Genomic DNA, 52522 nt, shown 5'->3' on the forward strand with positions numbered 1-52522 from the left:
GCTTTCCTGTAAAGCACGGAAGGTAATTCTTTCTATCTCTTTCATTGTGATGTTAGGTATGGTATCTTTCATAGTAAGGGTCCTTTCTCTTTGTAAAGTTGGTTCTTGGTCGTTACTTACTATACAAAAAGAGGATCCTTTTTTCATGTGATGTGCTCACACCTACCGCGCTTTCGCTTGGTGTCCTTGGTCACGGGCGAAAGTCACTGCCTCTTCCTCTACTAAGTATCGCTCTGAAGAGTATCCGTCCATCGGGCAAAGCGCCACGTCCTGTGGCATGCCCGATATTAGGACGTCCTGTCCGTTGAGGCAACTCGAAGCATATTCGAAGGGCAGCATCGCTCGCGTGCTGCCACTGAAGTAAACGCTCGTTGGACAGCGAATTCGATGAAGAGTTGACAGAAGCTGCTTTTTGGCTTCCTTGTGCTCCTGCGATTACTCGTCGTAAGGCAGCAAGGATGCAACTCATGTAGCAGCCTGCCTGAAGTGATCTGAGCCCGTAGGCGCTGGAGCTAGACATTGCCCGAAGATGTAAAAACTTCTACATTCTAAAAAAACGCATGACTTTAATTTGTCATGCGTGCATAGGACTCGATACAGTAACTAATAGGCGAAAACATGGTTTCCAATAGTGGTGGAAACTGTTCTAGTACGTATCCAAGTATCTCCTGTTTTTGCCGGATTATAAAAGTATAGTGAGCCGTTGGTAGGGTCTTCACCATTTGCCGCTCTAATAGCCGCTTCCATGTTTCTAGAATCCGGAGTTGCATTATTTAATGATCCATTACTAGCTGGTGTAAATTGAAAAATTCCATTAGAACGCTCAAATAATACTTCCCTAACGGTATTGGGGAAAAGGCTACTTTTAACACGATTCATAATCACTGCACCAACAGCAATCTGACCAGCTAACGATTCCCCTCTAGATTCAGCGTGGATCATTTTGGCAAGCCACTCCAGCTCCGCCTGTGTTATCGATGATACTTGTTGAGTATCTGGACTTGAAACTGGTTGTGCCACTGAACCTTGTGCTGGAACAGTAAGTCGTTGCCCTATCTGCAAAACATTAGATGTTAAATTATTCATTTGGAGAATTTCATCTACTGTTGTTCCAAAACGATTGGCAATTCTCCATAAATTATCACCTGCCACAACGGTATAGACTTCCGTTTGTACAGTTGGTGAGTTAGTCTGAGTTGGATGTGATCCCGTTCCCATAGTTGGTACTTCTAGTCTCTGACCAATTTGAAGAACATCGGTTCTAAGATTATTCATCTTCATGAGATTATCAACATTTGTACCAAAACGATTGGCAATTCTCCATAATGTATCTCCTGCCACAACTTTATATTCTGTCTTCACAGCTTGCGTACCGTTCTGGGAAGATGGAACTGCTGCATTCCTATTAGGAACATTTAACTGTTGTCCTATTTGTAGTACATCAGTCCTCAGTTGATTCATTGTCTTAATCTCATCCACCGATGTTCCGTACCGGGTTGAGATATTCCATAAAGTATCACCTGAAACCACTGTGTGTATCGACGTGGTTTGTGTTTGAGCTTGAGCATTACTCTCCCCTGCCGCTTCTGCAGTATTTGCCGAAAACATTCCTGCAAAACCTAGTGTACTCACTATAATTGCGCTAGCAGTTATCTTAATCGATCTAATATGGATGTCGGGAAACCTTTTTTTTATGTATTGAAGTGCTTTCCCTTCTGGCACATCCTTATCGGTTTCTAATGTCCCCAATTCCTTTGAAAACTCCACATTATCATTATTGAAGTAGAGTACAATTTCATATCCTGAATCCATTTTCTTCACTTTATAATGAGTGAATGGTTCCATTTCTATCACCACCTAGTTTTAAGGTGCCCATTCTCTGTCATTTTACGAATTTTTTCATACTCTTGTTCGATTTCAGGAAAATTCAAGACCCTTCCGGGAAGGATAAAATAAAAAAATGTAGAAGTGTATGTGGAGACTTTTAAGAAGTGTTGATTGGAGTGGCTACTATGCTGGAAAAAATGCTCGATCCAACGGCGTTTAGAGATCCATCCCTATTTTTATCCACGGCCCACCTTATTGTACTAGGGCTATTCATTTTTTCTGTCCTTTGGCTATTCTTTCACCGGGAAAAAGAATACATGAAAACCATCCGCTGGGTTTTATTTGGAATATTAGTTGTATCAGAGATTACTTTGATCATCTGGACAGTAACTTTTGATCTTTGGAATGTTAGAAACAACCTTCCTCTACATTTATGTACCATAAGCCTTATCCTGTCTTGTTATATGCTTTGGAAAAAATCATATCCTGTATTTGAAATCATTTATTTTTTTGGGATTGGCGGAGCATTGCAGGCTTTACTGACACCTGATTTATTTTATACCTTTCCCCATTTCCGATTTTTCCATTTCTTTCTGGCTCATATTGCTATCATATTGGCTATTCTTTACATGATCTTTGTCCTCCATTTCCGAATCACCTTTCAATCAGCGGCCAAATCATTTTTAATATTAAACGGGGTTGCACTGCTTGTTTTCTGGATTAATCAGGCAATCGGGTCAAATTATATGTTCTTGGCGAGAAAACCAGCTGGTCCCAGCATTCTGGACTTCCTAGGACCATATCCATGGTACATTCTTTCCCTTGAAGCAATCGTCATTGGTATGTTTATCCTTTTATACTTACCGTTCTATTTTTGGAATAAGAAGATTACGAACGAACACCAGAAATAGGATAAACAAAAAAGAGTCATTACTTATAGTAGTAACAACCCTTTTTCACAGTATAAATATTTTAAACCCCTGATTTCGATACATTCATTAAGTTTGATCATTTATGGTGTCATCATTTTCCTTTTGTTTCTTTGAGTAGATGGCATGTATTCCGGCGATGTTCACACCTTGGTCAATTAAGGATTTTATTTCCAGTAAAACTTCAATATCCTTTAATGAGAATATTCGTTGATTTCCCTTGTTTCTTTCAGGGGCAATGAGGCCTTGTTCCTCATAATAGCGTATTTGCCGTGCAGATAGATTTGTTATTTCTTGTACAATGCTAATAGGGAATATAGCTAAAGTATGGGGAATTTTGACAATCACTACCACCCTCTTCCTAAATGACATCTACCTGTTTTTGGCTAGATACGTATATACATCCCTTAAATGATGAAAACCTAACTCTTGTATTCTTTTTAGGCTCTCTGCCCATAAACTGGCTGTAGCTATTGCATCATGAAGGGCATGATGCCGTGTTTCAATTTCAATTCCGTAATGGCTACAACATTCATCAAGAGTGACAAGCGAGACTGCTGGTACTGCGATTTTTGTAAGAAATGTCGTGTCCACAATACGATGTTCAAATGCCGTTCGAAGGATAGACCTGGAAAAGTGTTGCATAAAATTTCGTTCATGGCCTGCATGATGTGCCACTAAGGTATCACGTTGAATGTATTTATAAAAATCATTTAATACCTTTTCAACTGGTGGTGCTCCTTCTAATTGTTCTTTTGTAATACCTGTCAAGTCCACTATTTCTTTTGGTGGAGATTCATCGCTTTGAATTAATGAATAAAATGTATTATCCTTCTTCACCTCTGTACCTTCTACTTTAACAGCACCAACAGACAAAATTTTATCTCCTCTGTTTGGGTAAAAACCAGTGGTTTCCAAATCAAAAACAACAACATTTAATTCTTTAAAAGGAACCTCCAACGTATCTTCTTTTTTCATTTCACGTTGCAGTTGCCGAATATATGCAATTTGTTTTGCATCCGACTGATTCATAACTGATGTATAGGTTGAAGGGCTTATTCTATCTGTCAGTTGTTTTAAAAACTGGACCATAGGATTCATTGATGACACCTATTTTCTATTATTGCTTTTGTTTTCATGAAAAGATCACGGCCATGTCTGGCTATGTTTTTCAATTCCTGCTTATCTGACCCCGTTAATATCTTTAATTCCAAATAATGGACACCTTCATAATCTGCAGCATTTTGTTGAAAGATAACTCGAAGGTGTAACAGTCGAATAAAATCTTCTTTATATTTTTTTATCTCTTCATAACGAGAAGGTAATTGATCAAAGCGGTCAATGGTGGACGAGGAATAAATTTCTTCTACATATGCTAACAGACGTAATGAATTGACATATGGAAAAAAAATGGCCTGCTTTAAATTAATCTTGCCCGCATTAGATCCATATTGTTCAGGAAGAAACTGGCCAAATACTCCTGTTGCCTTAGGGATTTTTCCAACATTTTCGTATAGCCTGTAATATAAATGGGGATTTTCCCTTAATTTTTGAAAGACTTCCTTTTTTAAATCATGTAGAAGGGTTTCCTCACCTGTCAATACACGGGAGTCGAAAAAAATAGAAAAGTTTCTTAATGTCTCCCATTTATCTTCCGTTAACCAATCTAAAAGCTGTTCATTCCAGTCTTTTATGGACTTACACCATTGTTCGTTCGATGACATTACCTTTCCATCACAAGGTTCATATCCTACATTAGATAATGCATGTGTGATTTCAGTACCTACCTTCATAAAATAGGACTGATAGTCATTGGATCCGTCATAAATGATTCCATGATCCTGATCACTCCAAACCAATTGCTCAGACCTTCCTGCACTTCCCATCACAATGAAAGCAAAGCGAGTAGGGGGTGGCCCCCACTCACTTTCTACTTTCTGAATGGCGATTTGGATAGAATTACTCATTAGTTGATCATGAAAATCATTAAGTTTAAAATGATCATTCGATACGAGTTTTATTGTGGAATTACGCCAGTTCTTTAACTCCGTATAACTATTCACAACTTCTGTCTCCCCATGTCTAATGGTTTAATAGACCAATTACGCCCCTTTTGTCTCATCATTTGAAGGCATGTTTTCAGGGTATCCATAACTTCCGTGTTCACTTAAATCAAGACCAACAATTTCTTCTTCTTCAGATACTCGAAGTCCGCCTAATACTTTATCCAATACTTTCAAGAGAACAAATGCCACAACGAAAGCGTAAAGACCACTAGCTACAACACCAAGTACTTGAACACCTAGTTGCCCAAATCCGCCTCCATAGAATAAACCAGGTGCTCCCCAGCCAACACCAGAAGAGAAGGCAGGTACTGCAAATAGTCCGCAGGCAATTGTACCCCAAACCCCAACGGTACCATGGACAGATAATGCAAAGATAGGATCATCAATCTTAGCTCTATCAAACAACTTCATACTGAATACTACCATTACACCACCAACAAGACCGATAATAACTGCAGCCCAAGGTTCAACGAAACCTGCAGGTGCTGTGATTGCAACTAAACCAGCTAATGCCCCATTTAATGTTGTCGGAACATCTGCCTTACCTGTTAATGCATATACTGTTGCCATTGCAGCAACTGCACCAGCAGCAGCAGCTAATTGTGTATTAAGAATAACGAATCCAAAGAATGCATCTGCAACTTCAAATGTACTTGCGCCGTTAAAACCAAACCAACCTACCCATAGTAATAAAACACCTAATGCAGTATAAACTTGGTTGTGACCAGCAATGTCATTAGAAGAACCGTCTTTGTTAAATTTGCCAATACGCGGTTTTAAGATGATTGTTGCCGCTAATGCTGCCATTGCACCAGTTAAGTGAACTACTGTTGAACCTGCAAAGTCTTGTTTTCCAAGTTCTGCTAACCAACCGTCACCCCAAGTCCAGTGAGCAACTACCGGATAAATAAGTGCAGAGAATAATACTGCGAAAATAACATAAGCTGATAATTTAGCACGTTCTGCAAACCCACCAAACATAATTGTCATTGCGATTAGAGCGAACATCATTTGGAACATAAAGTCTACAGCTGGAGATAACCCTTCCCCATCAAATGATGCATCTCCAAAGAAGAAATCAGATAAACCAATAAACAAGTTCCCTTCCCCGTAAATGAATCCCCAACCAACTGCCCAGAAGACTAATGCCCCAATACCAGCAGTGAAAATTGTTTTACCGGCGATGTGACCAGCATTTTTCATCCTAGTGGATCCTGCTTCTAGTAAAATAAATCCTCCTAGCATAAGTAAAACTAAAAATGTACCAATGATTACCCACAAATTATCCATTAAAGCTATTTCCATTCTAACATCTCCCTTTCTGTGTTAATGTAGTTAACATCTCTTGTTAACTGTTATTATACTTACCTAATTTTCAGAAACAACGAACTTGTAAGAAAATCTGACACACTAATTGGATGAACTATTTTTTATATTCAGAAAACACCCAGATGCTTTGTGTATGTAAGGGTTTACATACATACACAAATAATCTTTTCACAATTTATTCTGTCAACGGCTTTTGTAATGAGTTCGTGAAGGATTAAATAAATTATATTAAAATATCCTTGGCTTCTGGTTCATAATCTTTCTCATTTCATTGTTTCTATTGTCAGAAAGAAAAAAACACACCTTAAAAGTTAGTACTCTAACTTTTAAGGTGCAGTAATGTTCATATTTACTTAAAATTGTCTTTTAAATATGCATCAGTATAATTAGACTAACTCTGTTCCTTTCCATTCATTTGAAAACGAAAGTGACAAACCCCTTCACCTTTTTTTAAAATGTATTGATCATGGATCACTTCAAAATTTGGATTAAAACCTTTAGCAATTGCAGGATCAATCATATGGCAGTAAAGAATTCCATATTCCTCCATACCTTCTTTCTTCCATTGGTCAGCAAAAGCACACTTCGTAAAGGTTTGTTCAATTTCTGTCGGATAAAATAATGTCTCATACTCAAATAATTCACTTCTACCCATATCATAATTGGACAAGTAATTACCCTTCTCGTTCGATTCTCCTGCGAACTTAGCACGCTTTGCAATTCCCTGCCCACGCTCATGACCAAAATTCCAAACCCCTTGCTTCACACTTTCTTCTCCTTCTATGCCAAACCTGTCAACTACTGCTTTTGAGATGTATCCAAACATCTTTGCCATGATAGAATACATATTTAGTGGTTCAGTACCTTGTTTTTCCATGTAATCTGAATAGTTGGAGTAAGTATGTTTTACTTCATCTGATTGTAATAATGTCTTGTGGTCAAATGAAAACTCGTGACGGTTCGAATTATATAGTCCTTTATTGAATGCATTAATCCCAATGGCAACCGTTTCCCTTCCTTTTTCCCCAAAAGCTTCTGTTACAGAATTCAAAACATGACTATATAACTTTGTTGTGATTTCGTACATCGTTATAGGTTTTAAGCCTTCTGTATTCCCCTGAAACTGGCTCACGATTTCCCACCCCTTTTAAACAATTTGAAATAAGTTCTAACCTTTTTCATTAATCAGTAAGTTGTTCCACCAATTTTTTTAATACATGAACAGATTTTACACAATCATCTAAAGTGGTCCATTCCATTGGATTATGACTCACACCATTTAAACTGCGGACAAATAGCATTGCCATCGGAACATACTTTCCGAGAATCATAGCATCGTGTCCTGCACCACTAGGGATTGGATATGGTTTAATACCAGTGTCTCGAATAGCATTAATTGCCAGTTGTTGCATGTCTTCTAATACTGGTATTGGTTTAATCCGGATTTTTTCATTCAATTCCAATTCTAGCTCCCGTTCATTGGCAATTTTTTGTGCCAACTCCTTCACTTTCATAACTAGTCGGTTTCGTGAATCCTCATTGATATCACGAATATCAACGGTTAACTCTACTTTACCCGGAATAACATTGATTCCATTAGGATGGACCATAAGTTTTCCAACCGTCGCTACTGCGGTTGTATTTATTTCTTTCGGTATTTTTTCCACATTACAGATAAATTCACTCGCTCCAATTAAAGCATCTGAGCGATCATTCATAGGTGTATTTCCTGCATGACCCGCTTCGCCGATAAACGTTAATTCCAACCAACATGGCCCGGCGACCCCTGTAACATAACCTATTGGAAGGTTCTCTTTTTCCAATTGTTTCCCCTGTTCAATATGCACTTCAATGAAAGCAGCGATCTCGCTTTCGTATTTATTATTAAAAAAGGAATCCACTGTTAATCCATACTCCGTAAGGACTTGAGAAAAACGGTTTCCAAACACATCTTTACGATCGAGGTATTGTTCTTTTTCAAGTTCTCCCATCATGGAAGAACTTCCCATTAAACCTGAATTAAAGCGGGATCCTTCCTCGTCTGTAAAAATAACAACTTCAAAGGATTTATTCGGTTGAAATCCAGTTTCTTTCCAAGATTCTACCACCTCAAGTGCTGAAAGAACCCCCAACGGACCATCAAAGTGCCCTCCTCTAGGTACACTATCCACATGAGATCCTGCTAGAACGACTGGTGCGTTCCTATCCTTCCCTTCTAAACGACCAAATACATTCCCTGCACCATCTTCTCTTGTCACCAACCCTGCCTTAGCCATCCACTGTTTTACTTTAGCTTTTGCTTCCAACTCTTCTTTAGAAAATCCCATTCTATTTGAACCGCCATCGTTCACTAAACCAATTTTCGCCAGTTCTTTTAACCGATTGGCTAACCGGTGTCCGTTCACTCCAGAATGACTTAATTTACTATTATATGAATCTGTTAAACGGCAGTAAAAATGATTGCAGAAATCTTCTTCTTGATTTGTTTTCATGGTTACCTCCTATAAAAAAATCACCTAAGATAATTCCCTTTTAATTACTGTGGTGTCTTTCCCTACTTTTTTGATTCGTTGTTGTAAATAAGTGTCCATATACCCAGTTCCAAGAACGACTCCCAATACAATTAATACAAATCCAATGATTTGAGAAAGTGATATTGGTTCCTTCAAGAAAAGAAAAGAACCAACTAAGGCAAAAAAAGGTACCAAATTGTTAAAAATCGCTGTTTTTCCTGCACCAATGTGATGAATTGCTGTGTTATACAAAATATGTCCTATACCAGTGGCAAAAACAGCTGACAGAATAAAAATAATCCAAACACTGCTGGAAATTCCAACAATTTGAGAAGTACCATTCGGTTCTAAAAAGATGCTTAAAACTAATAGAAATATGGAACCTACTAAAAGCATAATCGCTGTCATCTGTCTGGAAGATAAGGTGGCTGTTATTTTTTTAATGACAATAAAACTAATGGACTGTGACAGCATGGAGATAAAAATATAAAGATCTCCTTTTGAAATTCCCCCAAGATCACTACTAGTTTGTAAGACAACAAATGCCACTCCCGTCAATCCTAATATGATGCCAAGGAATTTAAGCCGTGTTAATGTTTCCCGGAAAAAAAACATGGCCAAAACAGAAGTGGTAAGGGGGATTAAACCTAGAATTAACGCTCCATTTGCAGCTGTTGTTTCAACCAACCCTATCGCTAAAAGGGAGTGGTGAAGCATTTGTCCGAATCCTGCAGCTAAGATGGTTAACCCCCATTCTTTCCAAGTTAATTTACGTAGATCACGTAAAAAATATAATACAGTAATTGCAATGATTCCTGCGAGAAGAATACGAAAACTTTGCATTAACACTGGGGGAAAGTGGTTAACAAGTACTTTTACTGCGACAACATTTAACCCCCAAGTAAACATAACAAATACTAATAAACAATAGGTCAGTAGGCGTGACAGTGAGATCCCTTCTTTCAAATTATTCTACGTTCTTAAGTAAAACATATGGGGTGTTTTATGTAAAATAAATAAGAGATTCTAACATAGAAAGGTAGATCCGATTCCTCAACATAAAGAAAGACGTCCTACTCATTGGGAGAACGTCTTAGTAATTATTAAAAATGTCATATTAATCACTTTCCTTCGCCTCAACAATCATCTCAAGTAACCGTAAACGTTGACTTTGACTGACACTTCGCCGAAAACCGAAGGTGGCGTTATTAGAGTTCACACGGTGAACAAAAACTAAATCAAGTTCCGGAATGATATCTATAGCCTGACCGTACCTTCCCATTGCCGAATATAAACCAAGATCACTCCATTTCCCAGAAGTGGCACTCCACCACAAATAGCCATAATCATAAACAGTATTCCTCGGTACATTCCCATGATCCCTTAAACTCATCTGGATCCACTCTTCAGGAACAATCTGCTCACCATCCCATTTCCCATTTTGCAAATATAATTGACCAAACCTTGCCATATCCCTTGCTGATACTTGAAATAAATAAGACGGGTGAATAGACCTTCTGACCTCTTGCTTATATTCTGTGTTATCTAACGAAAAATCTTCCATTCCAATTTGATCCGCGATTTTTTCTTCAAATTCTTCAAATAAATCCAACTCTGTTTCCCCATTAAATATCGTTCCTAATACATTAAAATCCCAATTATTATAATAAAAGAATGTTCCAGGTTCATGACTTCCCCTATTAGGGCGATTACGTCTCATCGTTAAAGATTCTTCTCCCGCCTTATGGAATACTCCCGATTGGGACGATAATAAATCTGATATTTTCGCCTGTTTTTCTTGTTCTGTCAAATCTGGAAAATCATATATACCCACATCCCCTAGGGTATCGTTAAGATCTATATTGCCTTTTTCCACATGAATTCCATAGAGAGAATTAAGAAAACTTTTACGAATTGAATGGGCATTTGTGTTTTGAGTGACATCCCCCCATGCGAAGAGAACTTTTCCATCGTGAATCGCCATTGCTGCAGTCGAATGTAAAGAATCATAGTATCTTTTAGCTTCCCTGAGCCTTTGAGAAGACCATCCCGCTTCTTCAGGGGATTCATATACTTCCCAAGTTGTGTCACTCGTAAAGAATGTATTCGCTCCCAAAGCAATGCCCCCTAAAATAAGGGCTAATGCTGAAAAACATATTAGTAGTAATATTTTTTTTTGCACGCATCTCCACCCTTTATTTATCCTATTAATTTAATTCCCGAATTTTTATTTATAAAACAATGATAACGAAAATAAAAAGGTGACGCAAAATATATGGAATATCAATAGGAATCCAGTAAATACAAAGTGAACATTCTCCCTTTATGTCATCAATCCATTATTGAAGTTGAAGTCACGGGTGTTCATTCCTATTTCCTAAAAAATTCAATTATAAACAGAAATCCACTATACTATTTTCTCACTATTTTACGGAAGCAAAAAAAGATTCCTAGGAAGGAATCTTTTTTTTAGTAAATTATTTAGTAACGTTAGCAGCTTGTGGTCCACGTTGACCTTGCTCAATTTCAAAAGAAACTGTTTGGCCTTCTTCTAAAGTTTTGAAACCTTCACCTTGAATAGCAGAGAAGTGTACGAATACATCGTCTTGTCCTTCTACTTCGATGAAACCGAAACCTTTTTCTGCATTAAACCATTTAACTGTACCTTGTACCATAAACTTATTTCCTCCTGTGTGGGTTTTTCCCACATTGTATTACTATTTTTGCTCTACATATTCATTCAAGGTGAAAATTACTAATATAGTTTTTCTTCCTTCAATTAATACCGAACAACAATAATTAACATAACTATATCACATATCACCGGAAAAGAAAAGAGAAATACATTATTTATATTCCTTAAAATGGTCTATCATCGATTCCACTTCTGAGTCACTGATTTTTTCCTGACTATACTTTGCTTTAATATATAAATTATTTAGTTCAATAGATTCTTTTCTGTTTAGGAGTTTTTCCTTCTTCATTTCTGCAACTGTTTCTGTTGGTGTTAAATATGATTTAAACTTATATCCCTTAATTATCCCAGTTCTGACAACTGATTTATAGAGAAAACGAATTTTTTCCCTATTTGAGGAAAGATCCTTCCATTTCAATTCCCGTTTCCGAAAAAGAGGAAGTTTATCCGTCAGCTTATCTTTCCACTCTCCCCTCCAATCCTTCCAGTTAATCACACTTTCTTTTTCATCAATATAATTTTTTTCCTCCTCTTCATTCTTTCCAACGGATAGAAGATTGTTAAACAGACGAATGATCCAATAACTACTAAATTTAAAGAATCTGACAATGTTTTTCCCAATAAAATAAAGAAGGTATAGAATGATTGAAATAATAATAATGTAACCAAAAACCTGGAGCAGGAACTCAACGATACTGAATTGCGAGGACGGGGCTTCTTCTTCTCCGATTAAAGGTAAAATATCTTGATTCACTGGACCCTCTTGAGATGTATCATTAAAACTCACAAATGACATTAACCATGAAACGAAAGAGGCTATGGTCATGATAAAATGTTCCAAGAGAGATTTCACTACATTAAAATAATAGATAAAAAAAATGAACAGTATTGTAAAGAAGATAAAAAACCTGTTATGCCATTTTAGTGAAGATCTGACTTCGTTTTTTTTCCCCTCGATGGATGTTGAACGATTGAGATGGGAGCTGTTTGTCATAAATAATGTTATGATGATTAACAAAATGCCAAGCCAGGCAATGATATTTGTATATGGAGAGAAAATACTAATAAACCGATAGAAAAAATAAGCAAGGAAATATAAAATGACACTACCCCAAATTACAGAAACCGGAAGTAAATTCTCCCCATCCTCATTTGCGTATAGACCTCCCCTATAGGCAAAACTGATTCCAATGAGAGATGTAACAAAAATAACAAAGGTTCCTTCAAATATCAGTATTGCCAATAGTACACTCATACCTCCAATTAAGAAAAGAAACAAAGCCCGACTGTTGATAATGGTCCTTACTACTAATCCGACTAAAATCATTAGAACAAAAAAAACGAACCATATGGAAATGTCGCTTGGTGGAAGTATAATAATGGCTCCAACCAATAATAGTGGCGCCACACACAAACACTCCAACATCCCGTAACACCATTTTCGTAAAATCCGTACAACATTAATAGTTGGCATAGTAATCACCTTCTTGACTTTCAGACATTATTTCGCCCTGATCGGAATTAGTTAAGTATATAATTTCGACGGAGTTACCCAGCGCTTCCAGCGACCTAATATGTTTTTGTATCGTTTCACTAATAAAAGCTGTTATAAGAATAATATCTGTATTAGTACGTCTCTGATCCACATCCTCTTGTAAAAAACTTCCAAAATTCATACTTCTGTCAACCCTTAACATGGCCATCGTCTGAAGTATATGAGTTAAATGGTTGTTACCATTCATCCCTTCTATCCTCACAGAATTTTTGATCCTTTTAATTCTCTCAGAAGGATCATCAAGATAAGAATTACACCCAAAACCAGTTGGAATTCCATTGGAAATGGTATACTGTGCAATGGATGCAGCATAGGAAATACCTTTTTCCACCATATCTTTATCTTCAATCTCTTTCCATATATCTTCGGTTTGATCAAAGTTAAGATAGATCATTAAGTTATGGTCTGCAGTAAAATCCTTCTTACTTACTTGTAATGCACCAATCCTGGCAGTGGCACTCCAATTCACTGATTTCATAGTATCTCCATAGGTGTATTCCCGGACACCTGCAAAAATAAAAGGATCGTCCATGATCCATCGACGTACTAAAATATCCCCTTGCCAGCTGTTTGAAGGGAGTGGAATTTCCTCCATCGGTAAAAATCGAGGGTACACGAGTAAATTGGAGGAAACATGGAGAGTTTTGCTTTTTTTATCAATTCCAAACGGGTCACCTACAGAAATGGATACTGTTTTAAGCTGATAATAACCCCTTTTAGTACAAGTGATTTTATGACGTCTTCTAATTTTCTGATAAGTCATTAAACTGAAGAAACTTCGATGGAATTGTTCCCCGACAACAGAAAGAGAGTCCTGTTGCTTAAATACGAGATTTGAGCTGATTTTTGACTCTAACCGTAACCAAGGGATAGGTAGAAATTTTTTGTTAATAATCTCCTCCACCATTTCCGTTTCTTCTCCTTCAAAGACAGCTTTATCAAAAAAGTACCGGGAATATTCAATTTTATTTAATCCCCATTTTTTAAAGATATACGCCTGGGCAATAACCATGAAAACAGTTGTAATAATTATCCAATGAACACCCATTATCTTTCCTTTCCTTCCAGCAATTCTTCCTCAGCAGGTACTGTTATCCCCCTCAATATTTTATCGAGAATTTCTTCTGCCATATTTTCTTGAAATCTAGTCGTGTGATTTAGTACTAAACGATGCCCTAATACAGGTTTTACCATCTCTTTCACATCATCCGGAACTACATGTGATCGTCCTTTAATAATGGCAAAAGCTTGGGCTGCTTTTAGTAATGCCTGACTTCCACGGGGACTAACACCTAAACTTACTTCAGGATGATTCCTCGTTTCGTGAACTATTTCCATGATGTATTGGAGAATATCATCGCTGATATAGATGTCAGAAAATTGATTTTGTGCAGCTATTATATCCTCATTAGTTGCGACAGGTTTTATTTCTTCTAGGGGATTATGTCCTTTAAACCTTTTTAAAATATCCATTCCCTCTTCTTTAGTTGGATACCCCACATTAATCTTTAATAAAAACCGGTCTAACTGTGCTTCTGGTAACGGAAATGTCCCTTGACTTTCCACTGGGTTTTGAGTTGCAATAACTAAAAAAGGGCGGTTTAAAGCTGATGTCTCTCCATCAATCGTCACTTGCCTTTCCTCCATACACTCTAGTAATACAGATTGAGTTCTAGGTGTTGCACGGTTAATTTCATCCGCCAGTACGACATTTGCGAAAATGGGACCTGGACGGAATTCAAATTCCCCTATTTTTTGATTGTAAAAATTGATACCGCTTACATCCGTAGGTAATAGATCCGGTGTAAATTGAATGCGTTTAAATGAGGAATCAAGGGATTTGGATAATGCCTTGGCCATTAACGTTTTTCCCGTTCCAGGAACATCTTCTAAAAGAACATGACCTGACGTTATAATCGCTACAATAAGTTGATCGATTGTCTTTTCTTTTCCCACGATAACCTGACTAACATTTGATTTAATCTTTTCTGCTAATTGCTTAATTTTAATAAACTGTTCCATTCCATTCTCCTTTATAGTAATTTTGATTCCATTAGATCTCAATAGTATATGGTTTGTTCAAAGCATAACATAACCTAAATATAATTTGAATTGATAGGGTTCTGAAGTGCCCCACAGCGAGTAGGCAATGGAGCTAGACAACTTGACCGAAGAAGCCAAAACTTGAAAAAAACTCGGTCGTGGCGACCGAGTAATTATTGAAGTTTAGACAAGTCAATCCATTGATCCGTTTTTTCTAGTATAGATGCAATCTCAAATAGAAGATCTTCCCTCCCCCGTGCGGCCATCACTTGAACACCAGAAGGCAATCCTTGTGGAGATAAGTAAAGGGGCAGTGACATTGCAGGTTGACCCGTAAGATTTGCTAACTGTGTAAATGGAGTACGTTCCAAACTTTTTTGGACGATTTCATCCACAAAACCAGTTTTTTTCAAAATACCCCCTAAACCTATTCGCGATACAGTTTTCATAAGAAGTTTCTCCATTGTGCGAGGCTCTAACTCACCGATTGTTGCAGGTGGCAATGCTGTTGTGGGCGTAATATATAGATCATATGTTTCATGAAAATGTTCCATTGCTATTGCAGCTTTGTCCCATTCCCGTAGACTAAGTACAAACTCTTCTGCCGAATATGCTTTCCCTAACGCTTTTAATAAGGCTGTTGTAGGTTCCACATCAGAACTGACCTTTCTCCCGATGGTTTTCTCTTGTAACGTCAAAGACGCGCTTACTTCACCGAAATACAACATTATATAACTCCGGGCAATGGCCATACCATCAATTGGTGCCGTTTTTTCCTCAATTTGATGCCCCATTTCTTCCAACTGTTGGACTGTATTTAATACTGCCTGTTGACAATCTTGATGAACGCACCGATTTATGGGAGAATCTATTGAATAAGCAATTTTCAACTTTTTACTAGATGGATTTTCCACACACTTTAAGTAGCTTCCGTTATATGGAAGTGCCTGGAATGCAGATGTTTTTTCTGGTAAACATAACTCATCTAGCATGGCTGCACTATCCCTTACAGACTTTGAAAGGATATGTTCCACAGAGGCTCCTTGCCAATATCTACCATATAAAGGGCCAACCGGTGTCCTTCCCCTTGTAGGTTTTAAGCCAAATAAACCACAGTATGCAGCTGGGATACGAATAGATCCACCTCCGTCATTTGCACCAGCGAAAGGAACGATTCCAGCAGCTATTACTGCCGCAGAACCTCCACTTGAACCCCCAGGCGTATGATTCAAATCCCACGGATTTCTGGTGGGACCGTATAGGCTCGGTTCTGTGATTCCCATTAGGGCCAATTCAGGTACATTTGTTTGTCCGACGATGATTGTACCCGTTTTCCTTACCCGCTTTACATATTCCGAATCCTCCTTAGCAATGTAACCTTGAAAGGCTTTTGATCCAGAAGTAATTGGCTCTCCAGCAATCTCCTGCGAAATATCTTTTAATAACGTCGGAACACCTGAAAATACCCCTTCATTTAAATCGGTAGTATCCGCCTCTTTAAGAGCTGAATCATACATTTTATGAATGACTGCATTAATCTTAGGGTTTTTTGCTTCAATTTTATCAATAACAGCTTCGACCAATTCTCTTCGATGCACCTGTCCGGACTTCACTAAATTAGCAAGGGCAATCCCATCATAGTTTTCGATTGGAAACTTTGCCATCTTTTCCTCCCCTTTCTTAGCTCATGGGCAATCTTTACACTTTATAGCATTCTAGTATCTAATAATGGATCTTCGTCCGCTCTATAACATGGATAAATATCAGGATGTAATAGATTAGCAATTTTCCTTAATCCTATTAAAAGTCTCGGGGAAGGTCGGCAAAAATATGGCTCTTCAAGGATATATAATTGCTTGTTTTTAATGGCTTTCATTTGATTCCACTGTGGTCTCCGTAATATCTGTTTAGGATCAACCCGAGAGTGTTGAACACCAACCCATACGATACTAATAACATCCGGATTTCGTTTTCGAACCTCATCCCAATCTGTTTTTACACTTTTCTCTTTTTTATCTTCAAATATATTTTTCCCCCCTGCAAGATGGCTCATCTCTGTCAACCAATTTTCAGCACCAGGAGTAAAAACCGGTTTTGCCCACCATTCCCAATAGATTGTTTTCTCTACTCTTACTTGTTTTCTTCTTTCTATATAATCGTCTATGATATGATTAAATCTATCACTGGTAAGTTCGGCTCTATGAATACGGTTTGTTGCTTCACCTAAATACAAAAGTCCCTCTACAATTTCACTCATAGTTGTTGGGTTGGGAATAATAATATACGGTATATTTCTCCGTTTCAATTCCTCTATATTACGTTCCATCCCAGGTACAGTTAAAGACGCTAAAACCAAATCGGGTTTTAGTTCTTCCACTTTATCCATATTTATGGATAAATCAGGCCCAAGCTTTGGTAAGTCTTTAATGGATTCCGGCCAATCTGAATAGTCGTCAACGCCGACAAGGGACGATGTTAAGCCCAAGTATTCTACTAACTCCGTATTACTTGGGCAAATTGAAACAATTTTCATGAAGCTCTCCTCCCCAAAGGAAATTATGAGGCCACTGAAAAAGGTTAAAACAACTTTTTCAGTTCCTTTTATTAGTATGGCATTGGCTTCGCTCGTCGCTCACATGAAAGGAGAAAAACACTCCTATCAGGCTTTTTAATGATTGTGACGGATTATCTCATTGCTTCGAGGGACTGAAAAAGTGGAAAAGCCCCACTTTTTCAGTGCCCTCGGAAAATAGTACGCTGAGTACTAATTAAGTCCACTGTCATTTAATGTTAATTTCCCCTGTTCATATGTAATATAAAGTCTGTTAATATGCTTCTTCACGTCACAATCAAAAAAGATCGGAATCCTATCAAACTCTATTTTATAATCCCCTTCCTTAAACTCATCCAGAGTTATTTTAAATTTTGACATCCCTCAAGTGCTTTTTTCATTATAACCAATTCGAAAGCCGTTCCCCTTTTGTTTAGCTAACAATCCCAAAAGAAATGTATGCGCTTCCTTATTTATTTTCATCTTATCACCCCACTTCAAAGTCAGTACTTCTTATCAAACAGTTTATCATAAGAAAAGCGCATTCGCCTAAGATCACGAGCGTAGGAATGACAACTAGAAGTCCGATTTTTGTTTTCGTTTGTCACTTCCGAAGTGCCCCATAGCCAGTAGGTGATGGACAATGCCCGAAGGTAGGTGTCAAAACTTATAAATTCTTACCTTTTTAAAAAAGTCTTAGTTATATTTCAAACGATGCACCGTCTATTATTTTTACTTCAACCCTCTTCCTCAGCTCACTCATTAGTTTAAACAAAGCCCGGTCCTTTTGCTTTGCTTCTATCATACAATCAATCTGAGGCACTGACCCTTTCACTTTTGATAAAAATTCCATAAACATGTCAACATCCACATGGTCTGCATGATTTCGGAATTCTTTTTCACTTTTTGGACTTGAAATGTGCATTTTTACAGGGTGGGGAGAGTTTCCCCACGTTTTCACGACCCGATCCCAATCCTTCTCCCAGTTTTCATCTTCATGATTGGCCTGATGATGATGTAAATCAAAAACAAGGGGTATATCAAGTTTTTCACACAAATACAATGTATCTTGTAAACGAAATGATTTATCATCATTTTCTAACATGATCAACTTTTGAATGCCTGAAGGGACAACAGACCAATTTTCTATGAACCGCTCTAAAGCACCTTCCTTATCTTTATAACTCCCACCTACATGCATCACACACCGATGTCTCGGATCTAATTCCATTCCTTTTAAAATTCGATGGAAAAATTTTAAATTCAATAAAGAAGCTTTTAATATCTCTGTTTTAGGAGAGTTTAACACTACAAAGTGATCTGGATGAAAATCCACTCTCATTTGATGTAATAAAATATATTCTCCCAATTCTTTCAATGATTCTTTAATGGATTTCATATAATTCCAATCGGATAATTCTTCATGTGTAGCAAGTGGAACCAACTTGGAGCTAAACCTAAAAAAAGATATATCATGAGCACGATTATGTTTCAGTAATCTTAAGCAGTTATGTAAGTTGGAATTTGAAATCCGCTCTAATTTCCGGATAGCTCCATCTCGATCTGACAAGGACTTAAATTGCCCATAAGTCATTGTTTGTGAGGGTGAACTATTTTTTAATTCCATACTCATTGCTACATAACCAAGACGAACGACAGTCATTACCTCATCCCTTCCTCCAAGAATATTAGATGATTGCATAAATAGTATGCCTCAATGGTGAAAAAAATCTCTCGACCACATTCTGTACTCTTGGAAGTACGATTAAAATCTGACCAGTTTCCATTCTGGATTCATAATCTTCCAGAAAAGCACGCAAACTAAATAAACACAAATTACTTGATGAAAAATATTATGATATGCTATCTTCAGGTAATATAGAAAATTTTCTAAGAGAAGGGATGTTACAAAGAGATGGCCAAACACGACATTGGCGTTTTAGGAGTAGGTGTCATGGGAAAAAGTTTAGCCTTAAACTTCGAAAGTAAAGGTTATTCTGTTTCCATTTATGATATATCTTCAGAAAGGGTACAAGAAACAATTGAATTAAACAAAGGAAAAAACCTATTAGGTACGAATACAATAGAAGAATTTGTTCAATCATTGGAAACCCCACGAAAGATTCTTTTAATGGTTCAAGCAGGTGAAATTACAGACAAAGCTATTGAATCGTTGCTTCCGCACTTATCCAAAAACGATATTTTAATTGATGGTGGAAATACTTACTTCGTTGATACGATTAGAAGAAGCAAATACCTTGAAGAAAAGGGGATTAACTTTATTGGAACAGGTGTATCTGGTGGAGAAGAAGGTGCGTTGAAAGGACCGTCCATCATGCCTGGAGGGCAAAAGGAAGCTTATGAGTTAGTTGAGGCAATGCTAAAGGACATTTCAGCGAAAGTGGACGGAGAACCTTGTTGTACATACATAGGCCCTGATGGGGCAGGACATTATGTGAAAATGGTGCATAATGGAATTGAATATGGAGATATGCAGCTTATTTGTGAGGCTTACTTCATCTTACAAGAAGTACTGGGGTTATCAGCAAATGAACTTCATGAAGTTTTTGCGGAGTGGAACAAAGGGGAATTGGACAGCTACCTTATCGAAATCACAGCAGATATTTTCACAAAAAGAGACCCTGAAACAGGAAAACCTTTAGTTGATGTTATTTTGGATACAGCTGGGCAAAAGGGAACTGGAAAGTGGACAAGTCAAAGTTCTCTTGATCTGGGGGTCCCCCTTTCCATTATTACAGAATCCGTTTTCGCAAGGTTCATTTCGGCAATGAAAGAAGAAAGGGTTCACGCAAGTAAAATCTTATCAGGACCTCCACGAAAACCGATAAACGACAACAAAGAGAAAATCATTGAGTTGATCCGAAAAGCTTTATATTTTAGTAAAATCTGTTCATATGCTCAAGGATTTGCACAATTAAAAGCAGCTTCTGATGAAAATGGATGGGATTTACAATATGGAAATATTGCCATGATCTTTCGGGGAGGTTGCATTATTAGAGCAGGGTTCCTGCAAAACATTAAAGAAGCATTTGATAATGACCCGAATTTATCTAACCTTTTATTAGATCCATATTTCAAAGAAATAACTGTTAATTATCAGCAGGCACTTCGGGATGTCATCACTCTCGCCATTCAAAATGGTATTCCAACCCCAGCACTTTCTAGTGCATTGTCTTACTACGACAGTTACCGCCTTGAGAGACTGCCTGCTAATTTATTACAGGCACAACGAGATTATTTCGGGGCACACACCTATCAAAGAATTGATAAAAAGGGGACATTTCACACAAACTGGTTAGATTTATAAAAGTGGAATTAACAAAGCACTTGGGCAGAAGCCAAGTGCTTTGTTTTTCGGTTCTTCCGATTAGTTAAACAGGTGTACTAACCTTCGTTTAAAAATAGTTTTTCACACAGCAGCAGAAAATACAGGAATAGTGTCGGATTTCATTGTATTGGATGAAATCGAAACAATATAAGAGTAATAAATAATATATGTACCTTATCTTTTCATGAAGGTAGTATTAACCAGAATATACGTGATTATCCTATTTAAACGAGTTTGATAAATTTCCAATATATTATTACCATTAATAATGTTCTTACAACAAATTTTAAAAAGTGGTTTAGAAATTTAAAAGGAGGGAATTTTTTATTCTATATAAAAAATTACTTTTTTCCAAGGTGGTAAATATGAATGATGAATGAAACTGATTTACTGCAAAAAGTCGTAACCCTTAGTGAACCGACAACTAGAGATGGCTCTCTAATGTGGGAATTAGTTAACGATTCAACTCTTGATCAAAATTCTCCTTACAAATACATTATGATGTGTGAATTCTTCACGGATACATGTGTTGTTGCAAAAGAAGATGCTGATTTAGTCGGGTTCATTACTGGATTTATCCCCCCGAATCGTCCAGATACCGTTTTTATTTGGCAGGTTGGTGTTCATGAATCACAACGGGGAAAAGGGATTGCATCCAAAATGTTAAATGAACTCCTTTCCCGTTATGCATGCCGGAATATCAAGTATGTGGAGGCAACCGTAACACCATCAAACACCGCTTCCCAATCATTGTTCCTCCGTTTAGCCAGGGATCACGGAACAGAGTGCGAAGTGGATGACTGTTTCCCAGAGGATGTATTCCCAGGAGGGGATCACGAGGCTGAATTAATGTACCGTGTCGGGCCTCTAACCAAGTAACCCTATTTAAATACTAGGTTTTTTTAAAAATTACCGGAGGGATAAAATGTTAAACGACAATTTAAAGATTATTGAAGAGTTAGAATCAAGTGTACGTAGTTATGTAAGAAGTTTCCCCACTGTATTTACAAAAGCAAAGGGCTATAAGATGTGGGACATGGAGGGAAAAGAGTATATTGACTTCTTTTCAGGGGCAGGAGCCTTAAACTACGGACATAATGATCCGAAAATGAAAGAAAAACTTGTGGAATATATTATGAACGATGGCATTACTCATTCTTTGGATATGGCAACGAAGGCAAAAGTAGATTTTCTGGATAAGTTCAATGAAGTTATTTTAAAACCAAGAAACATGGATTTTAAAGTAATGTTTCCTGGACCAACCGGAACAAACACAGTGGAAAGTGCTCTAAAGCTAGCACGGAAAGTCACTGGACGTACGGATGTCATTAGTTTTACAAATGGATTCCACGGGATGACAATCGGATCCTTATCTGTAACAGGTAATTCTTCCAAAAGAAAAGGTGCCGGAATCCCACTACAACACGTTGTAACAATGCCTTATGACAACTTTGTCAGTGAAGACCTCGACACTCTGGAGTATCTCGAACGATTCCTTGAAGATGGGGGAAGTGGTGTAGATTTACCTGCTGCTATGATTCTCGAGACAGTCCAAGGTGAAGGCGGAATCAATGTTGCCAGATTTGAATGGCTGAAAAAAATAGAAGAAATCTGTAATAAGTTTGGCATCCTGTTAATCATCGATGATGTGCAGGCTGGTGTTGGTCGAACAGGTACTTTCTTCTCTTTTGAACCTGCTGGTATTAAACCTGATATCGTCTGCTTGTCAAAATCAATCGGAGGTTTCGGATCGCCACTTGCCTTAACTTTGTTTAAGCCAGAGCTTGATATTTGGAACCCTGGTGAGCACAATGGGACATTCCGAGGAAATAACCATGCTTTTGTTACTGCTACAGAATCCCTTTCTTATTGGGAAGATAAAGCATTTGAAGAGAGTATCTTAAGAAAATCAGATAAAATCACGGAGTTCTTAAACAGCTTAGTAGAAAAATATCCGGAACTTAAAGGTGAAGTGAAGGGTCGAGGATTTATGCAAGGCATTGAAACCCCAGTATCTGGTTTAGCAAGCAAAGTTGCTGCTGCTGCATTTGAAAGGGGACTTATTATGGAGACCTCTGGTGTTGAAGATCAAGTATTTAAACTCTTCCCTGCTCTCATCATAGACGATGAAGGATTAGAAAATGGATTTAAAATTATTGAAGAAAGCATAAAAAGCATAATTAAAAATAAAGAACTAGTTACAAATTAACTAATGAATTCCATACAATATAGGAGGAACTAAATATGAAAGTTGTTAAACTACAAGATATTATCGGATCTGATCAAGAAGTGAAAGGGGAAAACTGGACCAGTCGTCGCCTATTACTTGAAAAAGATGGCATGGGATACTCTGTACATGACACCATTATTAAAGCAGGTACTGAAACTCACATTTGGTATAAAAACCATCTAGAAGCTGTTTACTGCATTGAAGGGGAAGGTGAAGTGGAAACATTAAAGGACAATAAAATCCATCCTATCTCTGCGAATACACTTTATTCACTAGACGAAAATGATGAGCATTTATTACGGGCTAAAACAGATATGCGGATGGTTTGTGTCTTTAATCCGCCAATCACCGGACGTGAAGTTCATGATGAAAATGGTGTTTATCCGCTAGTGAAAGAATAAGGTAACGAGATTATTATAATTATGAGTTTTATCTGATTGTACTTCAAAAGAATATTATTTGCCTTAAGTATGTAAGGTTATCAGACAGAAAAAAAACAGGAGTGCTAAAATGCACCTCCTGTTTTTTTCTGTCTATAATCAATTATTTTAGCTCATCTATTAAAATTACTCTAGCCGGGGAGGCATCTGTTCCTACCATTTTTAGTGGTGCAGCAATCATGAGATATTCTCCTTGGTCCACTTCCTTTAAACGTAGTCCTTCGATTACGATAACACCACTATTGAATAAAATTTTATGAGTTGGATGACCAGGCTGGCTACGTTCGACTCCCAGTGCATCAATTCCTACCCCGCGTATTCCCTTCTTAGCAAGAAAATTAGCCCCATCTTCAGCAAGAAATATAAAATCAAAATTAAATACCTCATCAAAAGAGTTTCTCGTCTTAAAGATAACAAAATCCTTTTCCTCAATCTGGTATGATTCTAGATCAGATGCTTTAATTCGATCCTTCACATGTGTTAAATCAAAAACTTTACAAGGTCCCACAAGCTCATTTATGTCAATGGTTTCAAATGTAGGTCCGTCATTTATCATATGTAGCGGAGAGTCAATATGCGTTCCTGAATGTAAATCCATATCTATTCTCGATTCTGTGACATGCCCATTAGTTACAGTGGATATTTTCGGCTGTTTTTCCGATTTATTTTTATAAACAGGCATCCCTTCATATATTGATGAACTTATATCAATTACTTTCATAAATAGTCACTTCCTTCTTTATATATTACACTTCTTTAATTGGCCACCATTGGAACCCATCTTTTCCTAACAAGTCATCCGCCTCTTTCGGTCCCATGGACCCTGAATCATATAAAGGGATTTGCTTTGTACTTGTTACCCATCCTTTCGAAATTTCGTCTACATAAGTCCATGATAATTCTACCTCATCCCAATGGGTAAAATTGGCAGCATCTCCTAACATGCAATCCAAAAGCAACCTCTCATAGGCTTCAGGAGTGTTTACCGTATCTATACCATCGTTACTGTAGTCTAATTGAACTGGTGTAGTTTCGCCAGATGGTCCAACTTTTTTTCCATTTAACACCAAGGAGATCCCTTCATCAGGCTGTATGTGAATGATCAGTATATTAGGATGAATTTTCTTCTGGTTCTTATTAAAATATAAATTTAATGGAAGCTCTTTAAACTGAATAACAATTTTAGTGGATTTCAGCCCCATCCTTTTTCCAGTCCGGATATAAAATGGAACACCCGCCCACCGGTGGTTATCAATTAACAATTTTCCTGCAACAAAGGTTTCCGTCTTTGAATTTGGATCAACATTTTTTTCACTTCTATAACCTGGAACTTCATTTCCCCGTATTATTCCAGGACCATATTGTCCCCGAACAAAATAGTTATCCACTTCTTCTCCGTTTACCATTCTTAATGCACGGAGAACTTTTATTTTTTCGCTTCGAATTTCGTCAGTAGATAATCGAATCGGTGGATCCATAGCTAAAAGCGATACCATTTGGAGCATGTGATTCTGTACCATATCCCTAAGTGCCCCAGAAGTCTCGTAATAACCACCACGATCTTCCACTCCTAACGCTTCACTGGATGTTATCTGGATATTGGATATATAGCGATTGTTCCATAATGGCTCAAACATGGCATTTGCAAATCGAATTACTTCTATGTTTTGTACCATTTCTTTTCCCAAATAGTGGTCAATCCGATAAATGTCATCTTCATTAAATGCCTCCCTTATATCTTCATTTAACTTTTTAGCAGATGAAAGGTCATGACCAAATGGTTTTTCAATGACAAGTCTTGTCCAACCGTTAGCCTCCGTTACCCCCTCTGATTTGAGGTTAGAAGCAATCGTACCAAAAAACTCTGGAGCCATTGCCATGTAAAAGATACGATTCCCTGGGATATTATAGTCTCCCTCTAACTGGGTCAATTGTTTCTTTAACTCATGGTAAGATTCTTTTCCAGTTACATCAAAGGGGAGATAATTAAAATGGTTTACGAATCTGTCCAACTTATCTTGCTCCACATCAAAAACGTCTGTAACTGCCTCACAGACTTTTTCTCTTAAAACTTCGTTGGTCCACGGTCTTCTGGCAACACCAACAACTGCAAACTCTTCTGAGATATTACCCTTTCTATAAAGATTAAAAATTGACGGAAATAATTTTCTTTTCGCTAAATCCCCTGTAGCCCCGAATATTACTATCGATGTTTTAGGTTGATCTGGTATTTTCATAAGTCAGAGCTCTCCTTTACATTTTACAATAGACATTTATTTTAAGTAATCTGAAATACTACAACACTTATTCTCGTGATAAAAAAATAAGAAAATTAAATATTTTTTATCTCACATAAAAACCAAGCTTTATTATATAGCTTGGTCTTTTTCATGTAAATTATTTTGTTTTTGTATTTAAAGGTTTCAATTTTGCTTCAATGGATTTCCTTTGGTTCTCAAAATAAGGAGGGAGAGCAAGAGATTCCCCTAAAGTATCAAAATCTTCATCGGTTTCAAAACCCGGTCCGTCTGTTGCAAGTTCATATAGAATTCCATTTGGCTCCCTAAAATAAAGGGATTTAAAATAATATCTTTCCACAAACCCTGAATTAGGAATGGCGTTCTGATTTAGTCTGTTAATCCATTTGGTTAATTCCTCTTCATCTTCCACTCGAAAAGCCACATGATGAACACTTCCCCGTCCAGATCTCTCCCGAGGCAGCTCGGAAAGTTCCAAAACATGTACTTCCGCTCCAGTTCCCCCTTCTCCTGTTTCATAAAGGAAAAATTCCCTCTCCATTCCATCCACAATTCCCTTATAAGACCCTTTCTTTCGGAAACCCATAATCTCTGTTAACATCTGTTCGGTCAGTTCTAAGCGTGATACGGTTAAGATGACTGGTCCTAAGCCAATAATTCCATACTCCACTGGAACGGTACTCTTATCCCAAGGTTTTCCCCCTTCGACACCTGTATTTGTTTCATCAGATACAAGGATAAGACGCTGATTTTCAAAATCCTTAAACGCTAGTGACGCTCTTCCACTCTCATGAGAGATTTCATCGTGTTCTATTTTGTATTCTGTAAATCTTTTTTTCCAATATTGAAGTGCTTTATCTGTTGAAACTCTAAGGGACGTGGCAGTAATACTGTTCGTTCCCATTCTTGTTTCTGCTGCATTAGGAATCTCAAAGAACGTTAAATCAGTACCAGGATTTCCCCTTTCATCGGCATAAAACAAATGATACACAGAAGTATCGTCCTGATTTATTGATTTTTTAACTAAGCGTAAACCTAATATCTCCGTATAAAAATTGTAATTATTCTTTGCATTCGCTGTAATTGCAGATACATGATGGATTCCCTTTAATGCTTTTACCAACGTCATCACTTCCCATCCCCTTAACTTATATTAAGTATGTTACTTACTAAAGTATAGTATACTGCGATCTTTTTGTAAACAGATAAATACCACTCTTCAACCTATTATTTCAGTATGAGATTCTTTCTATGGTACAATCTTATTATTCTGTTTAAGGAGTTCTTGTATGTTTCCATTACGACTGGTACAGGTTTTTAAAACAGTATTGATTGGGTTTATTGGGGGAATCCTCTTTTACATAGTGAACCTCCCTTTACCGTGGGTATTGGGAGCAATGACGATAATTATTTTATGGAATAGCCTCCCAAAAAGCACTGTTCTTCTTCCTGCGCCTTTAAAAAACAGTGGTTTATTAATTATAGGTTCTTATTTTGGTTTATATTTTACAAAGGATACATTCTTAACCGTTGGACCATATGTCATTCCATATATAATTGTAACTGTAGTATTAGTGTTTATTGGCATCTTCAACAGTTTACTCGTAACAAGATGGATACCGGTTGATCGGATAACAAGTGTTTTTGGGTCTATTCCAGGGGGATTAACCGAAATGGTCATTGCTAGTGAATCATTAAAAGCCCAGTCCTCTTTAGTTGCCATTTTTCAAACCGTCCGGTTATTGACCGTTCTCTTTGTAGTGCCACTTATCGTCGTTCACTTTTTCTCAGGGGAAACTTTCCAGATAGAAGAGATAGTCAATCAAGAACCCGTCCAAAATCACTATGTATATTATTTCACATATATAATACCCATCTCTGCTGGTATTCTTTTAAGAAATCTTCTACCGGCAGGGATTGTCATTATTCCATTAATTTTTACGGCAATCTTGAACATCAGTATTATAACATTGCCTCCTCTCCCTACCATATTACTTATATTCGCTCAAGTTCTCATCGGTATTGGTATAGGAAAGAATATCTCCATATCCCAAATCAAACAAGGGGGGAAATATTGCTTCGTTTACTTTCTATTGGCTATCATGTTAATCCTCCTATCCTTCTTGTTTGGAACAGTGTTTGCAGCAGTAACGGGTCTTAATTTACCAACAGCACTACTGAGTGTTGCCCCTGGAGGTCTCATTGAAATGGTTTTAACAGCAACTGCCGTAGGTGGTGATCCCGGGATTGTCAGTTCCTTACAATTAGTTCGGGTGCTATTAATCATCATACTAGTTCCTACCATTTTAAAATGGTATTTCCTAAAAAAGAGCAAAAAAACAGGCTCCAGTTCTTAGAGGAGCCTGTCCTTTTTTATGGTTTCAACGGTCTTATTCATTACGGAAAACCAGTCAGACTGTTTATCTTTTTGGGTGACTTTTTTCCATTTATTCATAAACCAATAACGATAAAGTGGAATATTCTTTGTCCCTTCTGGTTCTTGAAATGGATCCGAGATCCCATTTGCCAGCAAGGTTACTTTTAAACTCTTCCCAGGTTGATTAATTAAATAACTTCCTACCTTGAAGATCTCCATTTTGTGAAAGAGATCATTTATTCGAAGGTTAATTTGCCGAAATGCATTCATATCCACATCAGTTGTATAGCCTATATTTACCATTAGCTGTTTACCATCCGCATATTCCTGTGATAAATAGGGAGTGGAAATTAAATATTTTAACGGCTCGTCAAAAGAATCACCTTCTATTGTACGGACAAACAATGCCCCATCTTTCTTCTTTATAAAAGACTGTAAATCCTGAAAATCTATATTTATATCCCCCGTTTGCCTTACCATTTCTCCAATAGCCTGAATCGGAGATTTTTCAAATTCTTCAAACAGGATATTCGCCTCCCTGATCGACGTCCCCTCTTCTAACAACTCCATCATTCCGTCACTATAGAAGTATATGACTGAATCACATACCTTTTTTAATTTATAATACTGTTGAATAGCAATGTCCATTCGTTGTTTTCCCTCAAACCGAAAAGGGAATCTGAATATACCAAAAACAATGGTTTTACTATCACGCAAGCGGTATAACTGCTTAAATATTTCGTCATTTTGACTGGTATTTCCACCGACAAAACGAAAAAAGCAAATATTTTCCCGATTATGGGTTAACAAATAATCGATATCTTGCTTATGTATCTCTTGCTTCAACTGATATACTGTCACTGACTCCTCCATTATTGACACATCCCTCCTCTTGTCCCAATTATACTCAGTAATAATTGAGAATGTTGTCATACTCCGTCGTTCATTTTCATTAATTTTGTCAGAAAGTATAAGAAAAGCGCAAACGCCTATGTGTCTTCCTCTACTAGTATTTCGAAGAAGTGAATCCGTTCTTCGGGCTAAACGCTACATCCTGTGGCATACCGGAAGGTGCCAATATTTATAAATTCGCTTATCTTTCGAAGAAAAAAATAAGGAGTACAAGGTAGACCCTGTACTCCCATTTCCATTATATTAACCTTTAAATCCTCCAAATTGTTGCTCTGCTTGTTGAACTAGGCGCTTCGTAATTTCGCCACCTACTGATCCATTTGCTCGTGCAGGAGAATCTGGCCCAAGGTTTACACCAAATTCTTGTGCAATCTCATACTTCATTTGATCAAGTGCCTGTTGCACACCAGGTACTACAAGATTGTTTGAGTTATTGTTGTTTGTTGCCATGATACATTCTCCTTTCGAATTTTGTGTACTGATATCTAATTAATATCAGTGTAGGCATAGTGTTTATGGCATGGCAAAAAATATGAATGTTATTTTTATCCAACTGATATATAACCCTCAAAGACGTGTGTTCAAAGGAGAAAAACTTTTCGATATTTAATAATGTTAGATAACGATTCCCAAGTAATAATTATATATTTTTTTACAATTTGCACTTTGATTCGTGTAAAATAAAAGCAAATTTCCATTACGGAGGTTACTATGGATCAAAACCATGAATTGCTTTTACTTAAAAATATTGCTGAAATCCTGAATACTGAAACAGACATGTTGCCAATGCTTCAACAAGTTCTTGACCGTCTATTGCAATTAACAAAATTAAGTACTGGATGGATTTTTTTAGTGGATGAAGAACACTCTTTTCAGTTAGCAGCACATGCATCATTACCAGAAGCACTCTCATTTCAAAATAAACGGTATATGTGTGAAGGAGGATGCTGGTGTCTTGACCGCTTTAAAGATGGTAAGCTTTTAAAAGCCACAAATATTATTGAATGCCAACGTATTGAAGGTGCCATTACAAATGCACGTGGAGATACAAACGGTATCACCCACCATGCATCTATTCCGCTAAAGTCAGGTGATGAATTATTTGGTCTAATGAATGTGGCATCCCCTCACAAACGGAATTTTTCTAATTCCGAACTGGCAGTTTTGGAATCCGTGGCATTTCAAATTGGTACTGCAATTCAACGGATTCTTTTATTTGAAAAAGAGAAAAATTATCATATCATTGAGGAAAGAAACCGATTAGCTAGGGATTTGCATGATACAGTTAACCAACTTCTTTTTTCCATTATGTATACGGCAAATGGAACATCATCATTAACAAAAGAAAAGAAAGTAAAAAAATCCTTAACTAGGATTCAACAAATGTCAAAAGAAGCATTGGCTGAAATGAAATCTCTTATATGGCAACTGCGTAACGAAACAATGGAAGACGGACTGAAGGAAACATTCAGCCGTTATGGTGTAAATCTTGGTTTATCCATCAATTATACGGCAGAACTCCCCTTTGCTCTCTCAGTGCCACTAAGGGAAGTACTTTGTAAAATAGGAAAAGAAGCCATAAACAATATTTTTAAACATGCAAAGACAGATAAAGTTCACATTTCCATTTTTCATCAAAATAATTCACTAATCATGGAAGTAAAGGATGATGGAATTGGCTTTGAAGAGGACAAAATTTCAACTGGTTTTGGTTTAACAAGTATGAGAGAGAGAGCTAAATTGGTAAATGGAGAATGTGACATCACTAGTGGACTGGGAAAAGGAACTAAGATTTCCGTTACTATTCCATATGAAACGAAGGAAGGGATAAAAGGATGACCATCAAGTTACTCATTGTAGATGACCACCACGTGGTCCGACAAGGTTTAAGTTTTGTTCTTGAACAGCAGGAGTCGTTAACAATTATTGGTCAAGCGTCAAATGGTCTAGAAGCCATCCAATTCATAGATACTAATCAACTACCTGACCTGGTCTTACTTGATTTATCCATGCCAAAAATGGATGGGGTAGAAACAACAGCAATCATTAAAAGGAAAAACCCTGATATTAAAATAGTAGTCCTAACCAGTTTTGATGACCAGGACCACGTTATTTCTGCAATTAGGGCTGGAGCGGATGGTTATTGTTTAAAAGACACATCACCAGAAGATTTAGTGGCAACCATTCACGAAGTTAATAACGGAATTAAAAAAGTAGATTCCAAAGTGGCAACCCACCTATTTCAACACGTCAGTAAACCAGCTGATGAGGAAACATTGGCAATAAAACAATTAACGATCCGGGAAAAAGAAGTATTGATTGAACTTTCAATGGGTAAAAGCAATAAAGAGATTGCCGAGACCCTTTTTATTACAGAAAAAACTGTCAAAACCCACATTTCCAATATATTTTCTAAACTTCCTGTACAAGATAGAACTCAAGCTGCACTCTTTGCCGTAAAGCATGGCATTGCAAATTAACTATAAAAGGTTTACTGGGATAAAGATGAAAGAAGGAATCTCCATTGTAATAAAGTAGAATGGAGATTCCTTTAATTAAATGTTAGAAATCACGAAATTTATAAAGAAACATCCTTTTTGTATCATTTTAATAGATTTACCTTTCTCTTCGAAGGAACATTCGTGATCCAAACAAGATTGCCCAGGCCTTTTCCTCTCCTTTAAAAAAGAAGGTAATTGGTTTTTCTAATTTTTTTATTAACAGAGTATCTTCCTTAACTAGTTGGAGTGAAAATTCTTGTCCATTTGTACTCAAAGTAGGATGATGATTTTTTAAATAAATGGCTGCATATCCACCTTCTTTTGACGTGTACGTCCCTACAAAACGGTTTAATTGATCGAATACTATATCATCCTTATGCTTATACTCCACACGTTTTTGCTCAAGTGGAATTTGTAATGCAGTATTCACAGCCGCTAGCCATATATCATTGGCTGCTACATTTGAAACATTGCACAATACCACCACTACAAGTCCAATCTCTGGAATAAAGCCAACATTTGAAGACACTCCTGGCTGACCTCCTCCATGCTCTACTAGAGTATAAGAGTTATAATTTGGAGTTACTTTCCATCCAAATCCATAATAATTGTTCTCTGTAATCTTAAAGGGGTTTTCCCACATTTTCTTTACTACATTGGAAGCAGGAATTTTACCGTTCTCCCTTTTTTCATGACAGTATACTTCTCCATATTTCAGCAAGTCTAACGCGTTTGAACGTATTCCTCCACCAACTTCATAATTTCCGAGGATCGGCCAAGGATTTTCTTCCAGGCTTTCTGTTTCCATATTCCAAACATAAGGTGTACTAACGTTATCATATTTAGCAACTTCTTCTAAACTCATTGTTGTCCTAAACAGTTGTAATTCATTTAAAAGCACTTCTGTAATATATCTTCGAAAGAGTTTTCCGGTTAACCTTTCAATTATTGCACCTAATAAAATAAAACTGTCGTTACAATAACTAAAATACTCTCCTGGTTTACCCAATACTTCATGGGGTTCGGAAGATAGGTAAACAATATGTTCCCTCAGTTTATTCAATTCCTCTCTTCTTTTCAGTGGTGCAATCCCCGTTGTATGGGTAAGGAGGTGGAAAATTTTAATTTCCTTCATTTCTTTTATACTAGGTATAACAAGTTCAGGCAAATGATCCACTACTGCATCTTCAATACTTAAACGGCCTTCTTCCTCTAATTTGATAATCGCTAGGGCAGTAAATGATTTGGTAACAGAAGCAATCCCGAATATCGTATCCAGTGTGACTTTGTTTTCACTCTTCAAATCAGAGTATCCAAATCCTTTTCCAAAAAGTAAATTTCCATTCCTAGATACAGCAACGGCAACTCCTGGTATGTGTTGTTCTCTCATTTTTTCCCTCAAATATGATTCAAAGTTTCCCCAGTTCAAAATCATTCATCCCTCCTGTCAGATCAATTATATACTCCTGTTACTATTCCACAAAATTGATTCTTTTCCTTTGTTTTGTTCTATACTAATGCTTTTTCTGTTTACGAATGAACAGTCTAATGGGAGATGGAATATATTATCATTGTCTAGATTTTAAAACGAAGGTGATGAGATTGGACAAAAAAAGAGATCAACAAGGTTTATCAATCAATGATTTATCCAACGGTGCACCACCGTTTTTAGCCACGCTCGGGGATGTTGCTCCAAAATTCACTCAAAAAGCAGTGGTTAATGATGAAATAAAAGAGGTCAAATTAGAAAGTTATCGTGGATCATGGGTGATTTTGTTCTTTTATGGTAGTAATTTCACATTCGTTTGACCTACTGAATTAGCAGCAGTTGCTGCTTTATATGATGAGTTTAATTCTTTTAATACAGAAATACTTGGAATAAGTACAGATAGTGTTTACGCACATAAGGTTTTTAAAGATATATCATCTTCTGCAAAAAAAGTGCAATACCCATTAGTTAGTGATCGAAACCAAAGAATTAGCAAGGCATACCGAGTTCTGAATGAGAATGGAGGGTCTGCCCACCGTGCCACTGTTATTATTGACCCGAAAGGTTTTATCGTTTCCAAGATGTTGTATCCTTCCGAAGTAGGAAGAAATTCATATGAAATCCTCCGATTGATAAAGGCTCTTCAATACGAGGCTGAGACAGGAAAAGGTGTACCTGCAAATTGGCTTCCCGGGGAATCCGGCATAGATCCTAAACCTAGTGACATAGGAAAATATTAATGAATATTTATGAGGCTGGAACAAAAGTGTTTTTAATCAAGTGAACTTGCACGAAAGATAGAATTATTTCTACATTGTGTATTGTTCGTCTTCTCAGTAAAACACTTTAATTGTGTCCCGGCCTCTTTGCCGTACTAATTCATAGTTCTAACATCTTTATCTTTTGATATATATAAAATAGATTTTTTTAGGGAGGAGAAACAAATGGGAAAACAAAGTAGTCGCCCGTTTTTGATGACACGGAATCTTCATCCTGAAGTCCAAGAATCACCAATTCATTTTTTGAAGAAAAACATTATCTCAAATGAGTTTTTTTACATACGGAATCACTTTCCGTACCCGAATATACATCAAGGAAATTTTGAAGTTACTATTGAAGGGAATGTAATGTATCCCTATCATTTTCACTTAGCTCAACTCCGACAATTACCCTCAGTAACCATTGACCTGGTATTGGAATGTGCAGGTAATAAACGTTCTAAATTTTCACCAAAAGTTCATGGAGAACAATGGGAAGATGGAGCAATTCATCAAGGGAGTTGGAGGGGAGTCCCATTGAAAGATTTATTGGCAATTACCGGTATTGGCCAAGGGGCTAAGGAAGTCTTGTTTACTGGCCACGATATGGGGGAAAAGGGCAAGTCTCCACATGCGTCCTTCTCCCGAAGTCTTCCAATAGAAAAGGCACTTCATCCTGATACCATCATTGCGTATGAATGTAACGGTAAGGAAATACCGTATAAACACGGTGCCCCTATCCGTTTAATTGTTCCTGGTTGGTACGCCATGGCATCAGTCAAATGGTTAAAAAGTATTGCTGTCATTAATCATCGATTTGATGGACCCTTTCAAACAGATGACTATGTTTATTACCCTCATCAAAACTCAAAAGAGGATTCGTTTCCTGTTACTAAAATTAATGTTAATTCCACGATTCAAAAACCATTGAACTATTCAAAATTAAAACGTGGGGAAAATCTCGTTCGTGGTATTGCATGGAGTGGAAATGGACCAATAAGTAAAATTGAAATCAGTTATGATAACGGAGTAACGTGGGAAAAAGCTATTAAAGAAAAAAATGGGGTTACATCTTTCTATGCTTGGGAGTCATGGACATATTTATGGAACATCGATAAACCTGGGGAATATGTCATTCTTTCAAAAGCTACAGATTCAACTGGATCCCAACCATTGGAACCTTTTTGGAATCAAAAGGGTTATGGGTATAATGCGGTACATAGGACGCATGTAAAAGTAGAATAATCTCTTTAGTAAGAAAAGCGCAAGCGCCTTGTCTCTTCCACTACAAGCATTGCTCTGGAGCGTATCAGTCCATCTGGCAGAACGCACGTCCTGTGGCATGCCCGATATTAGGACGTCCTGTCCGTTGAGGCAAATCGAAGATAACGCAAGGGCAGCATCGCTTGCTGCTACCGAAGTGAACGCTCGTTGCTGGAGCTAGAAAACTTACACGAAGGTGCCAAAACTTATAAATACTTATCTTATCAAAAAAACAGGCACGAGCTAATGCCCTCGCACCTGTCGATAGATATTATCTTGCTTTTATAAATAACTGCACCCATGCACCGCGATAAAATCCCACACCAATAGTATCAAAATTACCATTTAATATATTTGCCCGATGGCCGGATGAGTTCATCCATGAATTCATAACTTGTTCAGGTGTTGTTTGCCCTTTAGCAATATTTTCTGCAGCTGCTTGATAACTGATTCCAAATGTTCGTATCATATCAAATGGAGAACCATAATTAGGACTGTTATGAGAAAAGTAATTGGATTTAATCATATCCTCTGCTTTTCTATGGGCCACTCTTTTTAAATCTGCCCGATGCTGAAGTGGCTGCAATCCATTTCTTCTACGTTGTTGATTTACAAGGTTAACCACCTGATCTTCAAATTGTGAATGGTGTTCCGCAGCTTCCTTTAGCCGTATTACCTCTCCAACTTGAAGGTTATAGGGATCAATTTCTGGGTTAAGTTGCATTAATTTACGGTAATCCACATTATACCTTTGTCCAATAAACCAAAAAGAATCTCCAGGATATACCTTATAATGTTCAAATGGGGGATCATCGAAAAATTTAATCTGTTGTGCTCCTGCCATCATAGGAAATAAAAGCAAAAAGGCAATGGTTGTAAGTACAATTTTCTTAAGCATTCTATACCTCCACTTTTTATGTTTAGTATCTGTTGTCGAACATCGTAAATTTATTACTAAATTCACTCCCTTTCTGTGAGCCTGTAACAGAGCCTTTATTTATCAATGTCTTCCCTATATAGTTTGTTTATTATGATGAAAACCATGTATAAAAGTGAATTTTTTTTATCCAGTGTAAATTATTTTTGAATTAGTACCCCTTTACAGGATATCATTAACAAACCAACGATATGGCTTTACACCTTCTGCCTTTGTCATTTCACTAGTGAAAATAGTAATTAAATCCCTTCCAGGAACAACTATAATATATTGACCACCAGTTCCCGCAGCATAATAAAAACGGGACTGATTCGCTCTCATTGGAATATTGACCCACCAATGATACCCATACATTTGGCTCCCTATTTTTGTCTTCACATGGGGATTCGTAGATTTTTTTAACCAATCTTCTGAAATAATTTGTCTGTCCCCGTATTTCCCCTTTGTTAAACAAAGTTGACCAAGCTTTAATAAATCATTACTTTGTAATTTTAATCCGAACCCACCTATTGCATTACCCTGTGGATCGGTTTCCCATATGTATCTGTGTATATTTAAAGGTTTAAACAAATTTTTTTCTGCAAATTCTCTAGTTTCTATACCAGTAGCCATTTGTAAAATAAGACTTAGAAGATGTGAATTCCCACAGTTATATTGCATAACTTCACCGGCCTTATTTTGCATTGGTCGGTCTAAAATGTACTTTCCCCAGTTGTCTGCATTTTTTAGATTCTCATTTCCTGGCCAGTCCAGTCCGGATGTCATTGTTAATAAATGATCGATCCTAATTTCTTCTTTTCCATCTGTATTCTTTTTTAATAATGGAAAATAATTTGATATGGGCTCTTGGATACTTGGAATGTTTCCATTTGTAAGCGCAATCCCAATTAACATGGACAATATACTTTTTGTAATGGAATTCACTTTGTAAATTTCTGTTTCGGATCTGGATCTGAAATAACGAAACTCCTCTGAACCATTCCTATGAATAATGCAGGAGGTTACATTATTTTTCCTTAGTTGAGTTTCCAGTTCTTTATATTTATAAGAACTCATATGTAAGACACCTCCCCTTTTTCCGTTTATCACTTATCAAAACACCGACCTGCTTCAAGCCGGTGTTTCTATCTTTATTAGTGTTTAAAGTAATGATTCAGCCCCATCAATGTAGATTTCCGTTCCGGTTATATGACTTGAACGGGAAGACGAGAGAAATGACACTAATTCCGCTACTTGTTCTGGAGATCCTGGTCCATGTTCCAATGGCTCTGAACCTTCTGGATAATCAACTGGTATTTTTACTTCCTTTAAATTCCCCTTGGGAGTAGTGTTCTGACTAATATTCGTTTGGATCGCACCAGGACAGATAGCATTTACCCTTATTTTGTACTTTGCCAACTCCAGTGCAGCCATTTTCATGAATGCAGTCTGCCCTGCTTTTGATGTGCTATATGCAGCCATTCCTATATTGGAAAAAGTTCTATTCCCGTTAATGGAACTAGTTATAACAATACTCCCCCCATCTTTTTTCATAAGGGGAATGCTGTGTTTTACGAACAAAAATGTACTCCTTAAATTCGTTTCTAGCGTCTGATCCCATTCAGCAACTTCCATTTCCTCAATGGATGACAACGTTCCATTGATACCTGCATTCACAAACACCGTTTGAATACTGCCAAATGTATCTCGGACATAGTCAAATCCCTCTTTAACACGTTTCTCATCTTTCACATCAATGTCTAAAACCACTGCACCGCCACCATTCCCAGTGATTTCATCTTTTACCTTTTCAGCCCTGCCCTCTTTCAGATCCATTATACAAATGTCATAACCCTCTTCCGACAGCTTCAAAGCAGCACTTCTCCCAATTCCGGAACCACCGCCAGTAACAATAGCAACTTTTGGATATGTACTCATCAAATTCCCCCTAAAAACAGTTTAAATTAGTATTCAATCTTTTTACAAATTAATTCTCTAATTGATCATTTATTAGAGAAAGGGAATGAGTTCATTAAAAAAAGTAAGGTCCGGTATTCCTGACGGAGTACCGGACCTGTAGTTAAAAGTAATTAATTATTATGTCTCATCTTATAAGACAATCTTTTTATTTGATAATACATGAAACAACCGACACAAAAACCGGATAATGCTACAGCAGCAGCAATCGAAACCATTCCTGTGAACACCCATGCAATCCAATGACCAGAAACAAAGAGTATGGTTGTTGCAATTGCCAATAACGATGCTGCAATCGTCTGATTAAAGCGAAGCAATACAACTGCTTCCGTTTCGTCCTTTGAAAAATCCTTTATAAATATCTTTGCAATTCTCATGGCAAGGTTGGCTTTTGGTCCAAAAAGTAATGATGCGGCTACGAGAACAAGTGTCCCTAAAACTATCCACACATTTTGAAGAAAAATGGAAAGCAAAGTTAATATAACGAGCATTAATTGATTCGCTTTCACTAAAGTTACAGGGATTTCCTTCATCATAAAACACCTTCCTCATAATTCATATAAGATTACTATGAATTATGACAAAGATTGATTAAAAGCACAAGTACTTTGCATGAGAAAACAAGAAATAATTCAATAGTCCCACTTATGAACACTTGAGGTGTAAAAACAATTTTGTTTTTTGGAATACTGTAACAAAACTGGGGAAATTTCATTAAATACTAATAAAGGAAGTAAATGACTTGAAATGATTGCGGTTCTCTAGTAAAATCCTGTAATTGTGTGGGGAATTTTAAATACACAAACATTAGCTTTAAAAAGAATCCAAGAGTTAACCTTAAATAAGGAGGGAGATCTATGCTTTCCGGAAGGTCTTTTTTCGAACGGAAAGAAGACAAAAAGAAAGAAGAAATCATTGAAGAATTTGAAGAATTAGAGTTTCAAGTATACCGAATGAAGGAGAATCTTAGGGAGATAGCCAAGTCACATCAAGTTCTTGGAATTGATCAAACAAAAGAAGAAAAATGGGTTATCGTCTATGCGGTGGATGATGGAAATATATGCAGAATTATGCTGCATGATTGTGATTCACCCTATCTAGGAAAGTGGGATTTTTCCATCCATGCACAATATACCGATGACTTCATGATCCATATTGACGATATTCGTGGTCAGGAAAATTGTGGATACGGTTCTATATGTATGAAATTTTTAAAGGAGCATGCCCTGGAACAAAATATCAGTTTTATCACTGGTGATCTCGTAGAACGGGATTGGGACCATATTGACCGCCTTGTTCATTTTTACAAGAAGCATCAATTTCAAATAAAATTGGAAAACGATTCCTGTTCAGGGGAAATATATTGGAAACCGGCAATTTAAGAAAAGCAAAAGCGCCTATGAACACGAGCGTAGGGCAGTGGAGGAATGACAACTAGAAGTCCGATCTTTGACTTCGGTTGTCACTTCCGAAGTGCCCCGTAGCGAGTAGGCGGTGGAGCTAGACAACTTGACCGAAGGTGCAAAAACTTATACTTTCTTACCTTTTAAGAAAAGCGCAAGCACCTATGTGTCTTCCTCTTTTAGTATTTCAAAGAGTATCCGTCCATCGGGCAAAACGCCACGTCCTGTGGCATGCCCGATATTAGAGGTAACTTGAAGCTAACTCAAGGGCAGCATCGCTCGCGTGCTGCCAATTAAGTAAACGCTCGTCACTCGAGCTAGACAGAGATAAAAAAACTTATACTTTTTCTTTATAAAGGCTGGGACAAAAGTGGTTTAATCAAATGAAATCCGAATGATATGATACAATCATTTGCTACGGAAATATACAGCTATGATTGTGTATTGTTCGGGTTTTTCAATTAAACACTTTAGCTATGTCCCAGCCTCTTCTAATTTACCTTCATACGATTCCATTTATTCCTGTAATGAACTTTGTCAAACAAGAGAGTAATTATCGGGATCGCCACAAGAGATGTAATTATCATTGTAATACCCAGTCCAGCTAAAAATACGCTTGCTCCGGTTGTAACGGTTAGACTTATTGGAACAAGGAGGATTCCTATTAGCAAAATGCCTAATGGACAGAGATATTTCACCCACCAATTTACAGTAATACTATTGGTGAACATTGCTACTAATAAGTAGAAAATAGTGAGAATTGCTCCAAAAAAATACATGGATGGCATATAATTCGCTCCTTAATGATGACTGATTTTCTTCAAAAACCATTACTCTGAGCGTCTAGATAATTATCCTATGCAAAAACTACTTGTTCGCGTGTCATTGTATTCTGTCCTCCATACAACTTTAAATGAAAGACAGTCATTAAGGCAAATTAATAATTGTATATATATTTCTCTTCTTATTTATTATGCTGTTTCCAATCACCAGATTCTATTTTTGTTAAGAGCATATTTTCATTTTGAGGTGATATATAATATGTGAAGGCTTCTGTATGTTCATTATCATTGTTAAGTAATATTTTTTTACGTTCATATAAATTTTCAGATCCGTCTACTTCATAGCCTTCTAGCACATCTAGACTTGCCAGTACTTCATCATCCACTTCATAAATTTCTCCATAAATGTGATCGGTCCCCTTTTCTAAGAGAGCAGGATACCCTAACCCAGTATCATAAAGAGTTCCTGTTGTCCAAGCCTCATCAGATAGCAGGTTTGCAGAAGTTAGAAAGTGATGATTAACTTCACCCTTTCGTAATGTACCGTAAACAAAAACGTGATGTAAAACTTTCAATGCCGTCACTCTCCCACTAAGGTCTTTTTTAAAAACTTTATCAAACATTTATACAATTGTTAAGAATTATATTCACCGTAAAATAATTTATAAAAAATGCAGTATCCTTTGATATTGGATACTGCATTTCTTTTTTATATGAAAGTTAGTAGGAGTGTTGTTCACAAAACTGTGCTTGCCACCTATACAATTATGTGGCAGATTCCAACAACTCAATTCTTCTTGATTCTGTCTCGTTCAGTTTTTTTATTAAATCTCTTTCATCTTCCTTTATTCTATATAAAATACTTGTTACATTGTTTTTCATTTCCAACGCTTGAGTTAGCGAGTCATTTATCTTTCCATGAACCATCCAATCCACGATCAGTCCATCAAAAAAGTAATCAGCAAACGTTAAAAAGTTTCCCACTTCCAAATTCACATCCAACTGGGATTCCACATCAAGAAGTTCCTGTTGAAACTGTCTTAACTTATTTTGAGCACGATGAATGGCATCTTTCGCTGAATCTAGATGACTGTGCTTAATGGCTGTCGTAAGCATCCCTCCCCCAAACATGTCAAACGTTGACCAACCGCTAGCACTTTCTAATGACTTAATGGCTTCTTCTAATCCGTTTGAGGCAACTTCTCCCGCTTGAATGGCTTCGTCATATTCTTTTATTGCTGAACGCAGTTCTGCACCACGTTCCGCTAAATCATATAATTCTCTACTCCAATAGGATTGTGTGTCTTGAATAAGTACTTCTTTGTCCTGAAGTATTTCCTCGTACTCTATATCGGCATCTTCCACCGTTTTTAATAACTTCTGATATTCTGTTATTTCCTTTTTGAGATCTTCAACCGTGTCCATTGCTTCTTGATACTTTAATTTTGCGGATAAAACTTCTTGTTTCTCTTCGTCCAACTTTTCAAGTTTCTTCCCAGTGATACTATAAAATATGTTTGTAAGGGAAAAGCTTTCTAACCTTTCCACATCTTGTTTTTCTTTTTTTAGTTGATCTAGTAGCATATCAGCTTTCTGTTGTTCTTCTAGTAAATATGATTCCACCGTATGAAGATGACCCTTCCATTTATGCTGCCTTCTCTGTTTCTCCTTAACCACTTCAAGTCGTTTATTTAAATCTGAAAACAATTCCACCACTCCTCTCTGTCTTCTATACGATTTTACCAGTTTTATGTTTCATAGAAAATTGTTTTCCTGATATCACTTTCGTAGAATTCCACTTTCTTTCTAATCCAAAAAGCATCCCTCCATTCCAATAAACGGAGAGATGCTTGCACTTTTAACAAATACTATTTAATTAAACACCTTTATATGCGTTACGGTAGATTTCTGCTAGTTCTGTTACTAGTGGTAATTTAGGGTTAGCAGTTGTACATTGATCTTCAAATGCGCGATCTGCTAGATAATCCACTTTAGCTTCAAATTCTTGTTTAGATACACCGCACTCTGCAATACTCATTGTAATATCAAGTCTTTTAGCTAGTTTAGTTACCGCTTGAGCAAGGCTTTCTACGCCCTCTTCTGTTGTTTTCGCAGGTAAACCGAGCATTTTAGCAATTTCAGCATAACGCTCATCTGCTACGAAGTGTCCGTATTTAGGGAATGCAGCAAACTTCTTTGGTCGTGTTGCATTGTAACGAATCACATGCGGCATCAAGATTGTATTCGCGTGTCCATGTGCAATATGGAACTCTGCACCCATTTTATGAGCCAAGCTGTGATTAATACCTAAGAACGCATTGGCGAAAGCCATCCCAGCGATTGTTGATGCGTTATGCATTTTTTCACGGGCCAATTCATCATTTCCATTATCATACGCTTTTGGCAGATATTCAAACACAAGTTGGATAGCTTTCATTGCCAAACCATCAGTGTAGTCATTAGCCATAATGGAAACGTAAGCTTCAATAGCATGTGTCAGAACGTCCATTCCAGTATCAGCAGTTACCTTTTTCGGAACTGATTTTACATAGGTTGGATCGATGATCGCAACGTCTGGAGTCAACTCATAATCTGCTAATGGGTATTTAACATTGTTTGCTTTATCTGTAATTACTGAGAAAGATGTTACTTCAGATCCAGTTCCAGATGTAGTTGGTATTGCAATAAATTGAGCTTTTTTTCCTAAGTTAGGATATTTAAATACACGCTTACGAATATCCAAGAACTTTTGTTTAATGCCATGGAACTCAATGTCTGGGTATTCATAGAACAACCACATACCTTTCGCAGCATCCATCGGTGATCCACCACCAAGTGCGATAATAGCGTCAGGTTCAAAGCTTCTCATTAATTCCGCACCGGCCATTACTGTTTCAATAGACGGATCAGGCTCCACATCGGAGAATACTTCAATTTGAACTGGCTCTTTACGTTTGTTTAGGTAGTATTGAACTTTGTCAACGTATCCCATTTTCACCATGATTGGATCGGTTACAACCAGTACACGGGAGATGTTCGGCATTTTTTCTAAATATTGAGTTGAGTTCTTTTCAAAGTAAATTTTCGGTGGAACTTTAAACCATTGCATATTATTTTTCCTAATTCCTATCTTTTTAAAGTTTATTAGATTCACAGTTCCTACGTTTTGAGAAACGGAATTTTTCCCGTGGGATCCACATCCTAAAGTTAAGGAAGGAAGATATCCATTATAAATATCACCAATTGCTCCTTGTGAAGATGGACAATTATTTAAAATTCTACCAGCTTTCATACGAAGTCCGAAGTTTCTCATTACTTCTCCATCATTTGTATGAATAACAGCAGAGTGACCTAAACCACCAAACTCAAGCATTTCTTCTGCACGCTTAAAGCCTTCGTCTGTGCTATTTACTTTATAACAAGCTAGTAGTGGACTTAGTTTTTCACGAGATAGCGGATACGCTTCTCCAACACCTTTTAATTCTGCAATAAGGATTTTAGTATCAGGATCCACATCCACTCCTGCTAACTTAGCAATCTCAAATGCCGGTTTACCAACGATCGTCGCATTTACTGCACAAGCATTACCTGGGAAAACTAAAGCTTCTACTTTTTTAATTTGCTCTTTCGTTAAGAAGTGGCAGTTATTTTTGATTAATTCCTGTTTTGTTTCATCATAGATTTCTTTATCAATAATTACTGCTTGTTCAGATGCACAAATCATACCGTTATCAAATGTTTTAGAGAGGATAAGATCATTTACTGCTTGCTTGACTATTGCTGTTTTCTCAATGTAGCAAGGAACGTTACCTGGTCCTACGCCTAATGCTGGTTTACCAGTTGAATATGCTGATTTAACCATTCCAGCTCCTCCAGTTGCCAACACAACTGCTACACCATTGTGATTCATTAACTCTTGTGTTGCTTCGATTGAAGGAGATTCAATCCACTGAATACAATGTTCTGGTGCCCCTGCTTTAAGTGCAGCCTGATAAAGAACACTTGCTGCAGTAGAGCTACATTTTTGCGCAGAAGGATGGAAAGCAAAAATTATAGGGTTCCTAGTTTTTATAGCGATTAAGATTTTAAACATTGTTGTTGATGTTGGGTTTGTTACTGGCGTTACCCCTGCAACTACTCCGACAGGTTCTGCGATTTCAATCATTTCTTCATGTTCATTTTCAGAGATGATCCCTACTGTTTTGTTATATTTAATGGCGTTATAAATGTACTCTGTTGCAAAAATATTTTTAATTATTTTATCTTCATATACTCCACGTTTCGTTTCTTCAATCGCCATTTTTGCAAGGGGCATGTGTTGGTCTAATCCAGCTAATGCCATTTCCTTTACAATGGTATCGATGCTCACTTGGTCGTAGCTTAAAAATTGATCATAGGCTACCTTAGCATTCTTCACCAGTTTGTCAACCATTTCTGAAGCTGTGTTTACTTTCTTCATTTCTCTTTCTTCTACAGCCATTTTGAAGACCTCCTTATTCTTGTGATAACTCTCACAAGGTGAATATTATTTTTTGAAACTTACCATATGGTTTTTATTCTTAATATCTTGTTGCTTACAAGTTGATTATAAAACGAAAAACAGTGAAAATATATGTCATATTTGTGAAGTCCTTCACATTTTTGATGATAGCGTTTTCATTTTGAACATTTAGTGACTAAAATGTTCTAAAATATACTATACCATTAATTCTTTATGTTATTTCCCTTTGTTATATCTGGTTTTCTCCTATTACGGGTAGACTGTTATAATAATTTTTCTTTCCTGTTACACTTAAATAAGGATATACATCTTTGTAATAGTTTTTCTAAACAACAAAACCCCTCAGCACGTTTTCAGCTGAAGGGTTTTGTTCTCATATATTATTCACTTAATATGGCGTCAAGAATAGAGGTATCCACAAATCCGTCTAAGTCAGGTTCCACATCCATAAATTGCAATTCATAGGATGCTGTTGCCCATGCTTGGAGGGCTTCACCGTGAGTTTCTGTTGTTACTACCATTCTCTCCCAAGCTTTTTCCAAAACATGTTCAGGTAGTCGTGATTGGGTTAGGTTAAAGATTAAATCATTTACTGTATTTAATGTATCTGAAGTATTTTCATGTGCAAAGTCAACAGAACGTTTATGGGCCCTTAATGCCTGTTCGACGGCATCTGGATGGCTTTCTAAGAAATCACTTGAAGTAACAATAACAACACTGGCTAATTCTTTCCCTAAAAATACTTCGTTCCACTCAGTGACAACATTTGCATTATGTTCTTCCACTAATAAGGTACCCCAAGGTTCCGGGGCTGCTGCTGCGTCAATTTGTCCTTGCTCAAACATGGCTACCATACTTGCAGGGTTAACACGGGACTGATGTTCCACGGTTCCACCAAGACGGTTTGATTTTAAACCAATTTCATTTAGCATAATCTCTAACTGTACGTTATGAGTACAACCATTACCTGGTGTACAGAAGGATCCACCGTCAAAATCTTCTAATGTAAGAATTCCCGAATCCTCTCGTGATACAATAAGTGTAGCACCATTGGCTGCTGCCCCAATAACAACTACATCTCCACCTGATAAAAAGTAGTTTATGGCTGGTCCTGGTCCTACATATCCTAAGTCGATATTGCCTGCATCTAATGCATCAATAAAATCATTTCCATTTGGAAAATGAGTAAAGTCCACATTATAATTAACCAGTTCTTCTTCAAAATACCCCTTTTCCTTTCCAACTATTGCTGCTGCGTGATCTAAGTTCGGAAAGTAACCAATTGTGACATCCCCTGTTTTCTCTCCCCCAGTGTCACCTTCTGTAGATGTTTGTGATCCTTGTTGATCTTCCCCTTCACCACAGCCAACTAAAAGTAAAACTGCTGTCATTGCAATGAATACATTACGGATAATATTCATGTTGTTCCTCCTCTTATCTTTTTAAAGTTTTGATAAACCCCAACGGGATAAAACTCGCTTTTCGATTCTACTGAAAATTAAATATTCTACAATCAGACCGATTACAGATATAATAATCATAATGGCAATAACCATATCCATATTAAAAAAGTCCCTTGCATCCATTAATGTTCTTCCTAATCCACCGCGGCCAATAAGTTCTGCTGCAATGAGGGCTCGCCACCCGAACGCCCATGCTAATCTTGCGCCAGTCAGTGCGGAAGGTATCGCTGCAGGTATCATAACCTTCCATATTATTTCCTTTTGGTTATAACCCATTGTTCTTGCAGCCCTGATTAAAATTGGCTGTACATTTTTAATCCCCATTCGCATATTTAAAGTCATGGCCCAAGTACCCCCTAGTACGATGATAAATATAATTGCTGGGGTTTGCGCACCTGCAAATATTATTAAAGAAATTGGGAGCCAAACGATACTAGGTATAGACTGTAATGCCACCACAAGAGTACCTAATGTTTCATCTGCAATTTTCGAAACACCAATAAGGATCCCTAACGAACCTCCAAATAGAATAGCTAATCCATAACCTAGTGCAATCCGATAAATACTCTCGGAAAGGGCTGTTAAAAGAATTCCCGTTTGAAAAAAGCCAATATAAAGTTGTTCAATGGCTCCTAACGGGGAAGGAAACATCGTTGGAGATCTAAACTCGTAAACTAAATTAAATCTATATATGGTCTCCCAGATTACGATCAGTGCCGTAAAGAAGAGAAGCCTTCTTAGTATTGAAGTCATCACCCATTTCCTCCCTCATCACTTTTTCGATTTCTCCACCTAAGATTGACATAATATCTTCCTCTAATTGAACAAATTCTGGTGAAGTAATCGACCTAGGTCTTGGAAGATTCACGTCATAAACTTTTCTTATTCCACCTGGACGCGTTCCCATTAAGACAATTCGATCGGATAAAAGGATAGCCTCCCGGATATTATGAGTAACAAATAGAATTGTTTTTTTTGTTTCTTCCCATATATATTGAACTTCACGGTGAAGCATGGTTCTTGTCTGTTCATCCAACGCACCAAATGGTTCATCCATCAGTAAAATCTTAGGGTCCATTGCTAAAGCCCGTGCTATTGCAACTCTCTGTTTCATCCCTCCAGATAATTCATGTGGATAAGATCCTATAAATTTACTTAAGTGAACAAGTTTCAAATATTTCTTTGCATGCTCCTTCGCTTCTTCTTTTTTCATTTTTTTTCGCAAAGCAAACGACACATTTTCCAGTACGGTTAGCCATGGCATTAAGGCTGCCTCTTGAAAAACAACGCCACGATCTGACCCAGGCTGCAAGACTTTCTTATCCCCCACAAATACTTCCCCATTAGTAGCTTCATCTAATCCGGCAACAATATTAAGCAAGGTAGACTTCCCACAGCCAGATGGTCCAAGTAGGGAGAGGAATTCTCCAGACCTTATTTCTAGATTTATATCATCAAAGACGGTAAACGACTTTTCTTTTTCCTTATTATGAAAGGTCTTTTCCACATGTTCAATTCTTACTTGTTCCATATAAATCCCCCTAAACAAGCCATACTTGACAATTCATATATTTTTGGTCGGAATTAATATGTTTAGTATATGATGGGTATGTTAGTGTGTCAACAGAAAAAGTCCTATTTATACTTTTTAATTTTAGGAGATGTAAAGTAGAATGTTGATATATTCAAAAGCTGGCCAACAATTACATAAACTTGGAGAGATTTAGAACGTTGAACAGCGCCGATGCTCCTACTTGAGAAAACAATATGTTTAAAGTGTAATCATTTTTTGGATAAACAATGATAATTATATGATTCATATAATACAAAAATTTATACTCTCTTCTAAATAAAATGAGTGTATAAAAGGTATTTGGGTGAAGATAAATATGAACTAAAATATGACATCACTGCTTTACTAGTGGGACTTTGTTGCAAAATTGTAATAACTTTGTGAAAAACCTCATTTACGTTCTTATTTAAATACGTTACTATATTGATTTGTGACCATAACTATTATGAAGGAGATACAGCATGGATATTATTGAACAAATTACGCATTTACAGTTGCTTAATCAGTTTTGGATTTTGTTATTTTTCCTAGTACCGATGGTTCTAATCGCCCGTACTGTCGTTGCAGGTACTAGATATTCTCCCATCCTAATCATTGTTATTTTTGGGTTAACTATGGGATATGTCCTAGTATTAAGTGATGTAGCAACACCTGGTTTAAGTGAATTCCCCTTTGTTAACTTAATGGCTAATACTACGATTATCGCCCTCACGGTTTCCTTCTTTGTTGGGGGACAAGAACTAAGGAAGATTCTTGGAAACAAAGAGATGGAAGTGGACGATATGGTCGTGCCCTCTGAAGATGAACTCGTATTAGGAACAAACAATACTCAATTTATTTTTATCATCCGCTCCTTTTTCCTGCTCCTCGGTATTGAAGGGGTCGCCAGAATATTAATGAACAGTTCCACAACCTTATTAAGCGGCTATTATCCATTGATTGCTTACATAGGTATAGTGGGGTCCATTATTTTTATAGACAGTAAAGCAAAAATCAAGAACAAACATTTGTACATTAGAAAAGGATTAGTGGAGATCTTTTTCATCATCGTTATCCTCCTTCTTTCTTTTCAAATTGCATCTACAATCCGGGATTTAATTGCTTTACCGCAAATTTTCTTTGCAATGATGATTGCTGCAGCTCTAGGAGCAATTTTTTATAAGTGGACATTTGGGCCAACAATTCGGGCTCTTTTATTTGCAGGTATACCGATTGTTCTAGCAGCAAACTTCATGGTAGGAGGATCAAGGATAGGGGAAGCTTTCTCTATTGAAGGAATGAATTCGGTACTTGCCTACGGATTCTTTGGTCAACTTTTCTGGATGTTTGGGGGAATTGCCTTACTAATGTATTTTGCCAGAACTGCAAATGCCAGAAACCTTGCTCCAGGTATGGCTGGGGCACTGTCCCACTCTGGATTAACTGGCGCTTGTACAGCAGGTGATTTTGGTAAAACAGCAGCACAACGTGCACCAATTATGATTAATATCCCATTTTTTGGTCATGTCTTCGTCTTTTCTATACTAGCAATTAGTGCTGACCGTGGTGAACTTTGGCTTTTCCCATCGTTTATTATCGTAGCAATCGGAGTCGTCTTAACCGCACTCTCCTTAAAGAATTTAAGGAAAGCAAATGGGGAGGATCGAAAAGAAGTCAATGCTCTGATGCAATTCTCCTTTGGATGGCAACTTTGTGCAGTATTTGGGGGATTAACTTTACTTAGTCTAAGTGCCATGCAAATGGATTATGCGGCTATGGCACAGTCTAGCGCCATTTCTCATTTCGGATTATTTGCAGCAATTCAGGGAGAGATGTTTGGAACGGAATCTGCTTTACTCATCCCATTTATATTCTCAATGCCATTCCTAGTACATCCTCTCGTTTTCTTTATGTTTGGAAGAGCGATGGAAAACAATGGAGATATGCCGGTTAAACCTGTCTACATCCTTGCTTTAATCGGAGTAGCAGGCGTCGTGGCAGCTTTATTCCTAGTATAAATACTATTAATCCTAATAAGATTCACTAACTTACGTCATCTTCCTATTGGGAGATGACGTTTTTATTAGGATATATTCAAATTCATACTCACTGTCCACTATTTTATAGTATAATATTAATTATTCGGTTACCGAAATATTTTTTAGGAGTTGATTAAATGGCAAAAGGTTTGACGAAACGTCATGAAGTCCGAGAAGAAGAAACATGGAAAATTGAAGATCTATTTGTTACAACAGAAGAATGGAAACAATCATTGGAAAACGTTGAATCTGCCGTATCCAGTGTAGTTAAATTTAAAGGGACATTCCATGAGGGAGCTAATAATCTCTTACAGTGTTTTCAAGCTTACGAAAAACTATCAGAACAACTAGTACCTGTCACCACCTATGCAAATTTAAAAATGGCTGAGGATGGAACGAATCCTGAATCACAAACGAATTATGCCTTAATGAGTGCTACTGTCACGCGAATCAATACTGCCGTTTCCTTTATAGAATCAGAAGTGTTGACTCTCTCAGAAGAACAAATAAAAGCCTATTTTAAAGAAGAGAAAGAATTGGAAGCCTATCAGATTCCCCTAAGAGATATATTAGCAAAAAAGGCCCATTCCCTGTCACCAGAAACCGAAGAAGCGTTAGCATCCCTAGGGGAGGTACATAGTGCCCCATATAAGATATACTCTACAAGCAAATCTTCAGACATGTCTTTCGATTCGTTTATTGATGGGAAAGGAACGGAAAAACCTTTATCGTTTGCGCTTTTTGAGGATCAGTACGAACTTTCTCCTAATACAGCTGAGCGAAGAAATGCTTATGAATCATTTGTGCGCACATTGAAAAAATATGAAAATACCTATGCCACTGTATATGCAACGGAAGTAAAAAAACAGGTGGCATTGGCAAAACTCCGGAATTATTCCTCCGCTACGGAGATGCTCTTACATCCACAAAAAGTAACGAGGGAAATGTACGAAAATCAATTGAACATTATTTATAAAGAACTTGCGCCCCACATGCAGCGGTTTGCAAAACTGAAAAAGAGATTACTCGGCTTGGATGAGTTTAAATTCTGCGACTTGAAGGCTCCTTTAGATCCTGAATTTCAGCCAGAGACAAGTTATGAAAAAGTTTCTGAATTGATACTAGAAGCTTTAACAGTTATGGGACCAGAATATAAGGAAATAATGCGTAAAGGATTAAAAGAGCGCTGGGTGGACCGGTCAGATAATGTTGGAAAAATGACTGGTGCCTTTTGTGCAAGTCCCTATGGATCACATCCATTTATTTTAATGACGTGGAAAGATACGATGCGTGGTGCATTTATCTTAGCACACGAATTGGGTCATGCCGGACATTTTTATCTTGCTAATAAACACCAACGGATAGCGGATACTAGACCATCAATGTATTTTATCGAAGCTCCATCCACTATTAATGAGTTGCTATTGGCAAATCACCTGTTAAACAACACAAATGATACACGCATGAAACGATGGGTTATTTTACAATTATTAGGCACTTATTACCATAATTTTGTAACTCACTTGCTAGAAGGGGAATTCCAGCGCCGTGTTTATCAGTTTGCCGAAGCAGGGAAGCCACTTACTGCCTCTGTTCTGACCGGCCTTAAAAAAGAAGTCCTTACAGGATTCTGGGGAGATGCAGTTGAAATTGATGAGGCAGCAGGATTAACTTGGATGAGACAACCTCACTACTACATGGGCCTCTATCCTTACACTTATTCAGCTGGACTTACTGCATCCACTGCTGTTGCAAAGCGTATTCAAGAAGATGGTCAACCGGTAGTAGACCGATGGCTAGAAGTACTGAAAGCTGGGGGTACAATGAAACCTTTAGAGCTTATGAATCATGCTGGAGTCGATATGTCTAAAAAAGAAACAATTAGAGTTGCCGTTGAGTATGTGGGGTCACTCATTAATGAATTAGAAAAAAATTACGAATAGTTTAAATTGTTAACCTACCGTTTCCTGCCTTTTACCTGAAACGGTAGGTTTTTTTGGTATTGAAAATTCCTTCTCCACCTCTAGCAACACATTCAAACGAATATATGTAATAGTTTTCGTCAATATAATTAAATACGGTACGTGAAAAATTAAAACCTATTTACATCCAACTCCTCTCTTTTTTGGCTAGTGATAAAAGTTGGCACGCAAAAAGGAACGGATCACTGAATTTCCGTTCCCCAACCCATATTGTTACTTTTCTCTATCTTATTGTTAAATAAGATAAAAACCAAATAGCATGATTCTGCTCCTCCGCAGCAACTTTTCGGAGAATACGACGTATATAGCCTTGCGGTGCCCTCTCTGACATATCCAAATAAAAATCTACTGCTTTCTGTTCATTTTCAAACGCTTTAAGTAACGCAATCCTATAATTTTCCGGACAGGTTTCATTCAACTCAGGGGAATATTGCTGCCCCGTTAGAGACGTGTAAATTTGAGAGAATTGTTCATAATGTCTAAATTCGTCATCCCTTATTTCTAATATTTGATCCATTTCTTTTTTATTGGATGCCTGGCCTGCCATTTTCTCGTAGCATTGTATCGCACTGTATTCACCGTCCATTGCATACTGTAAATCTAACAAAAACTGATTCATATCCCCATTCATTGACTGATTTGTAGAAGAATACATGATCCATTCCCCTTTCCTTACATTTTCTTACTACTCACTATTTATATGCTATCCCTTTAGGCCTGTGACGACTGTTAGAGTAAAATGTTTGTGGGTGGAAAAAAAGTAAGTTAAGGAAGAATATGTAACCTTGGTGACGAGTGGGGAAGTGGTTTTATTCCCCACTC

The 52522-nt window shown here is 37.2% G+C and carries 49 protein-coding genes; 13 read left to right on the top strand and 36 right to left on the bottom strand.

Annotation, left to right across the window (positions count from 1 at the left end):
* Window positions 1–190: 190 nt before the first annotated feature.
* Both KS419_RS16810 and KS419_RS16815 read right to left on the bottom strand, forming a co-directional pair.
* A complete protein-coding gene (locus KS419_RS16810) occupies window positions 191–469 on the bottom strand; it encodes a hypothetical protein (protein WP_217067553.1) in 279 nt (92 codons plus the stop codon).
* Between the two features lie 134 nt (window positions 470–603).
* The gene (locus KS419_RS16815) at window positions 604–1845 is read right to left on the bottom strand and encodes a LysM peptidoglycan-binding domain-containing protein (protein WP_217067554.1); all 1242 of its coding nucleotides are present in this window, start codon (window positions 1843–1845) and stop codon (window positions 604–606) included.
* A gap of 167 nt (window positions 1846–2012) precedes the next feature.
* On the opposite strand from KS419_RS16815, the gene KS419_RS16820 reads away from it, so the two are divergent.
* Window positions 2013–2738, top strand: coding sequence for a YwaF family protein (locus KS419_RS16820; RefSeq protein WP_246594222.1), 726 nt, complete (start codon window positions 2013–2015; stop codon window positions 2736–2738).
* Between the two features lie 87 nt (window positions 2739–2825).
* Here the strand turns inward: KS419_RS16820 and KS419_RS16825 are convergent, their stop codons facing one another.
* The 16 genes from KS419_RS16825 to uvsE all read right to left on the bottom strand — a co-directional run bounded on the left by KS419_RS16825 (window position 2826) and on the right by uvsE (window position 19171).
* The gene (locus KS419_RS16825) at window positions 2826–3104 is read right to left on the bottom strand and encodes a MerR family transcriptional regulator (protein ID WP_343215083.1); all 279 of its coding nucleotides are present in this window, start codon (window positions 3102–3104) and stop codon (window positions 2826–2828) included.
* 24 nt (window positions 3105–3128) lie between these two features.
* Window positions 3129–3857: an exonuclease domain-containing protein gene (locus tag KS419_RS16830; RefSeq protein ID WP_217067556.1), complete on the bottom strand. Its 729-nt coding sequence runs from the start codon at window positions 3855–3857 to the stop codon at window positions 3129–3131.
* Window positions 3854–4819 (bottom strand): DUF294 nucleotidyltransferase-like domain-containing protein, encoded by a 966-nt coding sequence (locus KS419_RS25545; protein WP_217067557.1) that lies wholly within the window; start codon window positions 4817–4819, stop codon window positions 3854–3856. The genes KS419_RS16830 and KS419_RS25545 overlap by 4 nt, the downstream gene beginning before the upstream one ends.
* Before the next feature lie 39 nt (window positions 4820–4858).
* The gene (locus KS419_RS16840) at window positions 4859–6127 is read right to left on the bottom strand and encodes an ammonium transporter (protein WP_217067558.1); all 1269 of its coding nucleotides are present in this window, start codon (window positions 6125–6127) and stop codon (window positions 4859–4861) included.
* Window positions 6128–6542: 415 nt separating this feature from the next.
* Window positions 6543–7283, bottom strand: a complete 741-nt coding sequence (locus KS419_RS25550) for an L-2-amino-thiazoline-4-carboxylic acid hydrolase (RefSeq protein WP_343215084.1) — start codon at window positions 7281–7283, stop codon at window positions 6543–6545.
* 49 nt (window positions 7284–7332) lie between these two features.
* Window positions 7333–8643 carry a Zn-dependent hydrolase gene (locus KS419_RS16850; protein ID WP_217067559.1) on the bottom strand — a complete coding sequence of 437 codons (1311 nt, stop codon included), beginning with the start codon at window positions 8641–8643 and terminating at the stop codon, window positions 7333–7335.
* A 24-nt stretch (window positions 8644–8667) separates the two neighbouring features.
* Complete coding sequence (locus tag KS419_RS16855; protein WP_246594223.1) at window positions 8668–9630, bottom strand: DMT family transporter; 963 nt, start codon at window positions 9628–9630, stop codon at window positions 8668–8670.
* 151 nt (window positions 9631–9781) lie between these two features.
* Window positions 9782–10780: a serine hydrolase domain-containing protein gene (locus KS419_RS16860; protein ID WP_246594224.1), complete on the bottom strand. Its 999-nt coding sequence runs from the start codon at window positions 10778–10780 to the stop codon at window positions 9782–9784.
* A gap of 361 nt (window positions 10781–11141) precedes the next feature.
* The gene (locus KS419_RS16865; protein WP_217067561.1) at window positions 11142–11339 is read right to left on the bottom strand and encodes a cold-shock protein; all 198 of its coding nucleotides are present in this window, start codon (window positions 11337–11339) and stop codon (window positions 11142–11144) included.
* 171 nt (window positions 11340–11510) lie between these two features.
* Window positions 11511–12833, bottom strand: a complete 1323-nt coding sequence (locus tag KS419_RS16870; RefSeq protein ID WP_217067562.1) for a hypothetical protein — start codon at window positions 12831–12833, stop codon at window positions 11511–11513.
* The gene (locus tag KS419_RS16875) at window positions 12820–13962 is read right to left on the bottom strand and encodes a DUF58 domain-containing protein (protein WP_217067563.1); all 1143 of its coding nucleotides are present in this window, start codon (window positions 13960–13962) and stop codon (window positions 12820–12822) included. The genes KS419_RS16870 and KS419_RS16875 overlap by 14 nt, the downstream gene beginning before the upstream one ends.
* Window positions 13962–14936, bottom strand: a complete 975-nt coding sequence (locus tag KS419_RS16880) for an AAA family ATPase (protein ID WP_217067564.1) — start codon at window positions 14934–14936, stop codon at window positions 13962–13964. Before KS419_RS16880 ends, KS419_RS16875 begins: the two co-directional genes overlap by 1 nt.
* A gap of 194 nt (window positions 14937–15130) precedes the next feature.
* Window positions 15131–16621, bottom strand: coding sequence for an amidase (locus KS419_RS16885; RefSeq protein WP_217067565.1), 1491 nt, complete (start codon window positions 16619–16621; stop codon window positions 15131–15133).
* A gap of 41 nt (window positions 16622–16662) precedes the next feature.
* Window positions 16663–17490, bottom strand: a complete 828-nt coding sequence (locus KS419_RS16890; protein ID WP_217067566.1) for a cobalamin-binding protein — start codon at window positions 17488–17490, stop codon at window positions 16663–16665.
* Between the two features lie 231 nt (window positions 17491–17721).
* Window positions 17722–17889: a hypothetical protein gene (locus KS419_RS16895; protein ID WP_217067567.1), complete on the bottom strand. Its 168-nt coding sequence runs from the start codon at window positions 17887–17889 to the stop codon at window positions 17722–17724.
* A 319-nt stretch (window positions 17890–18208) separates the two neighbouring features.
* A complete protein-coding gene (gene uvsE / locus KS419_RS16900) occupies window positions 18209–19171 on the bottom strand; it encodes a UV DNA damage repair endonuclease UvsE (protein WP_217067597.1) in 963 nt (320 codons plus the stop codon).
* Between the two features lie 252 nt (window positions 19172–19423).
* Here uvsE and gndA point away from each other — a divergent pair, with 252 nt between their 5' ends.
* The 4 genes from gndA (at window position 19424) to KS419_RS16920 (ending at window position 23488) form a co-directional block, all read left to right on the top strand.
* On the top strand, window positions 19424–20836 hold the full coding sequence (gene gndA / locus KS419_RS16905; protein ID WP_217067568.1) for an NADP-dependent phosphogluconate dehydrogenase: 1413 nt from the start codon (window positions 19424–19426) through the stop codon (window positions 20834–20836).
* Window positions 20837–21226: 390 nt separating this feature from the next.
* Window positions 21227–21736, top strand: coding sequence for a diaminobutyrate acetyltransferase (gene ectA / locus KS419_RS16910; RefSeq protein ID WP_217067569.1), 510 nt, complete (start codon window positions 21227–21229; stop codon window positions 21734–21736).
* Window positions 21737–21782: 46 nt separating this feature from the next.
* Window positions 21783–23066 carry a diaminobutyrate--2-oxoglutarate transaminase gene (gene ectB / locus KS419_RS16915; protein ID WP_217067570.1) on the top strand — a complete coding sequence of 428 codons (1284 nt, stop codon included), beginning with the start codon at window positions 21783–21785 and terminating at the stop codon, window positions 23064–23066.
* Between the two features lie 35 nt (window positions 23067–23101).
* Window positions 23102–23488: an ectoine synthase gene (locus KS419_RS16920; protein WP_217067571.1), complete on the top strand. Its 387-nt coding sequence runs from the start codon at window positions 23102–23104 to the stop codon at window positions 23486–23488.
* 142 nt (window positions 23489–23630) lie between these two features.
* Here the strand turns inward: KS419_RS16920 and KS419_RS16925 are convergent, their stop codons facing one another.
* The 3 genes from KS419_RS16925 to KS419_RS16935 form a co-directional block, all read right to left on the bottom strand.
* The gene (locus tag KS419_RS16925; RefSeq protein ID WP_217067572.1) at window positions 23631–24248 is read right to left on the bottom strand and encodes a cyclase family protein; all 618 of its coding nucleotides are present in this window, start codon (window positions 24246–24248) and stop codon (window positions 23631–23633) included.
* A gap of 25 nt (window positions 24249–24273) precedes the next feature.
* Window positions 24274–25764 carry a glucose-6-phosphate dehydrogenase gene (zwf, locus tag KS419_RS16930; protein ID WP_217067573.1) on the bottom strand — a complete coding sequence of 497 codons (1491 nt, stop codon included), beginning with the start codon at window positions 25762–25764 and terminating at the stop codon, window positions 24274–24276.
* Between the two features lie 160 nt (window positions 25765–25924).
* Window positions 25925–26914 carry a ring-cleaving dioxygenase gene (locus KS419_RS16935; protein ID WP_217067574.1) on the bottom strand — a complete coding sequence of 330 codons (990 nt, stop codon included), beginning with the start codon at window positions 26912–26914 and terminating at the stop codon, window positions 25925–25927.
* Between the two features lie 160 nt (window positions 26915–27074).
* Between KS419_RS16935 and KS419_RS16940 the strand changes: the two genes are divergently transcribed.
* A complete protein-coding gene (locus tag KS419_RS16940; RefSeq protein WP_217067575.1) occupies window positions 27075–28142 on the top strand; it encodes an AbrB family transcriptional regulator in 1068 nt (355 codons plus the stop codon).
* Here the strand turns inward: KS419_RS16940 and KS419_RS16945 are convergent.
* Both KS419_RS16945 and KS419_RS16950 read right to left on the bottom strand, forming a co-directional pair.
* Window positions 28139–29035, bottom strand: coding sequence for an FtsZ/tubulin family protein (locus tag KS419_RS16945; RefSeq protein ID WP_217067576.1), 897 nt, complete (start codon window positions 29033–29035; stop codon window positions 28139–28141). The genes KS419_RS16940 and KS419_RS16945 overlap by 4 nt on opposite strands.
* 282 nt (window positions 29036–29317) lie before the next feature.
* Window positions 29318–29524, bottom strand: coding sequence for an alpha/beta-type small acid-soluble spore protein (locus KS419_RS16950; RefSeq protein WP_217067577.1), 207 nt, complete (start codon window positions 29522–29524; stop codon window positions 29318–29320).
* A gap of 261 nt (window positions 29525–29785) precedes the next feature.
* Between KS419_RS16950 and KS419_RS16955 the strand changes: the two genes are divergently transcribed.
* Both KS419_RS16955 and KS419_RS16960 read left to right on the top strand, forming a co-directional pair.
* On the top strand, window positions 29786–30913 hold the full coding sequence (locus tag KS419_RS16955) for a GAF domain-containing sensor histidine kinase (RefSeq protein WP_217067578.1): 1128 nt from the start codon (window positions 29786–29788) through the stop codon (window positions 30911–30913).
* The gene (locus KS419_RS16960) at window positions 30910–31554 is read left to right on the top strand and encodes a response regulator (RefSeq protein WP_246594225.1); all 645 of its coding nucleotides are present in this window, start codon (window positions 30910–30912) and stop codon (window positions 31552–31554) included. The genes KS419_RS16955 and KS419_RS16960 overlap by 4 nt, the downstream gene beginning before the upstream one ends.
* Before the next feature lie 136 nt (window positions 31555–31690).
* On the opposite strand, the gene KS419_RS16965 is transcribed toward KS419_RS16960, so the two are convergent.
* Complete coding sequence (locus KS419_RS16965) at window positions 31691–33010, bottom strand: serine hydrolase domain-containing protein (protein ID WP_217067579.1); 1320 nt, start codon at window positions 33008–33010, stop codon at window positions 31691–31693.
* 200 nt (window positions 33011–33210) lie between these two features.
* Between KS419_RS16965 and KS419_RS25000 the strand changes: the two genes are divergently transcribed.
* The gene (locus tag KS419_RS25000; protein WP_380086810.1) at window positions 33211–33804 is read left to right on the top strand and encodes a peroxiredoxin; all 594 of its coding nucleotides are present in this window, start codon (window positions 33211–33213) and stop codon (window positions 33802–33804) included.
* A gap of 204 nt (window positions 33805–34008) precedes the next feature.
* Window positions 34009–35067, top strand: coding sequence for a sulfite oxidase (locus KS419_RS16980; protein WP_217067580.1), 1059 nt, complete (start codon window positions 34009–34011; stop codon window positions 35065–35067).
* Between the two features lie 289 nt (window positions 35068–35356).
* Here KS419_RS16980 and KS419_RS16985 read toward each other — a convergent pair whose 3' ends face one another.
* From KS419_RS16985 to KS419_RS17000, 4 genes are all read right to left on the bottom strand, one after another.
* Window positions 35357–35983: a CAP domain-containing protein gene (locus tag KS419_RS16985; protein ID WP_217067581.1), complete on the bottom strand. Its 627-nt coding sequence runs from the start codon at window positions 35981–35983 to the stop codon at window positions 35357–35359.
* 201 nt (window positions 35984–36184) lie between these two features.
* Window positions 36185–37078, bottom strand: coding sequence for a serine hydrolase domain-containing protein (locus tag KS419_RS16990; protein WP_217067582.1), 894 nt, complete (start codon window positions 37076–37078; stop codon window positions 36185–36187).
* Window positions 37079–37162: 84 nt separating this feature from the next.
* The gene (locus tag KS419_RS16995) at window positions 37163–37939 is read right to left on the bottom strand and encodes an SDR family oxidoreductase (RefSeq protein ID WP_217067583.1); all 777 of its coding nucleotides are present in this window, start codon (window positions 37937–37939) and stop codon (window positions 37163–37165) included.
* Window positions 37940–38091: 152 nt separating this feature from the next.
* Window positions 38092–38514, bottom strand: coding sequence for a DUF4395 domain-containing protein (locus KS419_RS17000; RefSeq protein ID WP_246594226.1), 423 nt, complete (start codon window positions 38512–38514; stop codon window positions 38092–38094).
* Between the two features lie 321 nt (window positions 38515–38835).
* Here KS419_RS17000 and KS419_RS17005 point away from each other — a divergent pair, with 321 nt between their 5' ends.
* A complete protein-coding gene (locus KS419_RS17005; protein ID WP_217067584.1) occupies window positions 38836–39360 on the top strand; it encodes a hypothetical protein in 525 nt (174 codons plus the stop codon).
* Between the two features lie 512 nt (window positions 39361–39872).
* On the opposite strand, the gene KS419_RS17010 is transcribed toward KS419_RS17005, so the two are convergent.
* The 7 genes from KS419_RS17010 to KS419_RS17040 form a co-directional block, all read right to left on the bottom strand.
* Window positions 39873–40169, bottom strand: a complete 297-nt coding sequence (locus tag KS419_RS17010) for a hypothetical protein (protein WP_217067585.1) — start codon at window positions 40167–40169, stop codon at window positions 39873–39875.
* 176 nt (window positions 40170–40345) lie between these two features.
* On the bottom strand, window positions 40346–40738 hold the full coding sequence (locus KS419_RS17015) for a gamma-glutamylcyclotransferase family protein (RefSeq protein ID WP_217067586.1): 393 nt from the start codon (window positions 40736–40738) through the stop codon (window positions 40346–40348).
* A 190-nt stretch (window positions 40739–40928) separates the two neighbouring features.
* Complete coding sequence (locus KS419_RS17020) at window positions 40929–41870, bottom strand: AAA family ATPase (RefSeq protein ID WP_217067587.1); 942 nt, start codon at window positions 41868–41870, stop codon at window positions 40929–40931.
* A 169-nt stretch (window positions 41871–42039) separates the two neighbouring features.
* Window positions 42040–44643: a bifunctional acetaldehyde-CoA/alcohol dehydrogenase gene (adhE, locus tag KS419_RS17025; RefSeq protein WP_217067588.1), complete on the bottom strand. Its 2604-nt coding sequence runs from the start codon at window positions 44641–44643 to the stop codon at window positions 42040–42042.
* A 401-nt stretch (window positions 44644–45044) separates the two neighbouring features.
* Entirely contained in the window at window positions 45045–46085 is a 1041-nt protein-coding gene (locus KS419_RS17030; protein ID WP_246594227.1) for an aliphatic sulfonate ABC transporter substrate-binding protein, read from the bottom strand.
* 21 nt (window positions 46086–46106) lie between these two features.
* A complete protein-coding gene (locus KS419_RS17035; protein ID WP_217067589.1) occupies window positions 46107–46880 on the bottom strand; it encodes an ABC transporter permease in 774 nt (257 codons plus the stop codon).
* On the bottom strand, window positions 46813–47658 hold the full coding sequence (locus KS419_RS17040) for an ABC transporter ATP-binding protein (RefSeq protein WP_217067590.1): 846 nt from the start codon (window positions 47656–47658) through the stop codon (window positions 46813–46815). Before KS419_RS17040 ends, KS419_RS17035 begins: the two co-directional genes overlap by 68 nt.
* 503 nt (window positions 47659–48161) lie before the next feature.
* Between KS419_RS17040 and KS419_RS17045 the strand changes: the two genes are divergently transcribed.
* Window positions 48162–49697, top strand: a complete 1536-nt coding sequence (locus tag KS419_RS17045) for a hypothetical protein (RefSeq protein WP_217067591.1) — start codon at window positions 48162–48164, stop codon at window positions 49695–49697.
* A gap of 158 nt (window positions 49698–49855) precedes the next feature.
* Complete coding sequence (pepF, locus tag KS419_RS17050) at window positions 49856–51661, top strand: oligoendopeptidase F (protein WP_217067592.1); 1806 nt, start codon at window positions 49856–49858, stop codon at window positions 51659–51661.
* 262 nt (window positions 51662–51923) lie between these two features.
* On the opposite strand, the gene KS419_RS17055 is transcribed toward pepF, so the two are convergent.
* Window positions 51924–52355, bottom strand: coding sequence for a ferritin-like domain-containing protein (locus KS419_RS17055; protein ID WP_217067593.1), 432 nt, complete (start codon window positions 52353–52355; stop codon window positions 51924–51926).
* Window positions 52356–52522: the final 167 nt, after the last annotated feature.

This window comes from Evansella tamaricis (assembly GCF_019042215.1).
Lineage (GTDB): Bacteria > Bacillota > Bacilli > Bacillales > Salisediminibacteriaceae > Evansella > Evansella tamaricis.

Coding starts and splice junctions, on each gene's coding strand:
- pepF (WP_217067592.1), top strand. CDS start 49,856: ATGGCAAAAGGTTTGACGAAACGTCATGAAGTCCGAGAAGAAGAAACA.
- KS419_RS17045 (WP_217067591.1), top strand. CDS start 48,162: ATGGATATTATTGAACAAATTACGCATTTACAGTTGCTTAATCAGTTT.
- uvsE (WP_217067597.1), bottom strand. CDS start 19,171: ATGACTGTCGTTCGTCTTGGTTATGTAGCAATGAGTATGGAATTAAAA.
- ectA (WP_217067569.1), top strand. CDS start 21,227: ATGATGAATGAAACTGATTTACTGCAAAAAGTCGTAACCCTTAGTGAA.
- KS419_RS17055 (WP_217067593.1), bottom strand. CDS start 52,355: ATGTATTCTTCTACAAATCAGTCAATGAATGGGGATATGAATCAGTTT.
- KS419_RS16945 (WP_217067576.1), bottom strand. CDS start 29,035: ATGGAGGAGTCAGTGACAGTATATCAGTTGAAGCAAGAGATACATAAG.
- KS419_RS16955 (WP_217067578.1), top strand. CDS start 29,786: ATGGATCAAAACCATGAATTGCTTTTACTTAAAAATATTGCTGAAATC.
- KS419_RS16995 (WP_217067583.1), bottom strand. CDS start 37,939: ATGAGTACATATCCAAAAGTTGCTATTGTTACTGGCGGTGGTTCCGGA.
- KS419_RS16880 (WP_217067564.1), bottom strand. CDS start 14,936: ATGGAACAGTTTATTAAAATTAAGCAATTAGCAGAAAAGATTAAATCA.
- gndA (WP_217067568.1), top strand. CDS start 19,424: ATGGCCAAACACGACATTGGCGTTTTAGGAGTAGGTGTCATGGGAAAA.
- KS419_RS17005 (WP_217067584.1), top strand. CDS start 38,836: ATGCTTTCCGGAAGGTCTTTTTTCGAACGGAAAGAAGACAAAAAGAAA.
- KS419_RS17000 (WP_246594226.1), bottom strand. CDS start 38,514: ATGATGAAGGAAATCCCTGTAACTTTAGTGAAAGCGAATCAATTAATG.
- KS419_RS16980 (WP_217067580.1), top strand. CDS start 34,009: ATGGGAAAACAAAGTAGTCGCCCGTTTTTGATGACACGGAATCTTCAT.
- KS419_RS16985 (WP_217067581.1), bottom strand. CDS start 35,983: ATGCTTAAGAAAATTGTACTTACAACCATTGCCTTTTTGCTTTTATTT.
- KS419_RS16830 (WP_217067556.1), bottom strand. CDS start 3,857: ATGAATCCTATGGTCCAGTTTTTAAAACAACTGACAGATAGAATAAGC.
- KS419_RS16875 (WP_217067563.1), bottom strand. CDS start 13,962: ATGGGTGTTCATTGGATAATTATTACAACTGTTTTCATGGTTATTGCC.
- KS419_RS16810 (WP_217067553.1), bottom strand. CDS start 469: ATGAGTTGCATCCTTGCTGCCTTACGACGAGTAATCGCAGGAGCACAA.
- zwf (WP_217067573.1), bottom strand. CDS start 25,764: ATGAAAATACCAGATCAACCTAAAACATCGATAGTAATATTCGGGGCT.
- adhE (WP_217067588.1), bottom strand. CDS start 44,643: ATGGCTGTAGAAGAAAGAGAAATGAAGAAAGTAAACACAGCTTCAGAA.
- KS419_RS16920 (WP_217067571.1), top strand. CDS start 23,102: ATGAAAGTTGTTAAACTACAAGATATTATCGGATCTGATCAAGAAGTG.
- KS419_RS16820 (WP_246594222.1), top strand. CDS start 2,013: ATGCTGGAAAAAATGCTCGATCCAACGGCGTTTAGAGATCCATCCCTA.
- KS419_RS17040 (WP_217067590.1), bottom strand. CDS start 47,658: ATGGAACAAGTAAGAATTGAACATGTGGAAAAGACCTTTCATAATAAG.
- KS419_RS17030 (WP_246594227.1), bottom strand. CDS start 46,085: ATGAATATTATCCGTAATGTATTCATTGCAATGACAGCAGTTTTACTT.
- KS419_RS16895 (WP_217067567.1), bottom strand. CDS start 17,889: ATGTCAAAATTTAAAATAACTCTGGATGAGTTTAAGGAAGGGGATTAT.
- KS419_RS16960 (WP_246594225.1), top strand. CDS start 30,910: ATGACCATCAAGTTACTCATTGTAGATGACCACCACGTGGTCCGACAA.
- KS419_RS16840 (WP_217067558.1), bottom strand. CDS start 6,127: ATGGAAATAGCTTTAATGGATAATTTGTGGGTAATCATTGGTACATTT.
- KS419_RS16870 (WP_217067562.1), bottom strand. CDS start 12,833: ATGCCAACTATTAATGTTGTACGGATTTTACGAAAATGGTGTTACGGG.
- KS419_RS16935 (WP_217067574.1), bottom strand. CDS start 26,914: ATGACGTTGGTAAAAGCATTAAAGGGAATCCATCATGTATCTGCAATT.
- KS419_RS16850 (WP_217067559.1), bottom strand. CDS start 8,643: ATGAAAACAAATCAAGAAGAAGATTTCTGCAATCATTTTTACTGCCGT.
- KS419_RS16990 (WP_217067582.1), bottom strand. CDS start 37,078: ATGAGTTCTTATAAATATAAAGAACTGGAAACTCAACTAAGGAAAAAT.
- KS419_RS16865 (WP_217067561.1), bottom strand. CDS start 11,339: ATGGTACAAGGTACAGTTAAATGGTTTAATGCAGAAAAAGGTTTCGGT.
- KS419_RS16950 (WP_217067577.1), bottom strand. CDS start 29,524: ATGGCAACAAACAACAATAACTCAAACAATCTTGTAGTACCTGGTGTG.
- KS419_RS16815 (WP_217067554.1), bottom strand. CDS start 1,845: ATGGAACCATTCACTCATTATAAAGTGAAGAAAATGGATTCAGGATAT.
- KS419_RS16940 (WP_217067575.1), top strand. CDS start 27,075: ATGTTTCCATTACGACTGGTACAGGTTTTTAAAACAGTATTGATTGGG.
- KS419_RS17010 (WP_217067585.1), bottom strand. CDS start 40,169: ATGCCATCCATGTATTTTTTTGGAGCAATTCTCACTATTTTCTACTTA.
- KS419_RS16925 (WP_217067572.1), bottom strand. CDS start 24,248: ATGAAAGTAATTGATATAAGTTCATCAATATATGAAGGGATGCCTGTT.
- ectB (WP_217067570.1), top strand. CDS start 21,783: ATGTTAAACGACAATTTAAAGATTATTGAAGAGTTAGAATCAAGTGTA.
- KS419_RS16885 (WP_217067565.1), bottom strand. CDS start 16,621: ATGGCAAAGTTTCCAATCGAAAACTATGATGGGATTGCCCTTGCTAAT.
- KS419_RS17035 (WP_217067589.1), bottom strand. CDS start 46,880: ATGACTTCAATACTAAGAAGGCTTCTCTTCTTTACGGCACTGATCGTA.
- KS419_RS16965 (WP_217067579.1), bottom strand. CDS start 33,010: ATGATTTTGAACTGGGGAAACTTTGAATCATATTTGAGGGAAAAAATG.
- KS419_RS16890 (WP_217067566.1), bottom strand. CDS start 17,490: ATGAAAATTGTTTCAATTTGCCCAAGTAATACGGAGTTAGTAGAATAC.